Origin of the sequence: Aminobacter sp. BE322, from assembly GCF_050433525.1 — a bacterium.
Classification (GTDB): Bacteria; Pseudomonadota; Alphaproteobacteria; order Rhizobiales; family Rhizobiaceae; genus Aminobacter.
In genome coordinates this window covers 1-55,815 of the sequence record NZ_JBNPXB010000019.1, presented here as the reverse complement: position 1 = coordinate 55,815, position 55,815 = coordinate 1, and the positions used below count along the sequence as shown (strand labels likewise).

Genomic DNA, 55,815 nt, shown 5'->3' with positions numbered 1-55,815 from the left:
GGCCGCGCCGGCTCGGCAGGGCCGTCAGGTCGTTGATCTCGACCATGCGGGTGTCATGGCAGAGTTCCCTGACGACCTTGCATTCGCGCACGTTTGCCGGAGCAGCGAGCGTGGACAGGACCACCTCCTTGCCGCCGCGTTCCAGCCGCTCGATGACATCCGGCCAGACCGGATCGGAGAACGGCAGCCGCTTGCCGCAGACGACCTCGCCGACGTGGACCCGGTCGACGGGAGCCTCGTCGGCGATGCGCCTATAGAAATCTTTGAGGCGCTCGGCGGGCCAATGGTAAAACACCGGTCCCAGGGTCAGTTTCGTCGGCCACATCGGTCTATCTCCACGTTTTCCGGTAGGCGCCTGCCGTCTGCCTGCCGCCTTCCGACATGCCGGCCAGGATGCGGTCGATCTCGATGGCGTCGCCGCCGGTCTCCACCGCGTCGACCGCGCGGCGGAAGGCGCTCACGACCTCCGTGACGTAACCCTTGCCGCGCTGGCGTCCTTCGATCTTCAGCGCCGTCACGCCTGCCGATTTCAGGCCCGCCAGCACGGAGCCGGCATTCAGGCTGACCGGGTCCTCGAACAGGTAGGAGGTCTTGTCGCCGGCCCTGAAGCGGCCCTTGCAGAGTGTCGGGTAGCCGGCCGGTTCGCCGGGCGCATAGCGGTCGATGGCAAAGCCCGCGAGCCGGGCGGTGGTGCCGCTGCCGTCCTCGACATAGTTCACCCACTCCGGCGGCGAGCAGACGCCGTTGAGATTGGGCGATTTGCCGGTGGCATAGGACGAGAGGTAGCAGCGGCCTTCGACCATCACGCAGAGGCCACCGAAGACGAAGGCTTCGGTTTCCACGTCGATCTGCCGGTTGAGCGCAGTAATTTCCTGCACCGAAAGCACGCGCGGCAGCACCACGCGGCGCACGCCGAAGGCCTCGGCGTAGAAGCCGATCGATTCCGGGGTCGCCGCGGCAGCCTGCACGGACAGGTGCAGCCTGACGTCGTGGTTCTGTGCCACATGGTCGAGCACGGCGATGTCTGCTGCGATGATGGCGTCGGCGCCGCTGGCGACCGCGTCGTCGACCGCCTTGCGCCAGAGATCGACGCGGCCGGCCTGCGCGAAGGTGTTGATCGCAACCAGCACCTTCTTGCCATGCGCGTGGGCGAAGCGCGCGCCCTCGGCGAGCTCCTCGGTCGAGAAGTTCAGGCCGGGGAAGTTGCGCGCATTCGTCTCGTTGCGGAAACCGCAATAGATGGAATCGGCGCCGGCGAGTACGGCCGCCCTCAGCGTCGCCGGCGTGCCGGCAGGGCAGACGAGTTCAATGCGCCCCGGATTGCTCATGCTTCTGCCTTCGAATTGGCGGCGACGGCGGTTCGTTCGGCCAGACGGCGCGCCGCGCTCAGGCCGCCGAGCACGCCTGCATCGGCCAGTCGCGCCAAGGTGCCGCGCAGCCCGAGCAGGTCGGACGGGCGCAGTTCGGCGTCCTCGATGGCGTTGCGCAGGGCAACCACGGCTTCGGTTCGGCCGCTGAGCGAGATCACCCGATGGAAGAACAGGGCATCGCCGTCGAGCGTGCCATCCAGCAATCCGAGCAGCATCAGGATCGGCCCCTCGATTTTGACGTCGGCCGTTGCGGGATCGTCCCTGCCAACGACCCGGACGGACGCCATTTCGCCGTCCGGCACGACGATGAACGAAAAGGCCAGGTCGTTGGGATCGATGCGGTAGCTCGCCCCGCGGTGCTCGCCGAGCCGGTCGAACAGCTGCGGCCGCCGCCGGGCCAGCGAACGCAGCGATAGCGTCAGCATCGGTCCGAGCGGCCGGCCCATGAAGCTCGGTATCAGGCGCCGAACGAATGCCGGCAATTGTCCTTCGGCGACCAAGGCTGACGCTCCGTCCTTATGTTCAGATCATTCGCTGCAGCATAGGTGCGCGCCTGGACGGCATGTTTGACCAAGGTCAAACGGAAAACGCGAAAGCCGCGAGGCCGGCTCGCGTTTCTCGTGGCGTCATGGCGCGTTGCGATCATCCGAAGCATCGAGGCCGAAAGTCTGGATGGGGTCCGAGAAGAGGATGCTCGTCTCGGAGAAGGTATGGCTCGACGCGTAGGCTTCGACCAGGCAGCCCGCCGAACCGGCGCTGACGCAGCGTTCGCCCCGGCAATCTTGAGAAATATCCAAGATTAGGGCACAATTTACGTACGCATCGGAAGTGCGCAACTGTCTCATATGCGGCCGGCTGACACCGAGTGACGGCTCGCGTGGGGGGTGGCGTCGATGGTTCAGGGGCTGTATCTTCTGTTCGGCGCAGCGTCCGTGGTCACGGCCCTGACCCTGGTCCTGGCGCGGAATCCGGTTCACAGCGCGTTGGCGCTGATGGCATGTTTCCTGCAAGTCTCCGCCATCTTCGTCCTGCTCGAGGCCCCGCTTCTCGCCGTCATCCAGATCTTCGTCTATGTCGGCGCGATCATGGTCCTGTTCATCTTCGTGATCATGATGGTCGACGTGCGCGAGGCTGTGCTGCAGCGCTTCTTGCCGGGTAGCAATCTTCCGGCGCTGGTGCTGCTCGTCCTTCTGGGCGCCGAGATGCTGGTGCTGGTGCTCTGGAGCGGCGCCTTCTCAGGCACGCCCCCACCCGCCGGGGACGAGGGCATCGGGCTCAGGCAACTCGGCACGACCCTTTTCGCCGAGTATCTGCTGCCGTTCGAGGTTGCCTCCATCATCCTGCTCGCCGCCCTGGTGGGCGCCATCATACTGGCGCAGAAGGAGCAGCGCTGATGGTACCACTGTGGTGGAACATCGTGCTCGGCGTGGCCCTGTTCGTCATCGGGGCGGGCGGCGTGCTGCTGAGGCGCAACATCCTCGTCGTGCTGATGTCGCTCGAGCTTCTGCTCAACTCGGTCAACATCAATTTCATCGCCTTCGGGCATTATTACGCCGACAGCCGCGGACAGATCTTCGCGATCTTCGTCATCGCGATCACCGCGGCGGAAGTCGCCGTGGCGCTCGGCATCCTGGTCGCCCTCGTGAGGAACAAATCCACGCTGAGGGCCGACGATGTGACGTTGATGAAGGGGTAGCGGCTTGGACCCGGTGACATCGATCCGGCCATTGCTTGCCGTCGCTGTCGCGGGCCTTGCCGCTCTTGCCGTACTTCTCCTGAAGAACCGCGAGCATCTTCGCGACGCGGTCTCGCCGCTGGCGGCAGTGGTCATGTTTGCGCTCGTCGTGTCCATGGCTCCGGCGGTGCTGGCAGGCCAAACCGTCGAGCTGAAGCTGTTCGAGATCCTGCCGGGGATCGACTTCGCTTTCCGGGTCGATGCGCTTGGCATGGTCTTCGCCACCGTTTCGTCGCTGCTGTGGATCGCGGCGTCGGTCTATTCAATCGGCTACATGCGGGCCTTGAACGAGCATGCCCAGACCCGTTTCTACGCCTGCTTCGCCACCAGCCTTGCAGCGGCCGTCGGCGGCGCCTTTGCCGCCAATCTGTTCACGCTGGTGATCTTCTACGAGGCGCTCAGCCTCGTTACCTATCCGCTCGTCTACCATCACGAGGACGAGGAGGCCTGGACGGGCAGCCGCAAGTATCTCGTCTACCTGATGGGCGCGTCGAAGAGCGTGCTTCTCGCCGCCCTGGCGCTGACCTACCAGATTGCCGGATCGCTCGACTTCGTGGACGGGGGCCTGCTCGCGCGTGCCGACGCATCTGCGCCGCTGCTGACGGCCGTCTATTTCTGCTACCTCTTCGGCTTTGCCAAATCGGCGGTCATGCCGATGCACGCCTGGCTGCCCGCTGCCATGGTGGCGCCGACGCCCGTCAGCGCGCTGTTGCATGCAGTGGCCGTGGTCAAGATGGGTGTGTTTTGCGTGCTGCGGGTGATCTTCGACGTGTTCGGCACGGGGCTGGTGGCCGCCCTGGGGCTCGGCTTGGCAACCGCCTACCTGGTCTCGTTCACCATACTGACGGCGTCGATCTACGCGCTGACCCGCGACGACCTCAAGGCGCGGCTCGCCTATTCGACGGTGAGCCAGCTTTCCTACATCGTGCTCGGCGCGGTTCTGTTGTCGCCGGTCGCGATGGTCGGCGGGATCATCCACATTGCCGTGCATGCCTTTTCCAAGATCACGCTCTTCTTCTGCGCCGGGTCGATCTACTGCGCATCAGGCAAGCGCAACATCAGCGACATGGCCGGCATCGGCCGCCGGCTGCCCTGGACGATGGGCGCGTTCTTCGTCGGCTCGCTCAGCATGATCGGAATACCGCCGACCGGGGGGTTCGTCAGCAAGTGGTATCTGGCGCTGGGCTCGGTGGAGGCAGGCGAGGTCGCGTTCCTGGTCGTGCTGCTTGCGAGTTCGGTCCTGAACGCCGCCTATTTCCTGCCGGTCAGCTATGTCGCCTTTTTCGGGGCGGAGGCGCCGGACGGCGGCCCGCCGGTCCGCGAGATTCCCATGATCGCCATCCCGCTGGTGGCGACCGCCGCGCTCTCGGTGGCCGTCGGACTGTTCCCCGGCTATTTCATCGCTCTCGCCGAAAGGGTGGTCGGATGATCAAGCGCGTCGTCGATTTCTTTGGCGACGAGGCATTTGCCGTCCGCCGCCGCCGGCTGTTCTACCTGGCGCTTGCCGCGATCGTCATCGCCGACTTCCTGGTCTTTCGCGAACACGCGGAATACCTCTGGGACCGCGTGCCGGGCTGGTCGGCCCTCTACGGTTTCGGCTCCTGCGTGCTGCTGATCTTCGTTTCAAAATTCCTCGGCCATCGATGCGGTCTGATGCGGCGCGAGGATTATTATGACTGACTTCGTCCATCCGGCAACGTTGTTCATCCTCGGCGCCGTGGCGATCCCCTTCCTGCCGGGGTCGATCCGCAAGGTCTATCTGGTGGCGATCCCGGCACTGGCGATCGTGGTCGTGCTCGCCATGCAGCCGGGCGACTACGGTGCGGCGCGGTTCATCGGCCAGGACATCCTGATAGCCAGGGTCGACAGGCTGAGCATCGTCTTCGCCACCGTGTTCACGATCATGGCGCTGATCGGCACGGTCTATGCGCTTCACCTCACGCGTCCGGGCCAGCATGTGGCGGCGTTCGTCTATGTCGGCAGCGCGCTTGGCGTGGTCTTCGCCGGCGACTACCTGACGCTCTACGTGTTCTGGGAGGCGATGGCGGTCGCCTCCGCCTACCTGGTCTTCGCCCAGGGCGGAGCGCCGGCGATCCGTGCCGGCTTTCGTTATCTGATGGTCCACATTACCGGTGGCGTAGTCCTCCTCGGCGGCATCGTCCTGCTTGGGATTTCCACCGGCTCGCTGCTCTTCGGTCCGTTCGAAGGGCAGATGGGACCCGCCGCCTGGCTGATCCTCGCCAGTTTCATGCTCAACGCGGCGGTGCCGCCGCTCAACGCCTGGCTGACCGATGCCTACCCGGAGGCGACGGTGACCGGGGCGGTGTTCATGAGCGCGTTCACGACGAAGACCGCGGTCTATGTGCTGGCGCGCGCGTTTCCCGGAACCGAGCTGCTGGTCTGGTTCGGCATCGCGATGGCGCTTTATGGCGTCATCTACGCCGTGCTCGAGAACGACTGCCGGCGGCTGCTCGCCTACCACATCGTCAGCCAGGTGGGCTACATGGTGGCGGGTGTCGGGATCGGAACGGAGTTGGCGATCAATGGGGCCGCCAGCCATGCCTTCGCCCACATCCTCTACAAGGCGCTCCTGTTCATGGGCGCGGGCGCCGTCATCTACGTCACCGGACGGCGCAAGCTCACCGAACTCGGCGGGCTCTACAAGTCGATGCCGGTCACGGTCGCGCTCTACATGGTCGGCGCCTTCGCGATCTCGGCATTCCCGTTCTTTTCGGGCTTCGTAACCAAGTCCATGGTGATAGCCGCCGCCGGGCAGGATCATCGAGCCCTGGTGGTGTTGGCGCTGACGATGGCTTCGTCGGGGACGTTCCTCCATACCGGGCTCAAGCTCCCCTACTACATGTTCTTCGGCACGGACCGGGGGATTCCGGCCCACGAGCCGCCCCGCAACATGCTCGTCGCCATGGCGATGGCGGCGGTGCTCTGCATCGCCATCGGCGTGTATCCCGGGCCGCTCTACGCGCTGCTGCCCTATCCGGTCGATTTCGAGCCCTACACCGGCGTCCACGTCACCGAGAGCCTGGGCCTGCTGATGTTCACCGCCCTGGGCTTCGTCCTGTTCCTCAGGGCGCTCGACCCAGAGGCCACGATCAGCATCGACACCGACTGGTTCTACCGGATGGGCGCGCGGCCTTTCATGTGGTTTGCCGAAAAGCCGCTGGCGCGCTGCGAGAAGGCGGCGAGCGACGTCTCCGAGACCGTTGTTCTGCCGTTGATGCATGGGATGGCGCGTGTCGGGCTGCGCGTCGACCTCAACGGCGTCGACGCCATCGTGAACGGCGTTGCCCGCTCGATCCTGCGCGGCGGGGGCGTGCTGCGGCGGCTTCAGACCGGCGTCGTCAACCACTACGCCCTGGCCATGATCGCCGGATTGATCGGAGTCACCGCCGTGTTTGCCGTCGTGTGGCAATAGGGGGGGCCATGGCGCTGCCGCTGCTCAGCCTCATTGTGTTCACGCCGGCGCTTGGAGCGGCGGTTCTGGTGTTCCTGCGCAACGAGCAGGCGGTGCGGTGGACGGCGCTCGGCTTCACGCTGCTGGATTTTATCCTGGCCGTGACCATGCTGGCCGGCTTCGACGCGACCACCTCCGCGATGCAGTTCACCGAGGCGCGGCCCTGGGTGCCCGCGCTCGGTATCACCTATGCGCTCGGCGTCGACGGGATCAGCGTGCTCTTCGTGTTCCTGACCGCGCTGCTCGGCTGGATCTGCGTGCTCGCCTCGTGGACCGCGATCGACAGCAAGGTCAAGGAGTTCATGATCAGCCTGCTGGCCATGCAGTCGCTGATGCTGGGCGTGTTCTGCGCGCTCGACCTGTTCCTGTTCTACGTCTTCTGGGAAGCTATGCTGATCCCGATGTACGTGATCATCGGCGTCTGGGGCGGGGAGGGCAGGGTCTACGCGGCCTTCAAGTTCTTTCTCTACACGTTGGCCGGAAGCCTGCTGTTCCTGGTCGGCGTCATCGTGCTCTATTTCCAGGGCGGCCAGACCTTCGACATCGTGGCACTGAGCACGCAGACCATACCGTTCTCGGTCCAGTCCTGGCTGTTCCTCGCGTTCCTGGTCGCCTTCGCGGTCAAGGTGCCGATGGTTCCGGTCCACACCTGGCTGCCCGACGCCCATGTGCAGGCGCCCACCGCAGGCAGCATCATCCTTGCCGCCGTGCTGCTGAAGATGGGCGCCTACGGCTTCCTGCGGTTCTCGCTGCCGATGCTGCCCGAGGCTGCGGTGTATTATTCGACGCCGATGCTGATGCTGTCGGCGCTCGCAATCGTCTATGGCGGGCTGCTCGCACTGGCGCAGGACGATCTCAAGAAGCTGGTCGCCTATTCCAGCATCAGCCACATGGGCTTCGTGACGCTGGGCATCTTCTCGCTGAACCAGCGCGGGCTCGAGGGCGGCATCCTGCAGATGTTCAATCATGGCGTGACGACGGGTGCGCTGTTCCTGTTCGTGGGCCTGATCTATGAGCGCACCCACTCGCGCAGCATCGCCGCCTATGGCGGGCTGATGAAGCTTGCTCCGGTCTACACCTCGTTTCTCGCGCTGTTCGTGCTGTCGTCGATGGCATTGCCGGGCACCAATTCATTCGTCGGCGAACTGCTGGTGCTGTCGGGCGGGTTCGCAGCCAATGCCGCCATCACCGCCGCGGCCGTACTCGGCGCGCTGCTGGGCGCGGCCTATCTGCTCGGGATGTACCGCAAGGTGGCACTTGGCCCGATCCGGCTGATCGCGGGATCGAAAGTCCGTGACGTCAACGCCCGTGAGCTGGTGGCGATCCTGCCGCTCGCGGTCCTGGTGTTCTGGGTCGGGTTCTATCCGAAACCCTTTCTCTCGATCATCGACGCATCGGTGAAGCATCTGCTCGTGCGGGTCCATGGCGGGGGGAGCGGCCCATGACCGCCTCGCTGCTGTTCCAGTCGGTGCTAGCGAGCCTGCCCGAGATCGTGGTCGTCGTCGGGGCCTGTGCCCTGCTGATTCTGGGACAGCTCCTGCCCAAGGGGCAAGGGTATTTCCTGGTCTGGGCGTCCGTCGCCATCGTGCTGGCGGCTGCCCTTGCGACGCTTCTGCTCGCCGGCGAGGTGCGGCCGGCCTATTCGGGCATGTTCGTTGCCGACCGCTTCGCGGTCTTCTTCAAGGGCGTTTTCTACCTGGCCACCGTGCTTACGTTCCTCCTGTCGCGAAAATATGCCGAGATCGAAGGGATCGAGAGCAGCGAATATTACGTGCTGCTGCTCTTTGCGCTTTCCGGCATGATGATCATGGCCTCGGCGACGGATCTGCTGTCGATCTATGTGGGCCTCGAGCTGATGGCGCTATGCACCTACGTGCTGACAGGCTTCCTGCGAAGGGAGCGGCGATCGAACGAGGCGGCGCTGAAATATGTGATCCTTGGCGGGGCTGCGACGGGGATTTTCCTTTACGGCGTCTCGCTGGTCTACGGGCTCACCGGAACGACCAGCCTCGACGGAATGGCCACCGCAGTGGCCAACAACGCGGGCGATCCCGGGTTGCTGCTCGCAGTGGTCTTCATCGTTGCCGGCCTGGCTTTCAAGGTCGGCGCGGTGCCGTTCCACATGTGGGTGCCGGACGTCTACGAGGGCGCGCCGACGACGATTACGGCCTTCATGTCGGTGGCTCCGAAGGCGGCCGGCTTTGCGGCGATCCTGCGCGTTTTCCTTAATCCGCTGGTCACGGCGTCCAACGCGTGGATCATCATCGCCGTGATCGCGGTGGTGACGATGGCGCTCGGCAGCTTCGTGGCGCTGGTCCAGGACAACTTCAAGCGCCTGCTGGCATATTCGAGCATCGCGCATGCGGGCTTTGCCATGTTCGGCGTCGTGGCCGGCGGCGCGGATGGCATCGCCAGCGTCATGCTCTACCTGCTGATCTATGCGTTCATGAACCTGGGCATCTTCGCGACCGTCATCCTGATGCGGAACGGCGATTTCTCGGGTGAGGCCATCGACGACTACGGGGGCCTGGCCAAGTCGCATCCGGGGCTCGCGCTTCTGATGCTGCTCTATCTCTTCTCGCTGGCCGGCATACCTCCAACCGCGGGATTCTTCGCCAAGTTCTACGTTCTGGTCGCGCTGGTGGAGCGCGGCTTCGTCGGGCTGGCGGTGGTGGCCGTGCTGCTGAGCGCGATTGCCGCGTATTTCTACATCCGCATCGTCATGGTGATCTACATGCGCGAGCCTGGTGAGCAAACCTATCCGGCATTGACACCTTCGGTCCGTGCCACGCTCGCCCTCACCGCGGCCGGCACGATCGGCATAGGATTGTTTCCGGCGTGGTTTCTGAAGCTTGCGCAAGACTCCGTGTTCGGTGGCTGACCGATTGAGTTTGCAATGCCTACCCCAACCGAATATCCTCGAAGATGGACGAAAGGAAAGCCCAAGTCGCTTCCTTAGGCCAGCCTAGCCGGCCCTAAGGGGGCAGCCGTTCCATGCTGGAGCCCTCGGCGCCGACTTGGACAACGCGTTATGGCTGGAATGGAATTCCTGCCGGTTCTCTTCATGACCGCCGGAATTGTCCTGGTGGCAGCGGCGACGCTGTTCGTTTCCTCCCTGTTGCGTCCTGCCAATCCCTATCCCGCCAAGAACATGCCCTATGAATGCGGCATGGATCCCGCGGGCGAGGCCGCCGGCGGCAATTTCAGGGTTCAGTTCTTCGTCCTCGCCATGCTGCTCGTGGTCTTCGACGTGGAGGCGATGTTCCTCTTCCCCTGGGCGGTCGTGCTGAAGGAGATCGGCCTGGTCGGCTACATCGAGATGTTCGTCTTCATGCTGCTGCTGCTCGTGGGCTTCGCCTATGCCTGGATGAAGGGAGCCTTGGAATGGGAGAGGTAGGCGGCACCATTCGGGACAGCGTGCTGTTCACGACGGCCGACAGCCTGATCAGTTGGGGCCGCAGGTCGGCGCTGTGGCCGGAGACTTTCGGCATCGCCTGCTGCGCCATCGAGATGATCTCGGCCGGTTGCGCCCGCTATGACCTGGATCGCTTTGGCGTCGTCTTCCGGCCGTCGCCGCGCCAGTCCGACGTCATGATCATCGCCGGAACCGTGACGCGAAAGTTCGCGCCGGTGGTGCGGCGGCTTTACGACCAGATGCCGGAGCCGCGCTGGGTCATCGCGATGGGCACCTGCGCGATCTCGGGCGGGGTCTACAACACCTATGCCGTGGTGCAGGGGGCGGAGACGTTCGTGCCGGTGGACGTGCATGTGCCCGGCTGCCCGCCGCGGCCCGAGGCGCTGATGCACGGCTTCCTGCTGCTCCAGGAGAAGATCAAGAAATCCCGCGCGTTGGCCGGGACGCCCCTGGAGCGGGTCGCAGCGTCATGAGCGCGGAGACACCCCTCATCGGCGCGCTGGTTGCGGAACGCTTTGGCGGCGCAATCGAGGATTTCGGATTCGCGCACGGCATTCAGGTTCTGGCCGCTCCGCCGGAAGCGATCGTCGAGCTTTGCCGGTTCCTGAAGGAACATCCGGCCCTGCGTTTCGATTTCCTGTCCGACATTTGCGGGGTGGATCATTACCCCGAAAAGCCGCGCTTCGAGGCCGTGTACCATCTCTATTCGGTGCCGAACAAATGGCGGGTTCGCATCAAGTGCCGCCTGGGGGATCCGCCGCGCGTCGCTTCGGTGACGAGTGTCTGGCGCACCGCCAACTGGCATGAGCGCGAGGCCTGGGACATGTACGGGATCGTGTTCGAAGGCCACCCCGACCTGCGCCGCATCTACATGTGGGAAGGCTTCGAAGGCTTCCCGCAGCGCAAGGATTTCCCGCTCAGGGGCTATAGGGACAAGCTCAATCCCTTTGGTGCCGAAGGCCGGCCGCCGACGCAGCCCGACCTCGCCACCAGGGACATACCGTAAGGGAGTTGCCTGCACGACGGTGCCTTGAGATGACCGAAGTCACGGAACTGAGCAGGCCGGAAGGCGAAGCCACCGCCGTCAAGGAGGTGCTGCTGAACCTCGGCCCGCAGCATCCCAGCACGCATGGCGTGCTGCGGCTGGTGCTGGAGCTGGAGGGCGAGTATGTCGCGCGCGTCGACCCGCATATCGGCTACCTTCACCGCGGCACCGAAAAGCTGGCCGAGAGCTTCACCTACACCCAGATATTTCCGCTGACCGACCGGCTCGACTACGTCTGCCCGCCTTCGAACAATCTGGCTTTCGCGCTTGCGGTGGAGAAGCTCCTGGGCATCGAGGCGCCGATCCGCGCCCAATATATCCGCGTGCTGATGGCCGAACTGGCGCGGATTTCCGGCCACCTCCTGATCACCGGCGCGCTGCCGATGGACTTGGGTGCCATGACCGCGCTGCTCTACGCCATGCGCGAGCGCGAAATGGTCATGGACCTCCTGGAAATGATCAGCGGGGCGCGGATGCACACCTCCTTCTGCCGGGTCGGCGGCGTGCGCGAAGACCTGCCCGCCGAGTTCTTCCCGAAGATCAGGGAGTTCTGCGACATCTTTCCGAACCGTATCCGCGACTATGAGCGGCTGCTCGAGGACAACCGGGTGTTTCTCAAGCGCACGCAGGGGGTTGGGGTGATATCGGCCGAAGACGGCATCGATCTCGGCCTGAGCGGACCGAACCTGCGCGCTTCGGGTGTCGACTGGGACATCCGCCGCGACGAGCCCTACGAAATCTACGATCGCCTCGATTTCAAGGTCGTCACACGCGACGAAGGCGACTGCTACGCGCGTTGGCAATGCCGGGTCGAGGAAATGCGCGAGAGCGTCCGGATCATCGAGCAGTGCCTGGCGCAGATGCCCGAGGGGCCGTTCCAGGTCGACATGCCCACCGTCGCATTCCCGGTGAACAAGGACAGGGTGCATTGTTCCATGGAGGCGCTGATCCAGCATTTCGACCTCGCGGCTTATGGCTTCAAGGTGCCGAAGGGCGAGGTCTATTCGGCGATCGAGGCGCCGAAGGGCGAACTCGGCTTCTACATCGTCAGCGACGGGTCCGAAAAACCGTTCCGGATGAAGGTCAGGGCGCCGTCCTTCGTCAACCTCCAGGGCATCTTCGGGGTCAGCAACGCGCGCTATCTCGCAGACATGATCGCGGTCCTGGGCAGCCTCGACCCGGTCATGGCCGAGGTGGACAAGTAGCAAGGGAGTTGGCCGCGATGGGTATGCGCGAAAGGATCGAGGCCGCCGCAGGGCGCTATCCCGACCGCCGCTCGGCGATCATGCCCGCATTGCTGATCGCGCAGAAGGAGCATGGCCACTTGCCCGGCCCGGTGCTGGAAGAGGTGGCCGATGTTCTCGGCGTCGAGCGGATCTGGGTCTACGAGCTGGCGACCTTCTACACCCTCTTCCACACAGAGCCGGTGGGTATGTTCCATTTGCAGTTGTGCGACAACCTCTCCTGCATGCTGCGCGGAGCGGAGTCTCTCCTGGCCCACATGGAGCAGGTCCTGGGGATCGCGAGGGGCGGCACGACATCCGACGGGCTGTTCACCTTGTCGACGGTCGAATGCCTAGGCGCCTGCGAGATGGCCCCGGTGATGCAGGTCGGCGACGACTATCACGGCGATCTGGACATCGCTCGTCTGGACACCCTGTTGGCGAGACTGCGCATGGCAGGCGCCGGCGTCCCGTCCGCTCCGGCGCCGGGAGCGTAGTGCCGTGTTCGAGCAGGTACTCCTCAGAAACGTGGGTGTGCCGGACGGCCATCTGATTTCGGCCTACGAGGCCGGCGGCGGCTATCGGGCGCTGGGGAAGGCGCTGCGCAAGCACACGCCCGACGAGGTCATCGAACTGGTCAAGAATTCCAACCTGCGCGGTCGCGGCGGAGCCGGCTTCCCGACGGGCATGAAATGGAGCTTCGTGCCCAAGCAGACGGGCAAGCCCAAATATCTGTGTTGCAACGCCGACGAGGGCGAGCCGGGCACCTTCAAGGACCGCATCATCATGGAGCGCGATCCCCACCAGCTGATCGAGGGGATGGCGATCAGCGCCTATGCGATCGGCGCCGAAACCGCCTATGTCTATGTTCGCGGCGAATATGTGCTGGCGATCCGGCGGCTGGAACAGGCGATCGCCGAGGCCCATGCCAGGGGCTATCTGGGAAAGCGCATCCTGGGGTCGGACTTCAATTTCGTCGTACACGTCCATTGCGGCGCCGGCGCCTATATCTGCGGCGAAGAGACCGCCATGCTCGACTCGCTCGAAGGCAAGCGCGCGCAGCCGCGCCTCAAGCCGCCGTTCCCCGCTGTGGCGGGGCTCTATGCCAGCCCGACGGTAATCAACAACGTAGAGACCCTGGTCTGCGTGCCGCACATCGTGAACCGCGGCGCCGACTGGTTCCGCGGCATCGGCCCCGACAAGAGTCCCGGACCGAAGCTCTATTGCCTGAGCGGACAGGTGCGCAAGCCGGGCCTCTACGAGTTGCCGATGGGCATACCGTTGCGCGAACTGGTCGACGACCACGCCGGCGGGCCGTTGCCGGGACGCAGGATCAAGGCGGTGATCCCGGGTGGGGTGTCGGCGTCGGTCATCCCCGAAAGCGGACTGGATGTTGGGATGGACTTCGATTCCCTTGCCGCCGTGGGGTCGATGCTGGGCTCCGCGGGGGTGATCGTGATCGACGACACCACCTGCATGGTGAAGGTCGCCACCCGCATCATCGAGTTCTTCCACCATGAATCCTGCGGCAAGTGCACCCCCTGCCGGGAGGGGCTGAACTGGGTCGTCAAGGTGCTGCGCCGGATCGAGGCGGGGCAGGGCGCGCCAGGCGACATCGAGCAGTTGCAGGCGCTCTGCAAGGGCATTTTCGGCAACACCTTCTGCGCCTTGGGCGATGGCGCGGCGATGGGGCTGCGCGCGGCGTTGGCGCATTTCGAGCATGAGTTCGCCGCCCATATCGAGGAGCGGAAGTGTCCCTTCCATTGAGAAGGCCGCGAGGAAGCGATGGTACGCGTCACGATCGATGAGCATGAGCTCGAAGTGGAGGCCGGCTCCACGATACTGCAGGCGGCCCAGGCGCTGGGCATCGAGGTTCCGACTTTCTGCTATCTGAAGCGGCTGCCGCCTCTGGCTTCCTGCCGCATGTGCCTGGTGGAGATCGCCGGGCAGAGGCGGCTTCAGCCGGCCTGCGCCACGGCCGTGACCGACGGCATGGTGGCGCGGACCAACACGCCGCTGATCGCCGAAACGCGCTCCTCGATGCTCGACATGCTGCTCGCCAATCATCCGCTCGACTGCCCGGTCTGCGACAAGGGCGGCGAGTGCGAGCTTCAGGACATGGTGATGGCCTATGGGCCGCGCAGAAGCGGGTTCAACGACCCCAAGCGCGTGTTCCACTCGCACGACATCCGCCTCAGCCCCGTTATCATCATGAACGTCAATCGCTGCATCCAGTGCCAGCGTTGCGTGCGCATGTGCGAGGAGGTGGTCGGCGCGGTCGCCCTGGGCACGGTCGAGAAGGGCATGGATACCGCCGTCACCGGCTTCGAGGGCAGTCTCGCCAGTTGCGACCAGTGCGGCAACTGCGTCGAGGTCTGTCCCGTCGGCGCGCTGATGAGCTTCCCCTACCGCTACAAGGCGCGGCCCTGGGACCTGGTCGAGACGGACACGATCTGCCCGCATTGCGGCACCGGCTGCCAGCTCACCGTGGGTTCCCGCAAAGGCGAATTCATGCGGGTCCGCTCCAAGTGGGAACACGGGGTCAACCGCGAGACGCTGTGCGCGCGCGGCCGCTTCGGGCTCGACTTCGTGGCGAGCCAGGACCGCATCAGGTCGCCCATGATCCGCCGTGACGGCGCGCTCGTGCCCGTCTCCTGGGACGAGGCCGGTGCCTACCTTCGCCGGCGCCTCGCGGAGGTCGGAGACAAGAGCGCGGGCGGGCTGGCTTCGCCGCGCCTGCCCAACGAGGTACTGTACCAGTTCCAGAAGCTCATGCGCACGGTGTTCCGCACCAACAGCATCGACTGCTCCTCGCGCTGGTCGATGCCTTTCGACATGCTCGGCCCGTTGGCCCGCTTCTACACCCGTGCCCCGCTGGACGAGGTGATCGGCAACGACCGGGTACTCGTCGTGGGCGGCAACGTGACGGAGGAAAACCCGGTCACCGAATATCTCTTGCGGGATAGCGCGCGGCGGCGACGGGTCGAGCTGCTGATGCTGTCGGCCCGACCGTCACGCCTGGACGCCGGCGCTCGTGCGGTCCTTCGCGTGCGGCCGGGCGCCGAGGCGGCCGCCCTTGCCGCAGTGCTGGCCGAGTTGACGGTTGCCGCGGACCAAGCCGTGGCAGACAAGGGATATCAGGACCACGCAACAAATGGCGGCCTGGCCGCGACCGTCGGCGGAGATGGACCGCAGCGCCTCGCCGCGGCCCTTCTGGACGGCAGGAGCGCGACGGTTCTCGTCAGCGTCGACTTGCTGAGATCGCCGGAACAGCGCGCGACGCTGCAGCAGCTGGATCGCCTCCTGCAGCTGCTTCAGGCGCTGGGCAAGGATCCGGCGATGCAGTTTCTCTTCGACCGTGCCAACCAGCTGGGTGCCTGGGACATGGGGGCATTGCCGGCGGCGCTGCCCGGCTGGCGGGCGGCCGCCGACGATGCGGCGCGTAAAGACCTCGAACAGGCATGGGGCGCGCAAATCCCGGCAGCGCCGGGGGCGGATTTCGGCGCCATGCTGGATCTGTGCGAACAGGGCCGGATGGGTGCACTCTATGTCGTGGGAAGCGATCCGCTGGCGTCATTCCCCGACCGAGGGCTCGTGCGCCGTGCGCTCGGCGCGGCCGATCTTCTGATCGTGCAGGACGCCTACCTCACGGAGACGTCTGCCCTTGCCGACGTCGTGTTGCCCGCCTCGGGCTACGGTGAGGAGTCCGGTACCTTCACCAATAATGAAGGCCGGGTTCAGAAGGTGTCCAGATTCCGCGAGCCTCCCTTTGAGGCACGCGACAACCTGGCGATATTCGATCTTGTCGTCGCACTTCGCGACGAGGTCCTGCGTCCGTCGGTGCAGCACGAGATCTTCGACGAGATCGCACGGCTCGTTCCCGCCTACCAGGGATTGACGCGGGAAGCGCTGGGCCCGGATGGCGCACTCACCAGGGCAATTCCGGTGCCGCTGGAAGCTGGCGATGCAGCTGCAGCGCCCGCACCCAGGGCCTATGACGCGCTCATGCTGATCACCGGCAACGGCCGGTTCCACAACGGTTATCTCTCGGAACGCTCGGAGATACTGAACACGATTGCCGATGAGCCATATGTCGAAATGAGCCCGCTGGATGCCGCGCGGCTTGGCTTGACCGAAGGCGAACTCGTTGTGGTGCGGTCGGCTCGGGGCGAACTGTCGGCCAAGCTCAGGCTCAACCGGCATTTCCCCGAGGGGTTGGTCTTCGTGCCGGAGAACTACGGCGCGTTGCGTCTCAACGCCCTGATGAGGCGAGGCGAATATCCGTGCCCGGTCGAAGTCGAGCTGGCGCATCCTGCAATCGCTGTCGCCGGCGTGCCTGCATCCGGGACGCAACCCTTGGAATTGGGCGGTTGACTCCGGACGAACTCAGGCGCGAACGCCGCCGCCGCGGATGCGCATCAATGATAGCCGGTGCCGGCGATGTAGTCGTGCAGCGCCTGCTCGTTGCGCAGGGATTCGTCGAGCCGGTGCTTGACCACGTCGCCGATGCTGACCACGCCGACGACGGTCTTGCCGTCGAGAACCAGCACGTGACGCGTCCGCCGCTTGGTCATGATCGCCATCACCAGGGGGAGGCCGTCACGTGTGGAACAGGTCGCCACACGGCGGTTCATGATGTCGGCGACCGCCATCGTCGGCGCGGCGCCTCCGTATTCGGCCACGGCATTGCAGCAGTCCCGCTCGGAGAGGGTGCCGAGATATTCCCCGGGAGAGCGGTTGACGACGACAAAGCCGATGTTGCTGTCGCGGAACAGCCGCAGCACCTCCACGATCGTCATCTCCGGGGCAACCGAAATGACCCCGGGGGCCTTCGTCTTCAATATCTCGCAGATCAACATCTGAACCTCCCGTCTGTGGCTCCGGCACGGCAGCTTGGACGCCTTCACCTCCGTCGGATATTGCGCCACCAGTTGTAGCCCTGGTGCTCGCTGGCCTCGACGCGCACATCCTGCCCGGCCGTCCGGAGCTGCGCCGCGACTACGGCGCCGCCTGTCGCCGCCTTGCCTGGCTTCGCGAGCAGATCGTCGCGCCCAACCACCAGGTCGCGCGAGGAAAAGCTCGAGAATTCGTATTCTTGGCCGAGCGCGATCGCGTCCGCCGGGCAGGCGTCCTCGCACAACCCGCAGAACAGGCAGCGGCTCATGTCGATCTCGAATTTCGCGGGGCGCCGGTTGCCCTTGTCATCCTCGTAAGGGACAACCTCGATGCAATAACAGGGGCAGATCCGCGCGCAGAGTTCGCAGGCCACGCACTTGATTTCGCCCTCGTCGTCGCGCTTCAGGAAGTGATGCCCGCGATACCGCGGGTAGGGCAGCCACTTCTCCTTGTCCGGATACTGCATGGTCACGGATCTGGAGAACATGTAGCTGAGCGTAAGTGCCAGCGCTTTGCCTAGATCGGCGAAGTACGTCCAGCCGATCCATTTTCCGCTACTGTCTGCCACACGCGACATCGCCGTCTCGCCATGGAACACCATGGCCCTAAAGAAAGGCAACACCAGTCACGATTATGTTCGCCAGCGAGAGTGGAAGCAAGACTTTCCAGCCGATTGCCATCAACTGATCGTAGCGATAGCGCGGCAAGGTGAAACGCAGCCAGATGAACAGGTAGACGAAGAACGCTACCTTGATCAGGAACCAGAGCAGCGGCGGCAGCGGGATCAGCACGCCGTTCCAGCCGCCGAAGAACAGCACCACCGTGAGCACCGAGATCAGCAGCATGATGGCGTATTCGCTGACCATGAAGAACGCGAAGCGGATGCCGCTGTATTCGGTGTGGAAGCCGGCACCCAGATCGCCTTCCGCCTCCGCCAGGTCGAAGGGGATGCGCTGGGCCTCGGCCATGCCCGCCACGAAGAACACGAAGAAGCCGATCGGCTGGTAGACGATGTTCCAGACATCGGCCTGGGCGCGCACGATGTCCAGCAGGCTCATCGACTGCGCCAACATGACGACGCCGATGACCGCGAAGCCCATGGGAATCTCGTAGCTGATCATCTGGGCACAGGTCCTGAGGCTGCCGAGCACGGCGTATTTGCTGTTTGCGGCCCAGCCGCCGAAGATGACGCCGTAGACCTCGATGCCGATTACCGCCAGGACGAAGAGCAGCGCCACGTTCATGTTCGAGGCATAGAGCGTGATCTCGGTGCCGAGCACCGAAACGCTTTCGCCGAAGGGAATTGCGACGAACACCACGAATGGCGGGGCAAGGGCGAGGATCGGCGCCAGCTTGAACAGCAGCCGGTCGGCGTCCGAAGGGATGTGGTCTTCCTTCGCCAGCAGCTTGATGCCGTCCGCGAGCGGCTGCAGCAGGCCGTGCCAGCCCACCCGCATCGGCCCCATCCGCTGCTGCATGTGCCCTGCGATCTTGCGTTCGAGCCAAGTCAGGGGCAGCGGCAGCAAAAGCAGCGCCGCGATCAGGAATGCGACCTTGAGGACGATGAGGCCCAGCGCGAGGAAAAGCTCCATTCGGCGGCACCATGAGGCGACAACACGTGCCACAGCCGATTTTCCTGCCCCGGCTAGGCACCTGACGCTTTCAAGCCGCGCGGACACCTCGATCCGCCGGGCTCCAAGCTCCGCGCGATGATATCACAGCCGGTCCGGGATGTCCCCGGACCGCCGCACCTTGCGGGAGCTGCAGAGGGGCCGTTGCCACGACGCCGGAAGTCTCCTTGTCGCAGCCTCCCACCTCTGCGCTGAGGATAGTGGTAGGCGATGCCGCTATTTCGGAAGAAGTAGCCTTCGTCTGGAAGGATCATGCGGTCCGACGGCGTCGCGTCGGACCAGGCAATCCAGGGTCGTCCGATCACGCGCCGCGAAATTCTTCACGGGGCTCTCGGGCCCCGTTCTAAGTGCAAGGAGACCGAAGGATGCGCCAGCAACATCTCAGGGGCCGCGGCCCGCATATTCCGCCGCTCGACAGTGTCGTTCAGTTCGAATTCGAGCCGGGATACGTGCTGTTTCCCATAGCGGTTCAAAAGCGCCTACGCGTGGAGGCTGGAGGCGCCGTGATCGCCGACACGGTCCGCGGCGTGCTTCTCTACGAATCGGACCACCTGCCCGTCTACTATTTCCCGATCGAAGACATACGCACCGATCTGATGGTCGAAAGTGGCCAGCTTGCTGGTGATCCTTTCAAGGGAACCGCAACCTACTATTCACTTCAGACACCGGCTGGCAGGATCGAAAACCTGATGTGGCGCTACGACGGGGCGGTGGCAGGGTGCCCGGATCTCTCCGGTTACGCTAGCTTCGACTGGCCGAAGGCGGATCGCTGGCTCGAGGAGGACGAAGAGATATTCGTCCATCCCCGCGATCCGTTTCGCCGCGTCGATATCCTGCCGTCAAGCCGGCACGTCCAGATCTATCTCGGGGGCGGCATGGTTGCAGAGACGCGTCGAGCGCACCTCCTGTTCGAGACGGGGCTGCCGACACGCTACTACCTGCCTATCGAGGATGTGCTGTCCGGCATCCTGCAGCCGAGCGCAACGGTCAGCCGCTGCCCCTACAAAGGCTTGGCGAACTACTACAACGTCGAGCTGAAAGGCAGGCTCTATCCCGATCTTGTCTGGCACTATCCCGAGCCCCTGCATGAAGCAGGCCGCGTTCGCGGTCTCATTTCGTTTGCGAGCGAACTCGTCGACAAGGTTGTCGTCGATGGACAAGAGCAGCCGCGACCGGTCACCGCGCTGTCGGTTTCCGCAGGCATAGACGGAACCGATCGCCAGCCTGAGTCGACAAGCACAGTGATGCCGACTGCAGAACTCGTTGCGGATGTCTAGACCAGCGGCTGGCGCGACATCAGCGGGCGCCCCAGGTATCCGTGAGGCGATAGCCTTCCGGCCAGGGGTCGGACGGGTCGAGCATGTGCTGGTGGGTGCCGGTGATCCAGGCGCGCCCGGAAATCTCGGGCAGGATTGCCGGGCGTCCGCCGACTTGGGTCGTTCCGACAATGCGGCCCGAGAAGGTCGAGCCGATCACGGAGACAGCGGTCAGGCTGTCCTCCAGCCCCATCTGCCCGCGGGCATGCAGCACCGCCATGCGGGCCGAAAGCGCCGTACCCGTCGGCGAGCGGTCGACCTTGCCAGGCTGGATCGCCACCGCGGCACCCGCGCGAAGACCTTCGGCCGTACGCTCGACCGGGCCGGCGAACAGGCAGAAGGAAAAATGCTTCCAGTCGGGGTTTTCGGGGTGATGGAAGCCGAGCGCGGCGTTAGCCGCATTGGTGATCTTCACGCCGAGCCTGGCGATATCGTGCGCCTCGTCCGCCTTGAGGCCGAAGCCCAGGGCTGCGGCGTCGACGATGACGAAGCTGTCGCCGCCATAGGCGGTGTCGACGTTGAGCGTGCCCAACCCCTCGACCTCGAGCTTGGCGTCGAGCCTCTCGGCGAAGCTAGGCAGGTTGCGCACATAGATGCGCTCGGCCTTGCCGTTGCGGCAGTCGGCACGCACGCGGACCAGCCCGCCGGGGGCCTCGAGCGTGATCTCGGTCACCGGCTCCTGCATCGGCAGGATGCCGCTGTCGAGCAGCACCGTCGACACGCAGATCGAATTCGAGCCCGACATCGGCGGGGTGTCCTCGGGTTCCATGATTATGAAGGCGGCATCCGCCTCCGGGTGCTTCGGCGGCACCAGCAGGTTGACGTGCCGGAAGACGCCGCCGCGCGGCTCGTTGAGTACGAAGTTGCGCAGCGTGTTGTCGCGGGCGATCCAACGGCTCTGCTCCCAGATCGTGTCGCCGGGCGGCGGCGTGACGCCGCCGACGATGACGTCGCCGACCTCGCCTTCGGCGTGGGCCGAGATCACGTGGATGGTTTTCGTGCTGCGCATGTTACCTCCTCAGGGCAATTGCCGACGGATGCGGTCCATCGGGAAACTGCGCGAAAAACCTCTAGGAAAGCCAGTCCGGCAGGCGCTCGGGCACGCGGCCGGTGAGAGCGGCAGCAACGCAATCGGCGAGATTGCCGAAGCGGACCGCGCGGCCCGACAGGCCGGGACCGTAATGGGCGTATTTGCCGGAATTGGTCATCACCGCGCGCGTCCGCGTCGGAAACAACGGCTCCGAGATCGAGCACCAGCAGAGATCGGGCAGGACCTGCACGCCGCTGGCCTCGAGCTTCGCCAGCGTGCCGTCGGCGCGGGCGTCCGAGATCACCTGGTTGCCTGCGGTGACGATGACGGCGACATCGGGCTTGCGGCTACGGCCGGCGAGAACCTCGGCCAGGGCCCGGCATTCGTCGAGCGAGGCGTGCGGGCTGCCGATGGCGACCAACTCCACCTCTTCCGGGCCGGCATTCAGCGTCTGCCACGCGGTGAGCGTGTCGGTCCGCGTGATCGCCACGCGATCCGCATCATCGGCGGCGGCGCCCTCGGCCTCCGATGTCACGCCCTCGATATGCAGCATCGGTGCGGCAGAGGTCGTGCCGAAGGCCGCGCACAGCGCCTTGAGGTCGTCGCGCGATGGCTTGCCCGCGGCCAACCCGCGCAGCAGCGGGATGCGGTCGGGTGCTGCCTTGCCGGCGAGATAGCCGACCAGCGGCCAGAAGGCGTCGTCCACGGCTGCGGGCGGTTCGACGTCGATGACGCGGCGCGCCTTGCGGTGGATGTCGAGATAGACGCCCGACAGCGGCGCACGGCCGGTCACCGCGATGCAGAGGTCGAGGAAATCGGGATGCTTCGCCGTGCGGGCGCCAAGCACGGTATTGGCGAAGACGACGGCGTTGGATTCGGCCCAGGCGATGGACTCGCCCTTGCCCGGCGCGCTGTCGAGCAGATAGGGCGAGCAGGTGAAGGTCGGCTTGCAGCCCATGCGCACATAGGCGTCGGCAAGGCGCGCCGCCGGATCGCCGAAATCATGCGCAACGCCCTGTGCCTGCCAGTTGGCGCGGTCGACGGAGATGGCATTCATCGTCGAGGGCACGCGGACACGTGCGCCCATGTCTGCCATCTTCTCGGCGAAGGTCAGGTTGGCGGGACTCGCATAGATGCAGCCGTCGATATGGGCCTGAGTGACGTCGACCAGCCCGCGCGCGCCCTGCTGGGCGGCCATGGCCACGATGATGCGCATCGCCTGCTGTACGGCCACGCCGTCGCGGCCGTCGAGCATGGCGCGATCGGCCTCGGTGAGTTCAAGCTCCGAGGTCGCGGGAGGGCTGATCGGCAGCACTAGGCCGTCTGCCTCGATCGTCGTGTCGGTGATGCGTGCGGACTTGGCCCGCGACAGCGCCTCATAGGCCTCCGGCGCCAGGCGCAACACGGGTAGCGGCTTGCCGAACAGCTCGGAAGCAATCAGCGCGCCCAGCGTCAGCACGTCCTCGGCCTCGGAGAACACGAGCGCCGCGGGCGCGCGGCCGGTCAGGACCAGGTCGAGCAGCACGCCCGAACCGGTGCAGGAGCCGCGGCTCGACGCCATCATCAGGATGCTGCCGGTGAGGCACGTCCCGTGCAGCAGGTGGTGTACGTCGATGACGCTGCCGGTGGCGGGGTTGACCCCGCCCCAGAAGCTCAGCGCCTCGCCGGAGGCGATGACCGGCCCGCTGGCCGTGCCGCCGAGAATGCTGCGCGCAGGCAGTTGTCTGCTCATTTCACGACAAAGCCGTGCGCGAAGGGATCGCGGTCGTCGATGAAGATGGTGTTGATGCCGGTCTGGCGGGCCCAGCCGGCGATGGACGGGATGATCGCATCGCGACCGGCCACCTTGGCGGCTGCCTCGACCCGGCCCTTGAAGATCGAACCGATGATCGATTCATGCCAGAATTCGTCGCCGACCTTCAGCTTGCCCTTGGCGGCGAGTTGCGCCATGCGCGCCGACGTGCCGGTGCCGCAGGGCGAGCGGTCGATGGCCTTTTCGCCGTAGAACACCGCGTTGCGGGCATGCGCGCCCTCGACCGTCGGCTTGCCGGTCCACTGGATGTGGCTGAGGCCCTGGATCGCCGGGTGCTCGGGGTGGACGAACTCGTACTTGGCGTTGAGGGCGGCGCGCAGCTTCGGGCTCCATCCCACCAGCTCGCCGGCGGTATGGTCGGCCATGTCGCGGAAATTCTTCTGCGGCTCGACGATGGCGTAGAAATTACCGCCATAGGCGACGTCGACGACGATCTCGCCCAGGCCCTCGACCTCGGCGGTCAGGCCCTCGGCATAGAGGAAACCCGGAACGTTGGTGAGGCGCACTTCCTCGACGAAGCGGCCCTCCTGGCGGTAGGTGATGTCGACCTTGCCGGCCGGCGCGTCGATCGACAGCTTGCCCGGCTCGCGCGGGGTGATCAGGCCGTTCTCGATCGCCATGGTGATGGTGCCGATGGTGCCGTGGCCGCACATCGGCAGGCAGCCCGAGGTCTCGATGAACAGCACGGCGACGTCGCAGTCGGGCCGCGTCGGCGGATAGAGGATCGAGCCCGACATCATATCGTGGCCGCGCGGCTCATACATCAGGCCGGTGCGGATCCAGTCGAACTCGCGCAGGAAATGCGCGCGCTTTTCCAGCATGTTGGCGCCCTCGAGGCGCGGACCGCCGCCCGAGACGAGGCGGACGGGATTGCCGCACGTGTGTCCGTCGATGCACGAGAAGGTATGGTTGGCCATGGTCGAGACCCCTGTCAGAATCTTTGAGGCGAGAAGGATGCGATGTCGATGGCGGGCGTCTTGCCGGTCAGGAGATCGGCGACGATCCGGGCAGTGCCCGCCGATTGGGTCAGGCCGAGATGGCCGTGGCCGAATGCGTAGACGACGCGCTGGCTGGCGCGCGCGGTGCCGATGGCCGGCAGGCTGTCGGGCAGCGACGGGCGGAAGCCCATCCACTGCACGCCGCCGCCGGACTTGAGGCCGGGCAGGAAGGCCTGCGCCCTCTTCAGCATGGATTCGGAACGGCGGAAATTCGGCGCAAGCTTCAGCCCGCCGAGTTCGACCGCACCGCCGACGCGGATGCCGGTCGAAAGCCGCGTGACGACGAAACCGTGGCCGCCGAAGGTCACTTGCGTGCGCAGGTCGAAGGCGTCGGATGGCAGCGTGGTGTTGTAGCCGCGCTCGGTCTCGAGCGGGATGTTCTCGCCGAGCGTCTTGGCGATCCGGTGCGAGAAGGCACCGGCCGACAGCACGACCTTGCCGGCGCGGCGGACGCTGCCGTCCGCCGTCACGATCTCGACACCGTCACCGACCGGTCGAAGTGCGGTCACCTCGGCGCGCTCGATCGTGCCGCCCGAGTTGCGGAAATGCTCGGCCAGCTCGAGTGTGTAGAGCCTGGGGTCCGAGATCGAGAACCAGCCAGGCGTGAACGTGCCATGGGTGAAGCGCTGGGCAAGACCCGGCTGGATCTCGGCCATCTCGGCCGCATTGAGATGATGGAACTCGATGCCGTGCTGTTCCCTTGCCTGCCAGCCCGGCAACGAGGCCTTCAGTTCGGCCTCGCCCTCATAGACCTGCAGGTTGCCCTCCTTGCGCAGCATCGGCGCCGTGCCGGTCTGGTGCAGGAAGAGTTCGAGCTCGGCCTTGGACAGGTCCATCAGCGCCGTCTGGGCGGTGGTCGAGTGGGCGACGCGCTTCGGCGAGCAGGCCCGCCAGAAGCGGAACATCCACGGCGCGATCTGCATGGCGTAGGCCGGCGGCACCGACAGCGGCCCGAGCGGGTCGAGCAGCCATTTCGGCGCCTTCTTGAGGATACCGGGCGACGCCAGCGGCAGGATGTCGGTGAAGGCAAAGGCCCCGGCATTGCCGGCCGAGGCGCCGGCTGCCGGCCCCTCGCGATCCAGCACCATGACCTTCAGGCCGCGTGCCTGCGCGGCAATCGCCGCCGAGAGCCCGACAACTCCTGCTCCGATGACGATGACGTCGGCCTGCTCTTCCATCATGCCCTCAATGCGTTGCGGCCAGGAACTTCTTGGTCTCGGCGTGCTGGGGCGCGTCGAACAGCTGTTCCGGCGGCGCGATCTCGGCCATCACGCCCTGGTGGAAGAAGGCGACGCGGTCGGAGACCTCGCGCGCGAACTTCATCTCGTGCGTCACGCATATCATCGTCATGCCTTCGGAGGCGAGCATGCGCAGCGTGTCCAGAACCTCGCCCACCAGCATCGGGTCGAGCGCCGAGGTCACCTCGTCGAACAGCATGTAGGTGGGCGACATGGCGAGCGCACGGGCAATCGCCATGCGCTGCTGCTGGCCGCCCGACATGCGGTTCGGATAGACCGAAAGCTTCTCGGCGAGGCCGACATGGGTCAGCTGCTTCACCGCAATCTCCTCGGCCTTTTCCTTGGAGAGACCGAGCACCTTGCGGGGCGCCAGCATGACGTTCTCCAGCACGGTCAGATGCGGGAAGGCATTCCACTGCTGAAAGACGATGCCCACCTTCTGGCGCAGCTTGTTGAGGTCGGTGCCCTTGGCATGAACATCGGTGCCGTCGATCACCACGCGGCCGGCCGCGATCGACTCCAGGCCGTTGATGCAGGTGAGCAGCGTCGACTTGCCCGAGCCCGATCCGCCGATGATGGTGACGACCTCGCCCTTCTGGACGGTGAGGTCGATGCCCTTGAGGACCTCCAGCTGGCCGAAGGATTTGCGAACGTTTTCGATCTCAATCATTGGGGGACCACCGTTTCTCGAGATACCCGCCAAGTCGGGCGATGGGAAGGCTGATGATGAAGTAGATGGCGCCGCAGATCAGCAGGATGAAGAGCGGCTCCTGCAGGCGGGTGACGAGGATCTGCGAGGCGCGCAGGAGCTCGATCAGACCGAGCCAGAGCACGAGTGCCGAGTCCTTCATCACGCCGAGGGTCAGCCCGATCCACGAAGGCAGCGATACGCGGATGGCGAGCGGCGACACGATGTAGCGCATGTCCTGAAACCAGCTCATGCCGAGCGAGCGGGCGGCGCGGCGCGTGTTGGTCGGCACCGAGTCGATGCCGCCGCGCACGATCTCGGTGCAGTAGGCGGCCGTGTAGAGCGACAGCACCACGCAGGACGTCGTGAAAGGGGCCCAGCCCAGCTTCATGATGGCCTGCAGGGCATTGCCCAGAACCAGCTGGATCAGCAGTGGCACCGAGCGGAACACGTCGAGCAGGAAGGTGAGTGGCGCGGCCCAGTAGGGGCCGAACTGGAAGCGGATGACACCGAACAGGATGCCGAGAACGGTGCCGGCGGCGACGGAAACGGCGGTGACGGCAAGCGTCATCCCCGCGCCCTGCGCGAGGAAGGCCAGGTCACCCCATGAGAGGGCAGTGTTGAACATCTCTCACCTCTCTCAATAGCGGAACATGCGCGCGGCGAAGAAGCGGGCGCCCAGCGTCACCACCTTGGCGATGACGTAGTAGATCACCGCGGCGATGGCGAAGAACTCGAAGGTGCGGAACGAGCGGGCGTTGAGCTCCTGCGTGACCCCGGCGAGATCGGTGTTCATGCCGACGGTGACGCCAAGCGAGGTCATCAGGATCGCCCAGACCATCTGATTGGTGGCCGGCAGGAAGGCGACGCGCAGCATCTGCGGCATCACGATCAGCCGGAAGGCCTGCAGCGAGGTCATGCCCAGCGAGCGCCCGGCGCGTGCCTGGGTCTCGGGGATGGCCTTCAGCGCCCCGCGGAAATTCTCGGCCAGATAGCCGGCATTGTTAAAGGCGATACCGACCAAGAGAGCCGTGAACGGGCTCAGGTAGATGCCGAAATTGCCGAGGCCGAAATGGGCCATGTAAATCTGGAATAGCGCAGGCGTGTTACGCGCCACCTCGACCCATGCGGTGGCGAAGCCGCCGAGCAGGCGGTTGCCGGACAGCCGGAACAGCGTGAGCGCGATCGCAAGAGCCATGCCGATGACCATCGACAGCACCGCGATCTGCAGCGTGACCAGCGCGCCGTCGAGCATCAGCGGCAGGGCCTTGAGCGCCTGGTTCCATTGGAAGGTGTAGTTGAACATTGCCGTCTCGCCTTTCGGAAAGGATCAACGGCGCGAGGTTGAGCCTCGCGCCGCCAAGAAACGGTCAGATCAGCGGTAGACGCCGTTCACCGACAGGGCCGGCAGCTCGCCGCCAACCCACTTCTCGTAGAGTTCCTTGTAACGGCCGGTGCGGACCTGCTGGTTGATGAACAGGTTGAGGTAGTTGATGAGGCCGTATTCCTCGCGGTTGGTGAACAGCGCGACGTAGTCGATGTCGAACGGCGCCTTGCCGACCACCGAGACGCCGGGGAACTTGCCGGTCTTCACGTTGGCCTGGGCGACGGTCGAGGTCGAGACGGTGGCGTCGAGCTGGCCCTGGCTCAGTGCCAAAAACACGTCGGCCTGCGTCTGGTAGGGACGGAACTCGCCCGCACCCCATTCCTTGACCTGCTTTTCGAGCGCGATGGCCTCGTAGGTGCCGGCGGTGGCGCCCACGACCTTGCCCTTCATGTCCTCGAACGACTTGATGCCGGTCTTGTCGTTGGCGGTGACGGCCATCTCGAAGGCGAAGTAGGGAACCGTCATGCCGACGGTCTTGGCGCGCTCCAGCGTGTCGGAGGTCGAGGCGACGCCGACATCGACGCGGCCCGACATCAGCGCGGGGATGCGCTCGGGGAACGGCGTCTCGACGATCTCGGCGGTGACGCCGAGCGCCTTGGCCAGGTCGTTGCAGTAGTCGACGTCGAAGCCGATCGGGTTGTTGCTTGCATCACGTGAGCCCATCGGCGGGAAGTCGAGCACGACGGCACAGCGCAGCGTGCCGGAGGCGATGATGTCGTCCAGCTTGTCGGCGTGAGCCTGGCCGGTCAGTGCGGTGGCGGCCATGAGGCCGAAGGCGAGAACCGAAATCTTCATTGTCACACTCTCTCCCTGAGTAGGTCTGTCGGTTGACGGCGGCGCACTATTCCCCGTCGAGGAGCGTAAATCAATTCAAAAATACAAGTCGTATACAAAAAGTATATGGTATGTCGGCTTCCGACGCCGCCTGGACCGGGCCTCCCGCAAGGGAAGGCCCGGTCCAGGCGTGCAATTCCGATCAGCCCTGGAAGTCCTCGGGCAGCAGGCCTTCCGGCATGTTCTGGTAGGACACCGGCCGCAGGAAGCGGCGGATAGACATGGTGCCTACGCTGGTGGCGCCGAAATTGGTCGAGGCCGGATAAGGCCCGCCATGGACCATGGAATCGACCACCTCGACGCCGGTCGGGAAGCCGTTGACCAGCACGCGGCCGGCTTTGCGCTCGAGCACCGGGCGCAGGCGGCGGGCAGCCTCTAGGTCGCCTGCGTCCATGTGGATGGTCGCGGTCAGCTGGCCGTCGAAGCCGCGCGCGATGTGCTCCATCTCGTCGATCGAGCCGACCCGGACAACGAGGCCGAGCGGCCCGAACACCTCTTCGCCGAGCAGATGGTCGGAAACGAACTGCGCGCCCGTCGTCTCGAACAGGTTCGGGGTTGCGCTACGGCCCGAGGATTCCGTAGTCAGCAGCGGCTTCACCGTGTTGCGCGTGGCAAAGCGCGACGTGCCGTCATGATAGGCCTTGGCGATGCCGTCGGTCAGCATGGTTTGCGGGCCGACCTTGGCCAGAGCCTCGGTCGCGGCACGGACGAAGCGGTCGGCATCAGTGCCGTCGATCACCACGGCGATGCCGGGATTGGTGCAGAACTGGCCGGCGCCCATGGTCAGCGATCCTGCCCAGCCCTGGCCCAGCGCCTCAGCGCGCGCCTCGAGCGCCTCCGGCAGCATCATCATCGGATTGACCGAACCGAGCTCGCCGAAGAACGGGATCGGCTCCGGACGCTGCGCGCAAAGATCGAACAGCGCGCGGCCGCCGGCGAGCGAGCCGGTGAAGCCCACGGCCTTGATCAGCGGATGTTGCACCAGCGCGTGGCCGACCTCGCGGCTGCCGCCCTGGATCAGCGAGAACACGCCCGGATGGACGCCGGTCCTGGCAATTGCCGCCGCGATCGCCTGGGCGACGATCTCGCCGGTGCCGGGATGGGCCGAATGGCCCTTCACCACCACCGGGCAGCCGGCGGCAAGCGCCGCCGCCGTGTCACCACCGGCGGTCGAAAACGCGAGCGGGAAGTTCGAGGCGCCGAACACGGCGACCGGGCCGACCGGCCGCTGGATCAGACGAATTTCCGGGCGCGGCGCCGGCTGGCGCTCGGGAAGGGCCGCGTCGAGACGGCGGTCGAGATAGTCGCCCTTCTCGATATGGTCGGCGAACAGGCGCAACTGGCCGGTGGTGCGGCCGCGCTCGCCCTGCAGGCGCGCTTCCGGCAGGCCGGTTTCCTGGCTGCCGATCTCGGTGATCTCGGCGGCCCGGGCCTCGACCTCGTCGGCGATGGCACGCAGGAACGCCGCGCGCTCGGCGCGCGTCGAATAGCCGTAGCTCCAGAACGCGTCCTCGGCCGCCGCGCAGGCGCGGTTGACCAACTCCACCGTGCCAGTGGCGAACTGATGCACCGGACCATGCGCCGGCGTGCTGGCGAAGGTGCCGGCGCCGTCGAGCCATTCGCCCGCGACGAGGTGTTTTCCTTTGGGGGTGAAGGCCATGCGACGTTCCTTTCTTGGTGACTGTGCGCCGCTCCGGGCGAGCGGCGCACAGTCGAATTGCACTTGTCGAATATTTGTATACTCTATGTATGCAAAAATTCAACCGCATCGCCCGCCCGTCGGGCAACGCCATGGATGAGAGAGACAAGATGAGTGAGACCACAGCCCTGCCGATCAGCGCGCTGCACGAGCGCGTCGAGGCGATTTTCCGCAAGGCAGGGCTGAATGCCGTCCAGTCGGGCGCGCTGGCTCGGGTGATCGTCGCCGGCGAGCGCGATGCCTGCAAATCGCACGGCATCTACCGCATCGAAGGTACGCTGCGCACGGTCAAGGCCGGCAAGGTCAGGCCCGACGCCGAGCCGGAGCTCGTGGAGCAGGAGGGCTCGGCCATCGTCAGGGTCAACGCCAGGAGCGGCTTCGCCAACCCTGCCTTCGAGCTCGGCCTGCCGGCGCTCGTCGAACGCGCCCGTACCTTCGGCCTCGCCGCACTCGTCATCAACGACTGCACCCATTTCTCCGCCCTCTGGCCGGAGGTCGAGGCGATCACCGCACAGGGGCTCGCGGGTCTCGTCATGTGCCCGAGCTATGCGTCTGTGGCGCCATCTGGCGGCAACAAGCCGTTGCTCGGCACCAACCCCTTCGCCTTCGGCTGGCCGCGCGAAGGCAAGCCGCCCTACGTCTTCGACTTCGCCACTTCTGTTGCGGCGCGCGGCGAGATCGAGCTGCACCGCCGTGCCGGCAAGCCTTTGCCCGAGGGCTGGGCCATCGATGCCGAAGGCAACCCGACCACAGATCCTGTGGCAGCCCTCGCCGGCGCCATGCTGCCCTTCGGCGGCCACAAGGGCTCGGCCATCGGCACCATGATCGAGCTGCTCGCCGGCATCATGATCGGCGACCTCACCAGCCCCGAGGTGCTCGACTATCTCGGCACCACGACGCTGGCCCCGCCGCATGGCGAGCTCATCCTCGCCTTCTCGCCCAAGGCTTTCGCCGCCGGCCGCCCCGGCGACCCGTTCGCCCGCGCCGAAACGCTGTTCGAGGCCATTGCGGGCCAGGGTGCCCGCCTGCCGTCGCAGCGCCGCTACGTCGCCCGCGCCAAATCAGAGGCAGAAGGCATCGTGCTCAACGCCGCCGAGATGGAGCAGCTCGACCGGCTTCTCGAGCTGGGCCTCGACGCAGTTTCCTGAGAGGAGCAGGGTCGACCCCCACTCCGGTTTGCTGCGCAAACCACCTCTCCCCCGGTCGACGGGGGAGAGGAAGGCCGGCCGCGCGCTCTGCGCCTTACGTTACCGCTCCACAGGCTATCTTGGCCCCCCCGCCGATGGGCGGGATGGTTCGTTGCCGCGCATCCGACCCGCTCCCTGCCCTCGTAGGGAGGGGCTAAGGATTGGGGTACTCCTGTGTGCATTTCCATAGCCGCCACAGGCTCGACGCCCTTCCTCTCCCCCGTCGATCGGGGGAGAGGTGCCTCGCGAAGCGAGGCGGAGTGGGGGTCGACGGGCGCACCTCGACCTTCACCCCTCAGCCCAAACGAAAAAGGCCCTCCCGATCGCTCGGGAGGGCCTTTCTGCATTCAGGTCAGGACTGGATCAGTCCTTGTACTTCTCGACCGCGCCGGGGAGCTTGCTCCACTCGGCGTACCAGCTGTTGAACAGCTTGAACTGCGCCTCGCAATAGCCGCGCTGGCTCTCGGTCAGGGCGTCGGTCTCGTTGAAGTGGAGCGTGTACTCCTTGTCGCCCTTCATCACCATCATGTGCTTGAAGTAGAGGACGAGGTCGGGACCTTCGTCGAAGGACGACAGCACGGCCAGTGCCTGCTCGAGCTCCAGCGCGCGCTGGCGGGCGTCGACGTCGCCGGCGGCAGCGGCCTGCGACAGGTTGCAGAGGTGGATCACTTCCTTCGGCAGCACGTTGCCGATGCCGGTGATGGCGCCCGTCGCGCCGCAGTTGACGAAGCCATGGAAGACGGCGGTGTCGACGCCGATCATCAGCGAGACGCCGTCGTCGCGGCTGGTGATGTTCTCGGCCGCATAGCGCATGTCGGCCGGTCCGCCGAATTCCTTGAAGCCGACCAGGTTCTTGTGCTCGGCGCGCAGCGCGAAGAACAGGTCGGCGCGGGTGGCGAAGCCGTAGTAGGGGCTGTTGTAGATGACGGCCGGCAGATCGGGGGCAGCCGACAGGATCGCCTTGAAATGCGCCTTCTGGGCGGTGATCGAAGAACCACGCGACAGCACGCGCGGGATCACCATCAAGCCGTGGGCGCCGACCTTCTGGGCGTGCGCGGCATGGGCCACCGCCGAGGCGCTATTGATGCCGCCGGTGCCGACGATGACGGGCACGCCCGCCTTCACCAGGCGTTCCACGCCTTCCATACGCTGCTCGTCGGTGAGCAGCGGCCAGTCGCCCATCGAGCCGCAATAGACGACGGCCGACATGCCCTGCGCGATCAGCTCCTTGCCCTTGCGGACGAGCGCGTCGAAGTCGGGGGTGCGATCCTCCTTGCAGGGGGTCATCAGTGCGGGAATTACGCCGGAAAAAATCTTGGCCTTCATCTCAAACTCCTCTTGGGGCCTGTCATCGGCACGATCGCCACGCCAAACGGCGACGTATCAGTGCCCTCGCCACCGATTATACGCTTTGCATTTTATTTGTCGACAAGAAATCGACAACGATCTCACAATGCCACTTCAAGCCTCTGGTCGCGGGTGAAAAGCTTCTGGATCTGGTGCACGATCTGCTCGGCATGCGCCTTGGCCAGCCGGTCGGCGGCGTCGACGTCGCGGGCGGCGATGACGGCGATCATGTCCTCGTGCTCGTCGACGAAACGCTGCGGCAGCCGGTCTTCATAGGACTGGTAATAGAGCCTCAGGATGCGCCGCCCCTCGTCGAGCAGCCGGTTGAACAGGCTGGTGAAGTACGGGTTGCGCCCGGCCTCCGAGATCGCTTGGTGCAGCGCCGCGTTGGTGGCGATCATCGCCAAAGCGTCCTGGGCCTGAACGGCGGCTGCGAACTCGGCCTGATGGGCGCGGATGATCTTCAGGTCTTCGGCGCGGTGATGCTGCGCGGCGAGACGAGTCGTTACTCGGTACATCAGCACCAGCGCGTCGAAATAGGTGTGCATGTTGAGGAAGTCGATGTTCGACACCATGGTCGAGCGGTTGGGCAGCGTATCGATCAGACCCTCACCGGCCAGCCGCACCAGCGCCTCGCGGATGGGCGTGCGCGACATCTTGAAACGCTCGGCCAGCTGCACCTCGTCGATCGGGCTGCCCGGCGGCAGCACCAGGTCGAGAATCTCGTCGCGCAAAAGGTCGTAGACCACCTTCACGCCCGAGCCGCGCTTGCGTTCGGGAACACCAGCCTTTTCTTTCTTGGTCATGCTCTTCTCCTTGTCGACAAAATGGATACTGTTCCCGCGCGAACCGATCAACAGGTTCCAGCTTAGTCGCGTCAAAGAGTGTGCAGGCCTTCCCGAGCACGCCTTCTTCGGATCGGCAGTTCAAACCGACGCTTTCAGGAATGCTTCCATCGTCCGAAAGGACGAATGAAGCGCTGCCGGACGACCTAGAAGTTCGGGTGGCGTGCGTTCCTTCGCAAGACCTTGGCCGACTGGGCGAGGGTGGGCTGGCCGAGCATGCCGATTGTTCGATCTCCGGCTGGGAAGCCGGCACGATCTGCATGGTGACGCCGCCGGCGAACCAAGCTTTTTCCGGCATGTCGGCTCGATACGGCGCCGGTGCGCGTTGGGAGTATCGGCCGTCACCTGGTCCCGTGCGGGCGCCGGATGGCCCTTACCCTCCCGCTGTCTCCACCGCCGCAGAAGAATTGCTCGCCGCCATCGGATTCCAGCCCCGATACCCCCACATCCGGCGGCATATCGAGCATCTCCAGGACCCTTCCGGTGTCGGGATCGATCCGCCGCACATCGCTCCCGTCACCGTCCCAGGTGGCGTGCCAGAGTTCGCCGTCCACCCAGCTCACGCCGGTGACGAAACGATTGGACTCGATGGTGCGCAGAACGATGCCGGTATCGGGGTCGACCTGGTGGATCTTGCGGCCGCGATGTTGCCCGACCCACAGGGTCCCCTCCGCCCAGGCAAGGCCTGAATCGCCGCCGCTTCCGGGTGCGGGGATGCTGGAGAGGACATTGCCGGTTTCCGGATCGATCTTATGGATGCGGTCGTCGGCGATCTGAAACAGGTACCGGCCGTCGAAGGCCGTTCCAGCGTGCGCGGCGACATCGATGGTGCGGACTATGGTGCCGCTGGTGGGGTCGAGGGCGTTCAGCCTGTTGCCGGATGCAAACCAGACGTGGTGGCCGTCGAAGGTGACGCCACCCACGTGGTTGACCCCCGGAAAGGGACCGTATTCCTGAAGGATTTCAGCATTGGCGTGTTTCATCGGCTCATACTCATGGGATCGTCAGTCAGCTCTGATCCTAGCCGCTTGGCAGCGGACCGGGGAGTAACAGTGTTGTCGGGAACCCCGGCACGGGCGGCGTCATCCATCTGCGCGCGCGCCCGCGCCCGAAGGACTGCACCTTGGCTGAGTTCGAAAGCTGCTCGAGTGCACGCTGCACGCCGCGCGGGCTGATGCCAAGCGCAATCGCCAGGGCCGAGCTCGACCAAGCCTCTCCGTCGGCGAGCAAGGCGAGAACTTCGGCATGCTGTTCTTCGGCGCTTGGAGCCAGCACGACGACGTCGCTCGCGGATCGCGGCGAAAGTGCGAAGCCCTGGTCCGTCGCGCTCACCTCAGCCAGCGTTCCAACTTCCGCGCGTAGCCGCCCGATTTCCACCCGAAGTCGGGCACGGTGCGATTCATCTGCGTGCTTCGCCCGGAAGGTGCGCCTGACGAGCGCATCGCGGCTGACGTCCCCGGGCCACCCTTCGGCCAGCGCTCGTGCAAGGGAAAACAGCACCGGGCGTGTCGCAAGTGAAACCGTCGTTCCGCCGCCCCTCACGACGTTGCGGCAGGCGTCAATGACGAACGCGTCCGAAGCCAGCAGCGCCTCGACCTCCTCCAGGATGAGAAAACGCTCCTGTCCGCGCGCGACGACACGCGCCGAGGGCTGCGTCATCAGCAGTGAGACGCTTTCCACTTCCGCCATGAGTGCCGGAATGCCGGCCGCCTGCGCCTCGTACCCGGCTCTGCGCAGTGCTGAACGTGCCTCTTTCGTCCTCAGCTTCCGGATTGCAAGCGCCGCCGCCGCCAGCTCGTAGGCGGCTCTCAACGTGGGCGAGAGCGGCGCCGGATCAACTTCGGAAAGCAGGCGCCCGGCCTCATCGAGACGGCCGATCAGCAGCAGGCGGCGGGCCGCGAGAACGCCTGCGTGTGCGGCGTTGATGCGATCGCCGCGTCGTTCGAGCACTGTCCGTGCCGCATCGAGCGCCTTGGCAGGCCAGGTGAGGTCGCGCGAAACCAGGGCGATCTCAGCTTCGGCGACCACGCAGCGCGCACGCGCAACCGAATCCTTCTGCCCGAATGCGCGGGTGGCTCGCCTGAGAAGATCCTTCGCTCGATTGAGATCGCCGAGCTGGGCCATTGCGATGCCGCGCAGCGCAAGGGCGGGTGCATCGTCGCGCAGCGCGATCCGCTTCAATGCGAGCAGGGGATCGCCCACGGCAAGGGAGTGTGCGGCGGCCGTGATCAGCGAGTCCATGGCAATCCCGTCACACTTGTTACTCCCACCCTTCGATCTTCCGGTGCCAAAACTGTCTCGACGCCGACGATGCGACGAGGCGCAAACGGAAAACGCGCTTCAGCCGCTGGGCGCGGGAAATCACCACAACCAGGAGGTCCAAAGCCATGACTACATCAGCCGAAAACGGACGGAAAGGCAGTCAGACTGCCATGCATACGCCACCGGTCGTGTCGCCGCAGGCGTGGGAAGATGCCCGCAAGCAGCTTCTGGCGAAGGAAAAAGCCCAAAGCCGCGCCCGGGATGCCCTGGCGGCCGAGCGGCGACGCATGCCTTGGATGGCCGTGGAGAGGGTCTATGCCTTCGAAGGGCCGGCGGGCAAGGTCAGCCTGCTCGACCTGTTCGACGGCCGGCGCCAGCTGATCGTCTACCGGGCCTTCTTCGAGCCCGGGGTCTATGGCTGGCCCGACCATGCCTGCCGTGGTTGTTCCATGGTAGCCGACCAGATCGCCCACGTCGCCCACCTGAATGCCCGGGATACCACCCTCGTCTTCATCTCGCGTGCGCCGCAGGCGGACATCGCGCGGCTGAAGGCACGGATGGGCTGGGAGATGCCGTGGTTCACCATCACGGACGGCTTCGATGCAGATTTCGGCGTGGACGAGTGGCACGGCACGAATGTGTTCTTCCGAGACGGCGAACGGGTGTTCCGCACCTACTTCCTCAACAATCGTGGCGACGAGCAGATGGGGAACACCTGGAACTACCTCGACATCACGCCGCTCGGCCGACAGGAGGTCTGGGAGGACTCGCCCGAGGGCTATCCCCAGACCCCGACCTACAAGTGGTGGAACTGGCACGACAGCTACGTCGCCGATGCGGCGCCCGACAAGAAGTGGATCGAGGTGTCGGATGCCGGAGAAGCAGCCTTCCGAGAGCAGAACGCGGGGGCGAAGCCATGAACCCGGCCTGTTGCGACAGGTTCGGCGGCGAAGAGGCGACCAGCCAGGGCGCTTCAGCCTTCGGGTTGCCAGATTGGCTGGCGCTGGCGGCGGCGCCAGCCTTCGCCACGATGGCGCTGCTGATCGGCATCCACAGCGGCAGCGCGGCAGAAATGATCTGCTCGGCCACGGACGCTTCGCCGCTGAGCGGGATGGTCACGATGTACCTGCTGATGAGCGCCTTCCACGCGGGGCCCTGGTTGAAGTTGATCCGCGGGCGCGCGGCAGTCGCCTGAGGGGGCCGCGACTGGTCATGGCGCGCAGTCCGCCATGACCGGTCGCGCATTTTTGGAACCGGCATCAAAGTCGCAGGACATACGGAATTGATCGAGCCTGGCTCGGCGTCATCGGATGACGCCAGCTCACGGATCAAAAGTGCCGCGTGGCACCTGAGCGAAGGACTCGGGTCGAACGGCCGCGCCTGACCGATCCATCGTCGAAAGAGCGGCTTGCGCCCGGGGCGTAAGCCGGGGTGCAAGTGTCTGCTTCCGGCGCCGTCGGATTCTGGAATTCAGTCTCGCAGCCCGTTTGTCCCGGGCTTGGCAGCTTGACTGTCAACAACCCCAAAATCTCTGCGCACTCATGGGCGCTATACCCGCCATATACCATCAGTTGATAGTAATCAGCTCGCTTGTCTTCCGGGACGTGGAAGCCGCGCCGAAATGCCGCCGCATCCTTGTAGGTTCGAGTGCAGCCAAGCTTGCTGGCGCTGACTTTCAGACTTGCCAGAGAACATCCGATCCTGGCCGCAATATCCTTCAGAGGTTCATTCTTGACGTATCCATCAAGGATGATCTTGCGACGAGCTTCTCCTTTGATCCTTGCTTTCATTTCGAGACCTCCTCAGCCACGCATCCGCCATGCCTGAGTGAATACGCCCAAGGCTTCGGGGAGTCGTTAGCGTCGCATCCTGATACTTGTCCCGGAGTGCATTTCTCACGCTTCAGGTCAGTGTGGTCGCCGGCCTGGTCGACCAAGGTTCGCTATCGCAGGCAGCGCGTTGCGCCTGGTCTCTCGGAAGGGCCATATCAACGCGAAGTCTTGCCATATGCCTGCGAAGCACCACATGCTTTAAGGGCATGGGCATACCGGAACTCGATATGGCACCAGGCGACGGGGACGCCAAAAGGCAAGACGAGGCAATGGCGAGGCCGGTGCCGTCACTCGACGGTGATCGACGTCGCTGGCCGCGCGACGTGCAACGTGACGGTGAGGCTGCTCCGTCACTTGCGCCGGTGCTTGAACCTTTATCGTTTTCAACGCGTGAATTGGCTCCAGAGGATCAATTCGCCGCCTGGCAGGCGCACATGTCACCGCTTGTCGAGGTCAGGCTGCCAGACGACAGGTCGCTGGCCGACGGCTTCCCAGCCGACCACATAGCCTGGAACCTCGTTGGCATGCTGATCGTCCAACAGTGCGCACCGGCACACAGCTACGTGCGTTCTGCTGCGAAGCTTCGGTCCAGTTCGATCGATCACTGGCATCTTGTCTTGCGGCATTCCGGCCAGTCGTGGACGGAGGTCGATGGCAGGGTCGCGGAATGCGCGCCGGAAAGATTGGAGATCAGATCTCTCGGCCACCCGTTTCGCGGGCGAGCAACAGATTCCAAGAGCCTCGTTCTTTACTTGCCGCGTGATCTGTTCAGTGATGCATCGGCTACCCTTGACGCACAAAACAACTCCATTCTGTCCGGCAACCTCGCCAATCTCCTAGTCGACTACGTCAACAGCATCGAGGCAAGACTGCGCAGTCTCGCGGCTGAAGATTTGCCCCGCATCGTGCATGCCACGCGCAGCATGATCGTTGCCTGCCTGGCGCCGCCAGCGGAACATGCTGCGGCCGCAGAACAATTGGCGGGTGTCGCACTCATGGAGCGCGCGCGCCGATATGTTCACCACAATCTGCATGCGGCCAACCTGACGCCGGATTCGATGTGCCGGGCGCTTGGCGTATCGCGTACGCGCCTCTACCAGCTGTTCGAGCCAAGTGGTGGCGTTCTCCACTACATTCAAAGCCGGCGGTTGATGGCGGCTCATGTCGCGCTCAGCGATCTGACCGACAGCCGGCGCATTGTCGCCATCGGCGAAACCGTCGGGTTCAGTTCGGCAGCCAACTTCAGCCGCGCATTCAGCAAGGAGTTCGGCTACAGCCCCCGCGAATGTCGGAATGCGGCGCTGTTGGCGCTTCCTTCCCACCCTGTTTCGCTTGCCGGGCACGAGAAGGCCTCTTCCTTTGAAGAATGGCTCAAGGCACTCGGGAGCTGAGTGCGCTGGCTTTGGTGGGTTGGGCTGAGATCAAGGGAAAGGTCTGCCGGCACGACGGCAGACCTTTCGGAGTTCGGGAACATCGAACATGCTAGACTAGGCTAAGCTGGCAACGCTCCGCTGGCCAAGCGCCCGTCCGGATAGGTGTGGCTGTCAGTTGCGTTGCTTTGTCTTGCGCTTCTTTCCCAGTCCACTCGTCTTTGCGAGTTCCGATCGCTTTGCACTGTGCGCGGCGGCGACCGAGGGATAGTTCTCCGGCAGATTCCAACGCTCCCGATAGCCTTCAAATGTCAGCTCATGCTCCTCGCGCAGGTGACGACGCAGGGATTTGTATTTCTTGCCATCCTCCAGGCAGACCAGATGATCATGCTGAACGGACGCATTGACGGGAACTGCGGGTCTACCGACAGAAGCGGTGAAATGCTCGTTCGCGTCGCCTTTCTTTGCTCGCAGCCGCGCGATAGCTGCGTGAACGTCGCTTATCAGCTCGGGAAGGACCGTAGTCGGTATCTGATTGTTGGAAACATAGGCCGTCACAAGATCGGCAGTAAGCTCAACCAAGCCTTCATTGGCTTCGGTGGCGGTCATTGCATTCTCCCAAAATATGTCGCCTGGCCGCCTGCCCGGGAGGCAAGCTATAGCGGTACTGCCCAATGGCGCAAGTGATGTTGACGCAACGTCAACAGCTCTGTTGACAGCGGCGAGTTTGCTGGAACCTACAGGCATGCTTGTGGTTATTCGTCGGCCTTGCAACGCATGCACTTCCGCCAGCTGCTGCAAAGCTGCCGGCGTGGGTTTCCTCGCAAGGTCCACAACGGATAGCTTCACTGAGCGGATGGTCGGGCATGGATCAGCTGTGCATGCGTCTCCTGCTCGACCGAAGGAGGAAGCACTATGAACGTCGCCAATCTGCAACTCGAAGGCCTGCTCATGGCCGTCGCCGCAATCAACCGCCTGCTTGTCGACAAGGGAGTGCTGACGCGCCTGGAAATCGATGTCGCCTTGCGAAAGGTCGAGGCGACCGAAACCGCCGAGGACCGGTCGGAAGGCATGTCCCCGTCGAACCGGGACGCCATCAACTTTCCGATCAGATTGCTGGAACTGGCCAATCGCTCCCAGCTACCGAACGTACCGTCCTTTTCGACGCTCGCGCGCCAAGTCGGCCAAATGAAGGAACCTTACAACGATCAGATGTGACTTGGTTCCATGCCGCCGCCGGCGCGAGAACTTCGGTCTGCCGGTAGGTTTCGTGCTGCATGGCGGGCAAGATGCTCCGACGCGGCCGAGAATCGGCCGCGTCGGGGCGTCGTTGCGCCAGGGTCAGGCGATGTCGAAGCGGTCTGCGTTCATCACCTTGTTCCACGCCGCCACGAAGTCACGGGCGACCTTGCCGCCGGCATCGGACGAGCCGTAGACCTCGGCTAGTGCGCGCAGCTGAGAGTGCGAGCCGAACAGAAGGTCGACGCGGGTCGCCGTCCACTTGACCTCGCCGGTCTTACGGTCGCGGCCCTCGAACACGTCCTTTGCCTCCGACGTCGCCTTCCACTCCGTGCCCATGTCGAGCAGGTTGGCGAAGAAGTCGTTGGTGAGCGCGCCCGGGCGGGCGGTGAAGACGCCATGGGCCGAGCCGCCGGCATTGGCGCCGAGCACGCGCAGGCCGCCGACCAGCACCGTCAGCTCGGGTGCGGTCAGCTTCAAGAGCTGTGCCCGGTCGACGAGGTTCTCTTCGGCCGACAGGCGCTGCCTGCCGTTCGAATAGTTGCGGAAGCCGTCGGCACTGGGCTCCAGCGGAGCGAAGGAGGAGATGTCGGTCTGCTCCTGCGAGGCGTCCATACGGCCCGGCGTGAAGGACACTTTCACGTCATTGCCGGCATCCCTGGCTGCCTTCTCGATCGCAGCTGCGCCGCCGAGGACGATCAGGTCGGCCAGCGACACCTTCTTGTTGCCCGACTGCGAAGCGTTGAACTCCTTCTGGATCGCTTCGAGCTTCTCCAGCACCGGTGCCAGCTCGGCAGGCTGGTTGACCGCCCAGTCCTTCTGCGGGGCGAGGCGGATGCGCGCGCCATTGGCGCCGCCGCGCATGTCCGAGCCGCGGAAGGTCGAGGCCGAGGCCCAGGCGGTCGAGACCAGCTGCGCCACGGTCAGGCCCGAGCCGAGGATCTTGGCCTTGAGGGCCGTGACGTCGGCGTCGTTGATCAGCTCATGGTCGACGGCCGGGATCGGGTCCTGCCAGATCAGCTCTTCCTTCGGAACCAGCGGGCCGCGATAGCGGGCCAGCGGGCCCATGTCGCGGTGGGTCAGCTTGAACCAGGCGCGGGCGAAGGCGTCGGCGAACTGGTCCGGGTTCTCGAGGAAGCGGCGCGAAATCTTCTCGTAGGCCGGGTCGAAACGCAGCGAAAGATCCGTGGTCAGCATCGCCGGGGCGTGGCGCTTGGAAGCGTCATGCGCGTCCGGCACGGTGTTCGCACCCATGCCGTGCTTGGGCGTCCACTGGTGGGCGCCGGCCGGGCTCTTGGTCAGCTCCCATTCGTAGCCGAACAGGTTCCAGAAGAAGTTGTTCGTCCATTTGGTCGGCGTCGTCGTCCAGGTCACTTCCAAGCCCGAGCCGATCGTGTCGCCGCCCTTGCCGGTGCCGAAGCTGTTGTGCCAGCCCAGCCCCTGCTGCTCGATGTCGGCGGCCTCGGGCTCGGCGCCCACATTGGCCGCGTCGCCGGCGCCGTGGGTCTTGCCGAAGGTGTGGCCGCCGGCGATCAGGGCGACGGTCTCCTCGTCGTCCATGGCCATGCGGGCGAAGGTTTCTCGGATGTCGCGGGCGGCCGCCAGCGGATCGGGATTGCCGTTCGGGCCCTCGGGGTTGACGTAGATCAGGCCCATTTGCACGGCGGCCAGCGGACCTTCGAGCTCACGGTCGCCGCTGTAGCGCTCGTCGGCCAGCCACTTGCCTTCCTTGCCCCAGTAGATGTCCTGCTCGGGCTCCCACACGTCGGCGCGGCCGCCGCCGAAGCCGAAGGTCTTGAAGCCCATCGATTCGAGGGCGACGTTGCCGGCCAGGATCATCAGGTCGGCCCAGGAGATCTTGCGGCCGTATTTCTGCTTGATCGGCCACAAGAGGCGGCGGGCCTTGTCGAGGTTGACGTTGTCCGGCCAGCTGTTGAGCGGGGCAAAACGCTGCTGGCCGGCACCCGCGCCGCCGCGGCCGTCGCCGGTGCGGTAAGTGCCGGCGCTGTGCCAAGCCATGCGGATGAACAGCGGACCGTAGTGGCCGAAGTCGGCCGGCCACCAGTCCTGCGAATCCGTCATCAGGGCTTTGAGGTCGGCGATCACGGCGTCGAGGTCGAGGCTGTCGAACTCCTTGGCGTAGTCGAAGGCCTCGCCCATCGGGTCGGACAGGCTGGAGTGCTGGTGCAGGACGCTGAGGTCCAGCTGGTTCGGCCACCAGTCGCGATTGCCCGTGCCGGTTGGCTTGTGCGCGACAGGGCACTTGCCCGCGCTCGTCTCAGTCTTGGTATCCATCTTGGTCTCCGGTCGTGGCTGCGTTGGTTGAACTGTCGGACAAAAATGTCCGAGGCGGCCGGGTCCTGGCCGCACGTGGCTTCGTGGAATGGTCCTGCCGTCTGCAGGCCTCCGTGGAAGGCATGCGAAACAGCGCGGCTACGCCTGATGCCGTCGAGGCATCGGCAAACCGCGCATCGCCAACGGTCGCGATGCCTTGGGATCGTGACACGGCTCCTCCTTGCCTTCCACATCAAATCTGTACCAAACGGCTTTCATTATCTAAAGTTGGATTTCCTGATTGCAGCGATAAGGCAAGGTTATGATGAATCTGACGCTCAAGCAGCTTCGCTATTTCGAGGCACTGGCGCGCCACAGCCATTTCGGCCGCGCGGCCGATGCCTGCGCCATCTCCCAGCCGGCCATGTCGGTGCAGATCAAGGATCTCGAGGAGAACCTTGGCTCCGAGCTGTTCGAGCGGGGCGCCCGCCAGGTCCGCCTCACCAGTTTCGGCGAGGAGTTCGCCGCCCGAGTGCGCGACATCCTGCGCTCGGTCGACGAGCTCGAGGACCTCGCTCGCGCCGCGCGGGAGCGGCTGGTCGGGCGGCTGCGCATCGGCGTCATCCCTACGGTCGCGCCCTATCTCCTGCCCACCATCATCGGTAACCTCACCCGCCTCCATGACGGGCTCGACATCCATGTCCGCGAAACCCAGACGCAGAAGCTCATCCACGAGCTGGCGGAGGGCCGGCTCGACACGGCGATCGTCGCCCTGCCGGTGTCCGAACCGTCGCTGGCCGAGGTCGCGCTGTTCGAGGAGAACTTCGTCCTCGTCCGCCCCGGCGAGGACGCCGGCAAGCCGGTGCCCAACCGCGAGATGCTGCGCGAGATGCGGCTGCTTTTGCTCGAGGAAGGCCATTGCTTCCGCGAGCAGGCGCTGTCCTTCTGCAACCTCCATTCGGTCCGCCCGCGCGAACTCCTCGACGGCAGCTCGCTGTCGACGCTGGTGCAGATGGTCGGCGCCGGCATCGGCGTCACCCTGATCCCCGAAATGGCGGTACCGGTCGAAACGCTGTCGGCCTCGGTGTCCGTGGCGCGGTTCAAGAGCCCGCAGCCGTCGCGCACCATCGGCATGATCTGGCGCAAGGCGAGCCCGCTCGCCGACCAGCTCATGCAGATCTCCGAGGTGGTACGCCAGTCGGCCGAGGCGTTGCGCGGGCAGAACGGTGCTATGTCGCGGAGATTCCCTGGACCTGACGGCAGGTTTTTCGCCGACGGCGATTGCGCCGGCTAGCTCGGGTCGGCTGTCGCTGCGGCCCGGAAGCGTGCTTCGAACTCCCTGCGCAGTTCGCGGCGCAGCTCGGCCGCGCGATACCGCCTTCGGTCGATGTCGGTCGACGGGATGAAGGGCGGCACCTGCGAGGGGCGGCCGTCGTCGTCGACGGCCACCATCGTGAAGTAGCAGGAGTTGGTGTGGCGCCGCTGGCCGGAGCGGATGTTTTCGGCTTCGACGTGGATGCCAATTTCCATCGAGGTGCGGCCCGCGAAATTGACGGAGGCGCGGAAAGTGACCAGCTCGCCGACATTGATCGGCTCCCGGAACACCACCTGGTCGACCGAAAGCGTTACTGCGTACTGGTTCGAATAGCGCGAGGCACATGAGAAGGCGACGCGGTCGAGAAGATTGAGCAAGGCTCCGCCATGCACCTTGCCGCTGAAGTTCGCCATTTCGGGCGTCATCAGCACGACCATTTCGAGCCGCCGCGTGTCTCTGTCTTCCACTTGCCTTGTCCTCCCGCTGGATGGCCATGCCGCGCAAAGCAGCTGTTCCATTCAGTGTAAAGGAAAAGCCCGCCTGAAGCCGGCCTTTTTGGGCGTGCGGATGATGTAGGCGAAGAGGTGGGAGCGCGCGGGCGACAGGTCAGTTCTGCTGCGACACAGGGTTTGGCTCGGCCTCAGGGCGTAAAGCCCTGCGCGGCGACCGCCACCGCGCGGGTCGTGCAGGCTTCACCAGTCTGATCGCGATCGCCTTTTCCATGCCCGTTGGCTCCTCCGCGTCGATCCCAACCGAACCGGGATTGATATCCCTCCGCCAAGGGGCTCCGTCACTAGGGCTGGGTCTTCGGCCTCCTTCGGATCAAGTCTTGAATGTCGAGAACAAATAGACTAAGTTTGATAAACTAAGTCTGAGAGGCCGCGATGCACACAGTCAATATACACGAGGCCAAAACGCATCTGTCACGCCTCATCGAAAAGGCGGCGAAGGGTGAATCTTTCATCATTGCCAAATCCGGCAAACCGATGGTGAAAGTGGTTGCGATCGACACGCCGGCTGCTGGCGACACGCGTCGTCTGGGCTTCATGGCGGGCCAGTTCTCCGTGCCGGAGGACTTCGATCGCATGGGTTACGAGGAAATCGAGAAGCTGTTTGGCGGCGACGCATGAAGCTGCTGCTCGATACCCACCTCCTGCTCTGGGCGGCGGGCGAGCCCGAGAAATTGCCGCCCGCAGCCATTGCGGAAATCGAGAACGGCGACAACGCCCTGTTGTTCAGCGCGGCCAGCCTCTGGGAGGTCGCAATCAAGCGCGGCCTTGGCCGCGCGGATTTCACTGTTGATCCGCGCCTCCTTCGCCGGGGCTTGTTGGACAATGGCTATCACGAACTGCCTGTCACTAGCGAACACGCCGCTGCTGTGGATGGGCTTCCCCCAATCCACAAGGACCCTTTCGATCGAATTCTGATTGCTCAGTCGATCGTGGAAGGCGTCACACTGCTGAGCGTAGACGAGCTTGTCGCACAGTATCCCGCTCCTGTTCGTAGACTCTGATACGTCAGCCCCCGAATTGGACACTGCACACGTAGCCGACAATTGTTGAACGCCCTGTCTCCGAGGCCGGGTTTTTTTGGGACAGGCAAAATGTAGACGGAGAGATGGGAGTGGTTGCACAGACGATGGCCCGCCCCGTCTGCGTCGGGGCAGGCTCGTCCTCAGCGCGTAAAACTCTGTGCGTTGCCGGCGTCGACATTGATGATGTTGCCGGTCGACTTGGCTGACATGTCGGAGGCGAGGAAGTAGACCGCCTCGACGATGTCCTCCGGGAAGACCGAGCGCTTCAGCATCGAGCGCTTGCGGTAGTGCTCCTCGAGATCGTCCGGCTGCATCGCATAGGCAGCGGCGCGCTGTTCGCGCCATTCGCCGGTCCAGATCTTGGAGCCGCGCAGCACGGCGTCGGGATTGACGGTGTTGACTCGGATCTGATGCTCCGCGCCCTCGAGCGCCAGGCAGCGGGCGAGGTGGATTTCGGCCGCCTTGGCGGTGCAGTAGGCAGCGGCATTGGGTGACGCGGCCAGCCCGTTTTTCGAGGCGATGAAGACGATGTTGCCACCGAGTTGCTGCTGTTTGAACGTGCGGAACGCCTCGCGCGACACCAGGAAATAGCCCTTGGCGAGGATGTCCATGTTGCGGTTCCACATCGACAGCTCAGTGTCTTCGATTGGCGCCGACGACGAGATGCCGGCATTCGAAACCAGGATGTCGACGCCTCCGAACTCGACGGCGCTTTGGGCATAGGCCGAGGCGACGCCGGCCTCGTCGGTGACGTCGAGCTGTACCGACCGCACGAAATCCTTGCCGAATACCTTGCCCAGTTCCTCATTTGCGCCAGCCAGGGCAGGGGCGTCGATGTCGGCGATCACCACGCAGGCGCCCTCGCGCAGCAGGCGGACGGCGGTTGCCTTGCCGATGCCGCCGGCGCCGCCGGTGACGAAGGCGATCTGCCCGGCCAGCGACTTGGGCTTGGGCATGCGCTGCAGCTTGGCTTCCTCGAGCAGCCAGTACTCGATGTCGAATGCTTCCTGCTCTGGGAGGCCGACATAAGTCGAGACCGACGAGGCGCCGCGCATGACGTTGATGGCGTTGACGTAGAATTCGGCCGAGATCCTCGCGGTCGCCTTGTCGGCGGCGAAGGTAAGCATGCCGACGCCTGGCATCAGGTAGACCACGGCGTTCGGGTCGCGCGCGGCGGGCGAATCCGCATGCTTGCAGCGGTCGTAGTAGGCCTGGTAGCCGGCGCGGTAGTCGTCCAGCGCCTTGGGCAGCGCCGCAACCACGGCATCCACGTCAGGGTTTGCCGGATCGAAGTCGATCACCAGCGGCTTGATCTTGGTGCGCAGGAAATGGTCGGGGCAGGAGGTGCCGAGTGCTGCGAGGTCGCGCAGATGGTGCGAGTTGACGAATTCCAGCACGGCGTCGCTATCGTCGAAATGACCGAGCTTGCGCACGCCCTGCTGCGAGATCATGCCACGGATGCGAGGCATCAGCCGCGCCGCAATCGCACGACGCTCGGCAGCCGGCAGCGACTTCGTCGCCGCGCCGCCGAAGGCTGGCTTGCCCTTGGTCTCGCCGTCGAACCAGCCGATGGCCTTGTTGATCGTGTCGATCGTGGTCGTATAGCACTCCTTGGGCGTATCGCCCCAGGTGAACAGGCCGTGGCTTTCCAGAACCACGCCCTTGGCCGTCGGGTTCTCCTGGCAGAACTTTTCCAGCCACAGGCCGAGTTCGAAGCCCGGCCGCTTCCACGGCAGCCAGCCGATCTCGTCGCCGAAGATCTTCGCGGTCAGGGCCTTTGAATCCTTCGCGGCCGCGATCGCAATGATCGCATCGGGATGCATGTGGTCGACGTAAGCCCTTGGCACATATGCGTGCAGCGGCGTGTCGATGGAGGCGGCGCGGGGGTTGAGGTTGAAGGTGCAGTGCGGCAGGTAGCCGACCATCTCGTCCTCGTGCGCGAGCCCGCGGTAAAGTCCCTTCAGCGCTCTGAGCTTGTCCATGTAGAGCGTGGCGAAACCGTCGAGCTTGATCGAGGCGCTGTCGCCGCCCGATCCCTTGACCCAGAGCACCTCGACCTCTGCGCCAGTCAGCGGGTCCCTTTGCATGACCTTGGACGAGGTGTTGCCGCCGCCATAGTTGGTGACGCGCTTGTCCGAGCCCAGGATGTTGGAGCGATAGACCAGCCGCTCCGGCTCGCTCATGGCGGCCGCCTTGGCGTCGTCCCACAGATTTGCCAACCGCGTGGAATTGGTGTCGGGCATGTCGGATTCCTCCCGGCGCGAGACAACCGGCGCCGCTCTCGTTCGGTCGTAAAATCAGGCCAAGCCATGCGGTTTGTCAATCGCAAAAAGATTGAACTCGATCATTGTGCATCGCGGTATGATTTAGTTGCGGCGCGATATGAGCAATTTTCGTCAAAAATCGCTTGCGCAGGAATCTGATTTGCGTAAGTTAACTCATGGCACAGCCTTTCGAAGCCATGGGAGGTTTTTTCGTGAACGACCTGGTCCGTCAGCGGCAGATCATCGAGCTTTTGCGCGACCGGCCATTTGCGTCGGTGCGCGATCTGCAGGAGCATCTCGGCGTCTCCGCTGCCACCGTTAGGCGCGACATCGACAAGATCGACGAGGCGGGCGGCGCCCGCAAGGTCTATGGCGGCGTCTCCGCGCTCGATGGAGCGGCGCAGGGCACGGCGTTTGCGCGTCCTTATGACGAGAACCGCGACCTCGCCGTCGAGCCCAAGCGTCTGATTGCCGAGCTGGCGGCGACCATGATTGCGGATGGCGATGCGGTCATCGTCAATGGCGGCTCGACCTGTTTCCATCTCGGCGTCAAGCTGGCCGACCGCAATGTCCGCCTGTTCACCAACTCCATGCCGCTGGCCGGTTACCTCGGCGAGCACGGCAAGTGCACGCTGACGCTTGCCGGCGGCGAGCTGCACCGCGAACCCAGGGTCATCTACTCGCCCTCGCAGCCGATCAATTTCTACGCCTCGAAGTTTTTCCTCGGCGCGCAGGGGATCAGTCCCGACGGCCTGCTTGAATCGCATCCCTTGATGGTGCGCTCGATCCAGGAACTCAGCCGCAACGCCGACCAGATTGTCGTTTTGGCCGACAGCCGCAAGTTCTCGATCCACGCCCGCAACGTTGCCCTGCCGCTGACGCGGCTGGCGATGGTCATCACCGATGACGGCCTGTCCGACCAGCATGCAAAGATGCTGGAGAATGCCGGCATCACGCTTCGCATCGTCTCCAATGGAGGCGGTGCATGAGCGGCGCGCTGGCGGTCTTCGATCTCGGCAAGACGAACTCCAAGCTCTTCGTCTTTTCACCCGACGGCATCTTGCTCGACGAGCGTCGCACCAAGCCGATATGGCACGATTTCCGTGGGCGGAGCGTGCTCGACGACGAGCGTCTCTTTGGCTGGATGAACCACGAACTGGCCGAAGTCGCAGTGACGCAAGGCGTGACGCGGTTGATGATATCAGCCCATGGGTGTGCGTTCGCATTGGTGCGCGGCAAGGAACTGCTGCATCCGATCCTCGACTACGAGCAGGAGGTTCCGGAAACGGTGGCTCGTGCGATCGACCCGATCCTGCCTGACTTCTTCGAGACCTATACGCCGTGGCTGCCTTTGGGTTTCTCCATCGCCCGCCACATCTATTGGCTGCAGACCGAAGAGCCCGAGGCCTTCGCCGCGACCGAGGCGATCCTCTGCTATCCGCAATACTGGATCTGGCGGTTCTGCGGCCGAAAGCTCGCGGAATGGTCCTATCTCGGTGCGCACAGCCAGCTTTGGGCGCCGCTGAAGCGCGACTACAGCTCGCTGGTCGAACGTCTCGGCTGGCGCGACCGGTTCCCGGCGATAGCCCCGGCAGGTGCCGTCGTCGGTGAAACCAGCGTGACCATGGCCGATGGCAGCACCCGCGCCATTGCCGTGCACAATGGCGTGCACGATTCCAACGCGGCGCTGGCTTACTACCGCATGACCGGGCTGAGCGACTTCACGCTCGTCTCCACCGGCACATGGGTCATCGTCATCAATCTCGATTGTCCGCTCGGCGCTCTCGACCCGGAGCGCGACATGATCGCCAACGTCACCGTCAATGGCGAGCCGGCGCCCTCGCTGCGCTTCATGGGCGGGCGCGAATACGACCTCATCAGCGATGGCTGGAGCAAGCCGATCTCGCAAGACGCGGTCGAGCGGGTGATCGAGCGAGGCATCTTCGCCATGCCGTCCTGGGCCGCCGGGGGACCTTTCCCGGAGACCAAGGGGTGCATCATCGGCGGCGATGTCGGCGGCGAGGAGAGGGCGGCGGCCGCCGTGCTCTATGTCGCCATGATGACCGACCTCTCGCTCGACCTGATCAAGTCGGAGAATCTCCTGGTCGTCGATGGCGGGCTGGCGAAGATCGACCTGTTCACGGCGATGCTGGCCGAGCTCCGCCCAACGCAGATCGTCGTGCGCTCGACGATGAGCGAGGGCTCGGCGACGGGCGCTGCGGCACTGGCCTTCAAGGCGCTCGGCCTCCAGCCGTTCAAGGACGAGACCGTGCCGGTGACCGCGAGCCGCATTCCAGGTCTCGAAGCCTATCGCGCCCGCTGGCGCGAGTTGGCCGATGGCGGCCGTGCTGCTGCCAAGCTTGTCATGGCCGAGAGCAAGGGAGCAGGCCGATGAGCGATGTGGCTCCTTACGTCAGCCTGACCGGCATGTCGAAATCCTTTGCCGGCGTGAAGGTGCTGAAAGAAGTCGGTTTCGACGTCCGCCCCGGCGAGGTGCACGCGCTTCTAGGCGAAAACGGCGCCGGCAAGTCGACGCTGATCAAGATGATGTCGGGCCTTTACACGCCCGATGCCGGCACCATCTTCGTCGACGGCAAGGAGGTGAAGTTCTCCTCGACCCGCGACGCGGGTGCCGTGGGCATCGCCACCGTCTACCAGGAGCTGCTGCTCTTTCCCGAGCTGTCGGTGGCCGAGAACGTATTCCTGGGCAACTATCCGCGCACGGCGGCCGGCATCATCGACTGGGCCGAGGTGCGCCGCCGCACTCGCGACCTGCTCGACCAGCTCGACACATTCGACCTCGATGTCGACGCCAAGGTGCTCACCCTGTCCGTCGCCCAGCGGCAGCGCGTCGAGATCGCCAAGGCGCTGAGCAAGAACGCGCGCATCCTGATCATGGATGAGCCGACCGCCTCTCTGGTCGAGTCCGACGTGCAGCGGCTGATGGCGATCGTCCGGCAACTGCGCGAGCGTGGCGTCGGCATCGTCTATGTCAGCCATCGCATGCCGGAGATCTTCGCGCTGGCCGATCGTGTGACGGTGCTGCGCGACGGCGGCCATGTCGCGACGAGAGACATCGGCGAGGTCGACGAGAACCAGCTTGTCGCGATGATGGTCGGCCGCTCGATCGAAAGCCTGTTCCCGAAGGACGATGTCGCGATCGGCGAGACGGTGCTGGAGGTGAAGAACCTCAATCACGGCCGCCACGTCCGCGATATCTCCTTCACGCTCAGGGGCGGCGAGATTCTCGGCATCGCCGGCCTCGTCGGCAGCGGCCGCACCGAACTGGCGCTGACCCTGTTCGGCATGACGCCCGCGACCTCCGGCGAGATCGCCATGGAGGGCAAGGCGGTCCGCATCGCCTCGCCGCGCCAGGCGCGCGACCTCGGCATCGCCTACGTGCCCGAGGACCGCGGCCTTCAGGGGCTGGTGAAGGCGATGGCTATCCGCAAGAACGTTTCGATGGCGACCATCGAGCGGCTATCGTCGGGCATCTTCATCAAGGCCGGCGAAGAGGCGCAGCGCGCTCTCGATGCGGTCAAGCGGCTCAGCATCCGCTGCCGCAACATCGGCCAGCCGGTCGGCGAGCTGTCAGGCGGCAACCAGCAGAAGGTGGTCATCGCCAAGTGGCTGGAGACCATGCCCAAGGTGCTGATCCTCGATGAGCCGACGCGCGGCGTCGATGTCGGCGCCAAGGCCGAAATCCATACGATCATGGGAGAGCTGGTGAAGCAGGGCGTGGCCATCATCATGATCTCCAGCGAGCTGCCGGAGGTGCTCGGCATGAGCGACCGTGTCCTGGTGATGAGCGGAGGCCGCATCACGGGCGAAATCGACCGCACTGACGCCACGCCCGAACGCGTTGGCGCAGCCATGACAGCCCATCGGACCGGGGAGGCGGCATGATGACGACGACAGTCGAAGCCACCAGCCGCACGCACTCTGCTCCGGCACGTCCCGGTTTCTTCAAGCGCTTGTTCGCCGAATACGGCCAGGAGATCGTGGTGCTCGCCGCCATTGTCGTCCTCTTTGCCGTGGTGACGATGGTCAATCCGCGCTTCATCAGCGCTAACAATTTGACCACCATCTTCTCCGGCAACGCCTATATCGCCGTTGCCGCCATCGGCATGGCGATGGTCATCGTCACCGGCAACATCGACGTTTCAGTCGGCGCGCTGATCGGCGTCCTGGCAACGATCTCGGGCTCGCTCGCGGTCGCGGGCTATCCGATCTGGTTCGCCTGGCTGGCGCCTGTGCTGGTCGGCATGGCGGTCAACGCCGTCATCGGCGTGCTTGTCGCCTACGCGCGCATACCATCGATCGTGGTGACGCTCGGCGCGCTGTCCATCCTGCGCGGCGGCCTGATCAGCGTCACCGGCGGCACCTGGATCACCGACCTGCCGCCCGGCTATCTGATCGCCCAGAAGCAAATCTTCGGCCTGCCGGTGCCGCTGGTGTTCATGGTCGTGCTGACGCTGCTTGCCGCATTCTGGATGCGCTACACGGCCTTCGGCCGCTCGCTCTACGCCGTCGGCGGCAATGCCGAGGCGGCACTTGCGACCGGCATCCCTATCGCGCGCCGCACCGTCGCCGTCTTCGTCATCCACGGCGCCTTTGCCGGCCTTGCCACCATCCTGTTCGCCACGCAGCTGCAGGTGATCCAGTCGACGGTGCCGCCAAATCTCGAACTCACCGTCATCACCGCGGCCGTCATCGGCGGTGTGTCGATCCTTGGCGGCTCCGGCACCGTGATTGGCTCGACGCTGGCGACAATCCTGTTTGCCACGATCGGATCGGCGCTGATCTTCGTCAATGTCTCGGCCTACTGGCTGCGCGCGGTGATCGGCCTGCTGATCCTGGCGACTGTTCTGGCCGACATGCTGCGCCGGCGCGGCAGAAGCTGAGGGACGCGAGATGAAGCTGAAATCCCTCATCCGCCACGAGACCTTGCTGGCTCTGCTGCTGGTCATCGTGCTGATCGTGCTGTCGTTCCAGTCGGACCGCTTCTTCACCGTCGACAACCTGCTCAACCAAGGCCGGCTGATGACCGAGATCGGACTGATCGCCATTGCGATGACCTTCGTCATCGCGACCGGCGGCATCGACCTGTCGGTCGGCTCGATCCTCGGTCTCACCGCCATCCTGACCGGCGTGTTCTGGCAGAATGTCGGCCTGCCGCTGCCGGTGGCGGCAACTGCGGCGATCACTGCCGGCACCTTCGCCGGCTTCGTCAACGGCGTCATCATCACGCGCTTCGGCGTGCCGCCGCTGATCGCGACGCTGGCGACGCTCGCGCTCTATCGCGGCCTCGCCGAGGGCATCAGCCAGGCGCGCTCGGTGCGCGGCTATCCGGAATGGTTCTACGTGCTCGGCCAGCAGGACGTGCTCGGCGTGCCGACGCAACTCTGGATCTTGTTCTTCGCCGCCGTCGTCGCCTCGATCATCCTTGCCTACACGACCTGGGGCCGCACGGTCTACGCCGTGGGCTCAAACGAGGTCGCCAGCCGCTTCTCCGGCTTGTCGGTCGAGAAGACCAAGCTCGCGCTCTATACGGCCTCTGGCTTCGCGGCTGCCGTTGCCGCCGTCATCTTCGTCTCGCGCGTTTCCACGACGCGCTCCGACATGGGCACCGGCATCGAGCTCGACGCTATCACGGCGGTCGTTCTCGGCGGCACCTCGATCTTCGGCGGGCGCGGCACTGTTATCGGCACCATCATCGGTCTCTGCCTGATCCAGGCGCTGAAGAACGGCCTGTCGCTTGCCGGCATCAAGGGCGACGGCACGATCATGCTGATCGGCGCCGTCCTCATCCTGGCGATCCTCGCCAGCAACCTCTTCGAGAGGAGCGGCACTCGAACCTAGGGAGAGAAACGTCCTTCACTGCCGCTCTAAAGTGTCCGGACGATCAATTGGAGGATGGAATGCGTAACGTAGTACTTTCCGCGCTTCTGGCCTTGTCCTTCTCGACAAGCCTCAGCCATGCCCAGTCCGCCTGGACGGGCGGCGACGACCTGCCCACCAATCCGCTGGCATGCGACGCAACACCCGCGACCGCCGCGGCAAAACCCTATGATGGCGGCCAGCCTACCAATGCACCCGACCGCAAGGGCAAGACGATCAAGGTCGTCGACGTGCCGAAGCTGGTCGGCATCGGCTATTTCAACGCCACGTCCAAGGGCATCGCCGACGCGGCCAAGGAAATGGGCACGATGGACGCGAAGACCGACGGTCCGTCCAAGGCCAACATCGACGACCAGATCACGCTGATCGACAACTACATCACCTCCGGCGTCGACGGCATCCTGTTCGCCGCCAACGATCCGGTCGCCATCGCGCCCGTGCTGAAGAAGGCGCTCGGCGCCGGCATCAACGTCGTCGGCTACGACGCCAACTCGTCGCCCGATGCCCGCCAGTGGTTCGTCAACCAGGCCGAGTTCAACGGCATCGCCAAGGCCATGGTCGACTCCATGGCCGCCGAAATCGGCGACGACGGCGCCTTTGCCATCGTCACCTCGACCTTCACCACGCCGAACCAGGCGCGCTGGATCGCTGAGATGGCCGCTTACCAAGCCAAGTGCCATCCCAAGATGAAGTGGCTCGAGACCGTCGAGGCGCAGGAAGACAACATCCTGTCCTTCAACCAGTCGAATACGCTCATCAACAAGTATGGCGACGAGCTCAAGGGCATCTTCGGCATGACCAGCGTGGCGACGCCGGCCGCCGCGGATGCCGTGACCCAGGCCAAGAAGTGCGGCAGCGTCGCCGTCGTCGGCCTCGCCACCCCGAACGCGATGAAGCCCTATGTCGGTGCCGGCTGTGTTAAGTCGGTGGTGCTGTGGAACCCGGTCGACCTCGGCTATGCCGCTGCCTACGTGCTGCGCGCGGTTGCCGACGGCACACTGGCCCCAGGTGCCACCACGGTGAAGGCCGGCAAACTCGGCGATCTCTCCGTCATCAACGGCTCGGAGATACTGCTCGGCGCGCCGACCGTCTTCACCAAGGACAACATCAATAGTTTCGACTTCTGAGGTCGAAACGGGAGACGCAGCATGTGCGGCTCTCCGCTCCCGGAGCTGGCCGGCGATTGACCGCCGGCCAACTTCGCCACTGAATTGAAAGGACCGTCGCCATGCCAGAAGCGGCCGGCTGGCAAGCCGAACTCCAACAGCTGAAAGCCGTGTCGGCCCGTATCGGCAGCGATCCGCTGCTGACCCAGGGCGCCGGCGGCAACACCTCGCTCAAGGTCGGCGACACGCTGTGGATCAAGGCATCCGGCACGTGGCTGGCCCATGCGGCCGAGCGTGACATCATGGTGCCGGTGGGAATGGCGCCGCTGATCGCTGCGGTCGAGGCCATCGACCCCGCCGCTGAGCAGGCGCATCAGTTCACGGTCGCGGCGCTGAACGGCTCGGGCCTGCGCCCGTCGATCGAAACGACCGTGCATGCCCTGATGCCGCAGCGCGTCGTGCTGCACGTCCATTGCATCGACACAATCGCCTACGCCGTGCGCGGCGACTGCATCGAACAGGTCGGCCCGCGGCTCGCCGGTCTCAACTGGGCCTATGTGCCCTATGCGCGGCCGGGCCTGCCGCTGGCGCTTGCCATCGCCGAGCATCGCGACAAGCGGCCCGACGTGCTGATCCTTGCCAATCACGGGTTGGTCGTTGCCGCCGAAACGGCGGGCAAGGCGGAAGCTTTGCTCGACGAAGTCAAGGCGAGGCTGCGCATTGCACCGCGAGAGGCGCCCGAAGCGCGCACCGACGAGCTGCTCCAGCTCATGGCCGACACGGACTACCGGCTGCCGCAGTCCGAAGCCGCGCATGCCGCAGCAACCGATCCTGCAAGCACCGCATTGGCCGCGAAGGGCAGCCTCTATCCCGACCACGTCATCTTCCTCGGCGCCGGTTCCGCCATAGCGCGGGAGACCGAGGACGTCGCCGGGGTGGTCGCGCGCCTCGGCGCATCTCCGGTCTCGATCCTGTTTCCGGGTACGGGTATCCTGATGCGCAATGACGCGACGCCGGGAGCCGATGCCATGGCCCGCTGCCTTGCAGATGTCCTTGCCCGTATCCCCGACAACGCGCCGGTGCGCGTCCTGACGGCCGAGGAACATCTCCAGCTGACCAATTGGGATGCCGAGAAATACCGGCAGGACCTGGCCCGCAAGGCTGCGGCCAAGAAGATCGCGTGACGATGGCTGCGCAAACCTTCACCTACTACGGCTGTTTCCTTTCCACGAAGGTGGTGTTGTTGCGTCGCAAGGCACCCCCACCCCTAGCCCCTCCCCACAAGGGGGAGGGGGAGCTGCCGCGTGCCAAGTCCCCCTCCCCCTTGTGGGTGTTTGGACCGGGGACATCGCGAACAGGTGTGCGAAGACATCGCGAACAGGTTTGCAATCTATCGAGGCAGGGCATTGAGGTCGATGGTTTGTATTTTCTGATGTCTGAACCAGGCTTCGAATACGCCGTCGGTGGCGGTCGGGCGAAAGGCGACGGATTTGCCTGCGAAGGCCCTGCACAGGCGCAAGGTGCGGCCGAGGATGGAGACGAAGCCATG

54 protein-coding genes (1 of these 54 only partly in view) are annotated in these 55,815 nt (G+C 64.9%); 30 read left to right on the top strand and 24 right to left on the bottom strand.

The features are described 5' to 3' along the window. The 3 genes in view from ubiV to ubiT are tightly spaced (at most 4 nt apart) and all read right to left on the bottom strand, a layout consistent with a single transcriptional unit that may run on beyond the window. Positions 1-325: the beginning of a ubiquinone anaerobic biosynthesis protein UbiV gene (ubiV, locus tag J2X50_RS21265; protein ID WP_429097898.1), read on the bottom strand. Its footprint begins 575 nt before the window's first position; only the first 325 of its 900 coding nucleotides appear in the window; its start codon is at positions 323-325; its stop codon lies off the left edge, out of view. Positions 326-329: 4 nt separating this feature from the next. Further along, a complete protein-coding gene (gene ubiU / locus J2X50_RS21260; RefSeq protein ID WP_429097897.1) occupies positions 330-1,328 on the bottom strand; it encodes a ubiquinone anaerobic biosynthesis protein UbiU in 999 nt (332 codons plus the stop codon). Further along, positions 1,325-1,852 carry a ubiquinone anaerobic biosynthesis accessory factor UbiT gene (gene ubiT / locus J2X50_RS21255; protein ID WP_429097896.1) on the bottom strand — a complete coding sequence of 176 codons (528 nt, stop codon included), beginning with the start codon at positions 1,850-1,852 and terminating at the stop codon, positions 1,325-1,327. The genes ubiU and ubiT overlap by 4 nt, the downstream gene beginning before the upstream one ends. A 411-nt stretch (positions 1,853-2,263) precedes the next feature. Between ubiT and J2X50_RS21250 the strand changes: the two genes are divergently transcribed. The 14 genes from J2X50_RS21250 (at position 2,264) to nuoG (ending at position 16,634) form a co-directional block, all read left to right on the top strand. Beyond that, positions 2,264-2,764 carry an NADH-quinone oxidoreductase subunit J family protein gene (locus J2X50_RS21250; protein WP_429097895.1) on the top strand — a complete coding sequence of 167 codons (501 nt, stop codon included), beginning with the start codon at positions 2,264-2,266 and terminating at the stop codon, positions 2,762-2,764. Then, positions 2,764-3,066 (top strand): NADH-quinone oxidoreductase subunit NuoK, encoded by a 303-nt coding sequence (gene nuoK, locus J2X50_RS21245; RefSeq protein WP_429097894.1) that lies wholly within the window; start codon positions 2,764-2,766, stop codon positions 3,064-3,066. Before J2X50_RS21250 ends, nuoK begins: the two co-directional genes overlap by 1 nt. A 4-nt stretch (positions 3,067-3,070) precedes the next feature. Further along, entirely contained in the window at positions 3,071-4,534 is a 1,464-nt protein-coding gene (locus J2X50_RS21240) for a monovalent cation/H+ antiporter subunit D family protein (RefSeq protein ID WP_429097893.1), read from the top strand. Next, on the top strand, positions 4,531-4,785 hold the full coding sequence (locus J2X50_RS21235) for a hypothetical protein (protein ID WP_429097892.1): 255 nt from the start codon (positions 4,531-4,533) through the stop codon (positions 4,783-4,785). The genes J2X50_RS21240 and J2X50_RS21235 overlap by 4 nt, the downstream gene beginning before the upstream one ends. After that, positions 4,778-6,538, top strand: a complete 1,761-nt coding sequence (locus J2X50_RS21230; RefSeq protein WP_429097891.1) for a Na(+)/H(+) antiporter subunit D — start codon at positions 4,778-4,780, stop codon at positions 6,536-6,538. Before J2X50_RS21235 ends, J2X50_RS21230 begins: the two co-directional genes overlap by 8 nt. A gap of 8 nt (positions 6,539-6,546) precedes the next feature. Next, complete coding sequence (locus J2X50_RS21225; protein ID WP_429097890.1) at positions 6,547-8,022, top strand: NADH-quinone oxidoreductase subunit M; 1,476 nt, start codon at positions 6,547-6,549, stop codon at positions 8,020-8,022. Further along, positions 8,019-9,458 carry an NADH-quinone oxidoreductase subunit N gene (locus tag J2X50_RS21220; RefSeq protein WP_429097889.1) on the top strand — a complete coding sequence of 480 codons (1,440 nt, stop codon included), beginning with the start codon at positions 8,019-8,021 and terminating at the stop codon, positions 9,456-9,458. Before J2X50_RS21225 ends, J2X50_RS21220 begins: the two co-directional genes overlap by 4 nt. Before the next feature lie 150 nt (positions 9,459-9,608). Then, a complete protein-coding gene (locus tag J2X50_RS21215) occupies positions 9,609-9,974 on the top strand; it encodes an NADH-quinone oxidoreductase subunit A (protein ID WP_429097888.1) in 366 nt (121 codons plus the stop codon). Beyond that, positions 9,962-10,465: a NuoB/complex I 20 kDa subunit family protein gene (locus J2X50_RS21210; RefSeq protein WP_429097887.1), complete on the top strand. Its 504-nt coding sequence runs from the start codon at positions 9,962-9,964 to the stop codon at positions 10,463-10,465. The genes J2X50_RS21215 and J2X50_RS21210 overlap by 13 nt, the downstream gene beginning before the upstream one ends. Continuing rightward, positions 10,462-10,998 (top strand): NADH-quinone oxidoreductase subunit C, encoded by a 537-nt coding sequence (locus J2X50_RS21205; RefSeq protein WP_429097886.1) that lies wholly within the window; start codon positions 10,462-10,464, stop codon positions 10,996-10,998. The genes J2X50_RS21210 and J2X50_RS21205 overlap by 4 nt, the downstream gene beginning before the upstream one ends. Before the next feature lie 29 nt (positions 10,999-11,027). Continuing rightward, complete coding sequence (nuoD, locus tag J2X50_RS21200; protein WP_429097885.1) at positions 11,028-12,242, top strand: NADH dehydrogenase (quinone) subunit D; 1,215 nt, start codon at positions 11,028-11,030, stop codon at positions 12,240-12,242. 17 nt (positions 12,243-12,259) lie between these two features. After that, complete coding sequence (gene nuoE, locus J2X50_RS21195) at positions 12,260-12,757, top strand: NADH-quinone oxidoreductase subunit NuoE (protein WP_429097884.1); 498 nt, start codon at positions 12,260-12,262, stop codon at positions 12,755-12,757. Positions 12,758-12,761: 4 nt separating this feature from the next. Next, a complete protein-coding gene (gene nuoF, locus J2X50_RS21190) occupies positions 12,762-14,027 on the top strand; it encodes an NADH-quinone oxidoreductase subunit NuoF (RefSeq protein ID WP_429097883.1) in 1,266 nt (421 codons plus the stop codon). A gap of 18 nt (positions 14,028-14,045) precedes the next feature. Further along, on the top strand, positions 14,046-16,634 hold the full coding sequence (gene nuoG / locus J2X50_RS21185) for an NADH-quinone oxidoreductase subunit NuoG (protein WP_429097882.1): 2,589 nt from the start codon (positions 14,046-14,048) through the stop codon (positions 16,632-16,634). Between the two features lie 44 nt (positions 16,635-16,678). On the opposite strand, the gene J2X50_RS21180 is transcribed toward nuoG, so the two are convergent. From J2X50_RS21180 to nuoH, 3 genes are read right to left on the bottom strand one after another with little or no spacing between them, the layout of a single operon-like run. Beyond that, the gene (locus J2X50_RS21180; RefSeq protein WP_429097881.1) at positions 16,679-17,119 is read right to left on the bottom strand and encodes a CBS domain-containing protein; all 441 of its coding nucleotides are present in this window, start codon (positions 17,117-17,119) and stop codon (positions 16,679-16,681) included. A gap of 44 nt (positions 17,120-17,163) precedes the next feature. After that, on the bottom strand, positions 17,164-17,733 hold the full coding sequence (locus J2X50_RS21175) for an NADH-quinone oxidoreductase subunit I (RefSeq protein WP_429097880.1): 570 nt from the start codon (positions 17,731-17,733) through the stop codon (positions 17,164-17,166). A 28-nt stretch (positions 17,734-17,761) separates the two neighbouring features. Beyond that, on the bottom strand, positions 17,762-18,748 hold the full coding sequence (nuoH, locus tag J2X50_RS21170) for an NADH-quinone oxidoreductase subunit NuoH (RefSeq protein WP_429097879.1): 987 nt from the start codon (positions 18,746-18,748) through the stop codon (positions 17,762-17,764). Positions 18,749-19,152: 404 nt separating this feature from the next. Between nuoH and J2X50_RS21165 the strand changes: the two genes are divergently transcribed. Continuing rightward, a complete protein-coding gene (locus tag J2X50_RS21165; protein WP_429097878.1) occupies positions 19,153-20,064 on the top strand; it encodes a DUF427 domain-containing protein in 912 nt (303 codons plus the stop codon). A 19-nt stretch (positions 20,065-20,083) separates the two neighbouring features. Here J2X50_RS21165 and J2X50_RS21160 read toward each other — a convergent pair whose 3' ends face one another. From J2X50_RS21160 to J2X50_RS21120, 9 genes are all read right to left on the bottom strand, one after another. Beyond that, entirely contained in the window at positions 20,084-21,112 is a 1,029-nt protein-coding gene (locus J2X50_RS21160) for a trans-3-hydroxy-L-proline dehydratase (RefSeq protein WP_429097877.1), read from the bottom strand. A 61-nt stretch (positions 21,113-21,173) separates the two neighbouring features. Further along, positions 21,174-22,865: an aconitase X gene (locus J2X50_RS21155; protein WP_429097876.1), complete on the bottom strand. Its 1,692-nt coding sequence runs from the start codon at positions 22,863-22,865 to the stop codon at positions 21,174-21,176. After that, entirely contained in the window at positions 22,862-23,863 is a 1,002-nt protein-coding gene (locus J2X50_RS21150) for a 4-hydroxyproline epimerase (protein WP_429097875.1), read from the bottom strand. Before J2X50_RS21150 ends, J2X50_RS21155 begins: the two co-directional genes overlap by 4 nt. A 14-nt stretch (positions 23,864-23,877) precedes the next feature. Beyond that, positions 23,878-25,125, bottom strand: a complete 1,248-nt coding sequence (locus J2X50_RS21145; RefSeq protein ID WP_429097874.1) for an NAD(P)/FAD-dependent oxidoreductase — start codon at positions 25,123-25,125, stop codon at positions 23,878-23,880. 4 nt (positions 25,126-25,129) lie between these two features. Next, on the bottom strand, positions 25,130-25,852 hold the full coding sequence (locus tag J2X50_RS21140; protein WP_429097873.1) for an amino acid ABC transporter ATP-binding protein: 723 nt from the start codon (positions 25,850-25,852) through the stop codon (positions 25,130-25,132). After that, a complete protein-coding gene (locus tag J2X50_RS21135) occupies positions 25,845-26,498 on the bottom strand; it encodes an amino acid ABC transporter permease (RefSeq protein ID WP_429097872.1) in 654 nt (217 codons plus the stop codon). Before J2X50_RS21135 ends, J2X50_RS21140 begins: the two co-directional genes overlap by 8 nt. A gap of 12 nt (positions 26,499-26,510) precedes the next feature. Further along, positions 26,511-27,176 (bottom strand): amino acid ABC transporter permease, encoded by a 666-nt coding sequence (locus J2X50_RS21130; RefSeq protein ID WP_429097871.1) that lies wholly within the window; start codon positions 27,174-27,176, stop codon positions 26,511-26,513. A gap of 69 nt (positions 27,177-27,245) precedes the next feature. After that, the gene (locus J2X50_RS21125) at positions 27,246-28,052 is read right to left on the bottom strand and encodes a transporter substrate-binding domain-containing protein (protein ID WP_429097870.1); all 807 of its coding nucleotides are present in this window, start codon (positions 28,050-28,052) and stop codon (positions 27,246-27,248) included. A gap of 181 nt (positions 28,053-28,233) precedes the next feature. Next, positions 28,234-29,751 carry an aldehyde dehydrogenase (NADP(+)) gene (locus J2X50_RS21120; RefSeq protein ID WP_429097869.1) on the bottom strand — a complete coding sequence of 506 codons (1,518 nt, stop codon included), beginning with the start codon at positions 29,749-29,751 and terminating at the stop codon, positions 28,234-28,236. A gap of 149 nt (positions 29,752-29,900) precedes the next feature. Between J2X50_RS21120 and J2X50_RS21115 the strand changes: the two genes are divergently transcribed. Continuing rightward, positions 29,901-30,938 (top strand): Ldh family oxidoreductase, encoded by a 1,038-nt coding sequence (locus J2X50_RS21115; protein WP_429097868.1) that lies wholly within the window; start codon positions 29,901-29,903, stop codon positions 30,936-30,938. Positions 30,939-31,340: 402 nt separating this feature from the next. Here J2X50_RS21115 and J2X50_RS21110 read toward each other — a convergent pair whose 3' ends face one another. The 4 genes from J2X50_RS21110 to J2X50_RS21095 all read right to left on the bottom strand — a co-directional run bounded on the left by J2X50_RS21110 (position 31,341) and on the right by J2X50_RS21095 (position 35,410). Further along, entirely contained in the window at positions 31,341-32,303 is a 963-nt protein-coding gene (locus tag J2X50_RS21110) for a dihydrodipicolinate synthase family protein (protein ID WP_429097867.1), read from the bottom strand. 122 nt (positions 32,304-32,425) lie between these two features. Further along, positions 32,426-33,130 carry a GntR family transcriptional regulator gene (locus tag J2X50_RS21105; RefSeq protein ID WP_429097866.1) on the bottom strand — a complete coding sequence of 235 codons (705 nt, stop codon included), beginning with the start codon at positions 33,128-33,130 and terminating at the stop codon, positions 32,426-32,428. Between the two features lie 380 nt (positions 33,131-33,510). Then, positions 33,511-34,152, bottom strand: coding sequence for a glutamine cyclotransferase (locus tag J2X50_RS21100; RefSeq protein ID WP_429097865.1), 642 nt, complete (start codon positions 34,150-34,152; stop codon positions 33,511-33,513). Between the two features lie 37 nt (positions 34,153-34,189). Continuing rightward, positions 34,190-35,410, bottom strand: coding sequence for a helix-turn-helix domain-containing protein (locus J2X50_RS21095; protein ID WP_429097864.1), 1,221 nt, complete (start codon positions 35,408-35,410; stop codon positions 34,190-34,192). Between the two features lie 146 nt (positions 35,411-35,556). Between J2X50_RS21095 and J2X50_RS21090 the strand changes: the two genes are divergently transcribed. Beyond that, the gene (locus tag J2X50_RS21090) at positions 35,557-36,351 is read left to right on the top strand and encodes a DUF899 domain-containing protein (protein ID WP_429097863.1); all 795 of its coding nucleotides are present in this window, start codon (positions 35,557-35,559) and stop codon (positions 36,349-36,351) included. Then, entirely contained in the window at positions 36,348-36,626 is a 279-nt protein-coding gene (locus J2X50_RS21085; protein WP_429097862.1) for a hypothetical protein, read from the top strand. Before J2X50_RS21090 ends, J2X50_RS21085 begins: the two co-directional genes overlap by 4 nt. A 133-nt stretch (positions 36,627-36,759) precedes the next feature. Here the strand turns inward: J2X50_RS21085 and J2X50_RS21080 are convergent, their stop codons facing one another. Further along, the gene (locus tag J2X50_RS21080; protein ID WP_429097861.1) at positions 36,760-37,221 is read right to left on the bottom strand and encodes a hypothetical protein; all 462 of its coding nucleotides are present in this window, start codon (positions 37,219-37,221) and stop codon (positions 36,760-36,762) included. A gap of 269 nt (positions 37,222-37,490) precedes the next feature. Between J2X50_RS21080 and J2X50_RS21075 the strand changes: the two genes are divergently transcribed. Beyond that, complete coding sequence (locus J2X50_RS21075; protein ID WP_429097860.1) at positions 37,491-38,654, top strand: helix-turn-helix domain-containing protein; 1,164 nt, start codon at positions 37,491-37,493, stop codon at positions 38,652-38,654. A 153-nt stretch (positions 38,655-38,807) separates the two neighbouring features. Here J2X50_RS21075 and J2X50_RS21070 read toward each other — a convergent pair whose 3' ends face one another. After that, the gene (locus J2X50_RS21070) at positions 38,808-39,242 is read right to left on the bottom strand and encodes a MucR family transcriptional regulator (protein WP_429097859.1); all 435 of its coding nucleotides are present in this window, start codon (positions 39,240-39,242) and stop codon (positions 38,808-38,810) included. A gap of 306 nt (positions 39,243-39,548) precedes the next feature. Between J2X50_RS21070 and J2X50_RS21065 the strand changes: the two genes are divergently transcribed. Next, positions 39,549-39,851, top strand: coding sequence for a hypothetical protein (locus J2X50_RS21065; RefSeq protein WP_429097858.1), 303 nt, complete (start codon positions 39,549-39,551; stop codon positions 39,849-39,851). Positions 39,852-39,974: 123 nt separating this feature from the next. Here the strand turns inward: J2X50_RS21065 and katG are convergent, their stop codons facing one another. Next, the gene (katG, locus tag J2X50_RS21060) at positions 39,975-42,167 is read right to left on the bottom strand and encodes a catalase/peroxidase HPI (protein WP_429097857.1); all 2,193 of its coding nucleotides are present in this window, start codon (positions 42,165-42,167) and stop codon (positions 39,975-39,977) included. Between the two features lie 301 nt (positions 42,168-42,468). On the opposite strand from katG, the gene J2X50_RS21055 reads away from it, so the two are divergent. Continuing rightward, positions 42,469-43,440, top strand: coding sequence for a LysR substrate-binding domain-containing protein (locus J2X50_RS21055; protein ID WP_429097856.1), 972 nt, complete (start codon positions 42,469-42,471; stop codon positions 43,438-43,440). Here the strand turns inward: J2X50_RS21055 and J2X50_RS21050 are convergent. Further along, positions 43,437-43,898 (bottom strand): acyl-CoA thioesterase, encoded by a 462-nt coding sequence (locus tag J2X50_RS21050; protein ID WP_429097927.1) that lies wholly within the window; start codon positions 43,896-43,898, stop codon positions 43,437-43,439. The genes J2X50_RS21055 and J2X50_RS21050 overlap by 4 nt on opposite strands. A 447-nt stretch (positions 43,899-44,345) precedes the next feature. Between J2X50_RS21050 and J2X50_RS21045 the strand changes: the two genes are divergently transcribed. Beyond that, positions 44,346-44,591 carry a type II toxin-antitoxin system Phd/YefM family antitoxin gene (locus J2X50_RS21045; protein WP_429097855.1) on the top strand — a complete coding sequence of 82 codons (246 nt, stop codon included), beginning with the start codon at positions 44,346-44,348 and terminating at the stop codon, positions 44,589-44,591. Then, entirely contained in the window at positions 44,588-44,974 is a 387-nt protein-coding gene (locus tag J2X50_RS21040) for a type II toxin-antitoxin system VapC family toxin (protein WP_429097854.1), read from the top strand. The genes J2X50_RS21045 and J2X50_RS21040 overlap by 4 nt, the downstream gene beginning before the upstream one ends. Before the next feature lie 161 nt (positions 44,975-45,135). Here the strand turns inward: J2X50_RS21040 and J2X50_RS21035 are convergent, their stop codons facing one another. After that, positions 45,136-47,238: a bifunctional rhamnulose-1-phosphate aldolase/short-chain dehydrogenase gene (locus J2X50_RS21035; RefSeq protein WP_429097853.1), complete on the bottom strand. Its 2,103-nt coding sequence runs from the start codon at positions 47,236-47,238 to the stop codon at positions 45,136-45,138. A 233-nt stretch (positions 47,239-47,471) separates the two neighbouring features. Here J2X50_RS21035 and J2X50_RS21030 point away from each other — a divergent pair, with 233 nt between their 5' ends. The 7 genes from J2X50_RS21030 (at position 47,472) to J2X50_RS21000 (ending at position 55,450) form a co-directional block, all read left to right on the top strand. Further along, entirely contained in the window at positions 47,472-48,248 is a 777-nt protein-coding gene (locus tag J2X50_RS21030; RefSeq protein ID WP_429097852.1) for a DeoR/GlpR family DNA-binding transcription regulator, read from the top strand. Then, a complete protein-coding gene (locus J2X50_RS21025; protein ID WP_429097851.1) occupies positions 48,245-49,654 on the top strand; it encodes an FGGY-family carbohydrate kinase in 1,410 nt (469 codons plus the stop codon). The genes J2X50_RS21030 and J2X50_RS21025 overlap by 4 nt, the downstream gene beginning before the upstream one ends. Next, positions 49,651-51,165, top strand: coding sequence for a sugar ABC transporter ATP-binding protein (locus J2X50_RS21020; protein WP_429097850.1), 1,515 nt, complete (start codon positions 49,651-49,653; stop codon positions 51,163-51,165). Before J2X50_RS21025 ends, J2X50_RS21020 begins: the two co-directional genes overlap by 4 nt. After that, entirely contained in the window at positions 51,162-52,163 is a 1,002-nt protein-coding gene (locus J2X50_RS21015) for an ABC transporter permease (RefSeq protein WP_429097849.1), read from the top strand. The genes J2X50_RS21020 and J2X50_RS21015 overlap by 4 nt, the downstream gene beginning before the upstream one ends. Positions 52,164-52,173: 10 nt before the next feature. Next, positions 52,174-53,121: an ABC transporter permease gene (locus J2X50_RS21010; protein WP_429097848.1), complete on the top strand. Its 948-nt coding sequence runs from the start codon at positions 52,174-52,176 to the stop codon at positions 53,119-53,121. A gap of 59 nt (positions 53,122-53,180) precedes the next feature. Continuing rightward, complete coding sequence (locus J2X50_RS21005; RefSeq protein ID WP_429097847.1) at positions 53,181-54,287, top strand: substrate-binding domain-containing protein; 1,107 nt, start codon at positions 53,181-53,183, stop codon at positions 54,285-54,287. Between the two features lie 101 nt (positions 54,288-54,388). Beyond that, positions 54,389-55,450: a class II aldolase/adducin family protein gene (locus tag J2X50_RS21000; protein ID WP_429097846.1), complete on the top strand. Its 1,062-nt coding sequence runs from the start codon at positions 54,389-54,391 to the stop codon at positions 55,448-55,450. Positions 55,451-55,815: the final 365 nt, after the last annotated feature.

Coding starts and splice junctions, on each gene's coding strand:
- ubiU (WP_429097897.1), bottom strand. CDS start 1,328: ATGAGCAATCCGGGGCGCATTGAACTCGTCTGCCCTGCCGGCACGCCG.
- J2X50_RS21250 (WP_429097895.1), top strand. CDS start 2,264: ATGGTTCAGGGGCTGTATCTTCTGTTCGGCGCAGCGTCCGTGGTCACG.
- nuoK (WP_429097894.1), top strand. CDS start 2,764: ATGGTACCACTGTGGTGGAACATCGTGCTCGGCGTGGCCCTGTTCGTC.
- J2X50_RS21235 (WP_429097892.1), top strand. CDS start 4,531: ATGATCAAGCGCGTCGTCGATTTCTTTGGCGACGAGGCATTTGCCGTC.
- J2X50_RS21230 (WP_429097891.1), top strand. CDS start 4,778: ATGACTGACTTCGTCCATCCGGCAACGTTGTTCATCCTCGGCGCCGTG.
- J2X50_RS21225 (WP_429097890.1), top strand. CDS start 6,547: ATGGCGCTGCCGCTGCTCAGCCTCATTGTGTTCACGCCGGCGCTTGGA.
- J2X50_RS21220 (WP_429097889.1), top strand. CDS start 8,019: ATGACCGCCTCGCTGCTGTTCCAGTCGGTGCTAGCGAGCCTGCCCGAG.
- J2X50_RS21215 (WP_429097888.1), top strand. CDS start 9,609: ATGGCTGGAATGGAATTCCTGCCGGTTCTCTTCATGACCGCCGGAATT.
- J2X50_RS21210 (WP_429097887.1), top strand. CDS start 9,962: ATGGGAGAGGTAGGCGGCACCATTCGGGACAGCGTGCTGTTCACGACG.
- J2X50_RS21205 (WP_429097886.1), top strand. CDS start 10,462: ATGAGCGCGGAGACACCCCTCATCGGCGCGCTGGTTGCGGAACGCTTT.
- nuoD (WP_429097885.1), top strand. CDS start 11,028: ATGACCGAAGTCACGGAACTGAGCAGGCCGGAAGGCGAAGCCACCGCC.
- nuoE (WP_429097884.1), top strand. CDS start 12,260: ATGGGTATGCGCGAAAGGATCGAGGCCGCCGCAGGGCGCTATCCCGAC.
- nuoG (WP_429097882.1), top strand. CDS start 14,046: ATGGTACGCGTCACGATCGATGAGCATGAGCTCGAAGTGGAGGCCGGC.
- J2X50_RS21180 (WP_429097881.1), bottom strand. CDS start 17,119: ATGTTGATCTGCGAGATATTGAAGACGAAGGCCCCCGGGGTCATTTCG.
- J2X50_RS21175 (WP_429097880.1), bottom strand. CDS start 17,733: ATGTCGCGTGTGGCAGACAGTAGCGGAAAATGGATCGGCTGGACGTAC.
- nuoH (WP_429097879.1), bottom strand. CDS start 18,748: ATGGAGCTTTTCCTCGCGCTGGGCCTCATCGTCCTCAAGGTCGCATTC.
- J2X50_RS21165 (WP_429097878.1), top strand. CDS start 19,153: ATGCGCCAGCAACATCTCAGGGGCCGCGGCCCGCATATTCCGCCGCTC.
- J2X50_RS21160 (WP_429097877.1), bottom strand. CDS start 21,112: ATGCGCAGCACGAAAACCATCCACGTGATCTCGGCCCACGCCGAAGGC.
- J2X50_RS21155 (WP_429097876.1), bottom strand. CDS start 22,865: ATGAGCAGACAACTGCCTGCGCGCAGCATTCTCGGCGGCACGGCCAGC.
- J2X50_RS21150 (WP_429097875.1), bottom strand. CDS start 23,863: ATGGCCAACCATACCTTCTCGTGCATCGACGGACACACGTGCGGCAAT.
- J2X50_RS21145 (WP_429097874.1), bottom strand. CDS start 25,125: ATGATGGAAGAGCAGGCCGACGTCATCGTCATCGGAGCAGGAGTTGTC.
- J2X50_RS21140 (WP_429097873.1), bottom strand. CDS start 25,852: ATGATTGAGATCGAAAACGTTCGCAAATCCTTCGGCCAGCTGGAGGTC.
- J2X50_RS21135 (WP_429097872.1), bottom strand. CDS start 26,498: ATGTTCAACACTGCCCTCTCATGGGGTGACCTGGCCTTCCTCGCGCAG.
- J2X50_RS21130 (WP_429097871.1), bottom strand. CDS start 27,176: ATGTTCAACTACACCTTCCAATGGAACCAGGCGCTCAAGGCCCTGCCG.
- J2X50_RS21125 (WP_429097870.1), bottom strand. CDS start 28,052: ATGAAGATTTCGGTTCTCGCCTTCGGCCTCATGGCCGCCACCGCACTG.
- J2X50_RS21120 (WP_429097869.1), bottom strand. CDS start 29,751: ATGGCCTTCACCCCCAAAGGAAAACACCTCGTCGCGGGCGAATGGCTC.
- J2X50_RS21115 (WP_429097868.1), top strand. CDS start 29,901: ATGAGTGAGACCACAGCCCTGCCGATCAGCGCGCTGCACGAGCGCGTC.
- J2X50_RS21110 (WP_429097867.1), bottom strand. CDS start 32,303: ATGAAGGCCAAGATTTTTTCCGGCGTAATTCCCGCACTGATGACCCCC.
- J2X50_RS21105 (WP_429097866.1), bottom strand. CDS start 33,130: ATGACCAAGAAAGAAAAGGCTGGTGTTCCCGAACGCAAGCGCGGCTCG.
- J2X50_RS21100 (WP_429097865.1), bottom strand. CDS start 34,152: ATGAAACACGCCAATGCTGAAATCCTTCAGGAATACGGTCCCTTTCCG.
- J2X50_RS21095 (WP_429097864.1), bottom strand. CDS start 35,410: ATGGACTCGCTGATCACGGCCGCCGCACACTCCCTTGCCGTGGGCGAT.
- J2X50_RS21090 (WP_429097863.1), top strand. CDS start 35,557: ATGACTACATCAGCCGAAAACGGACGGAAAGGCAGTCAGACTGCCATG.
- J2X50_RS21085 (WP_429097862.1), top strand. CDS start 36,348: ATGAACCCGGCCTGTTGCGACAGGTTCGGCGGCGAAGAGGCGACCAGC.
- J2X50_RS21080 (WP_429097861.1), bottom strand. CDS start 37,221: ATGAAAGCAAGGATCAAAGGAGAAGCTCGTCGCAAGATCATCCTTGAT.
- J2X50_RS21075 (WP_429097860.1), top strand. CDS start 37,491: ATGGCACCAGGCGACGGGGACGCCAAAAGGCAAGACGAGGCAATGGCG.
- J2X50_RS21070 (WP_429097859.1), bottom strand. CDS start 39,242: ATGACCGCCACCGAAGCCAATGAAGGCTTGGTTGAGCTTACTGCCGAT.
- J2X50_RS21065 (WP_429097858.1), top strand. CDS start 39,549: ATGAACGTCGCCAATCTGCAACTCGAAGGCCTGCTCATGGCCGTCGCC.
- katG (WP_429097857.1), bottom strand. CDS start 42,167: ATGGATACCAAGACTGAGACGAGCGCGGGCAAGTGCCCTGTCGCGCAC.
- J2X50_RS21055 (WP_429097856.1), top strand. CDS start 42,469: ATGATGAATCTGACGCTCAAGCAGCTTCGCTATTTCGAGGCACTGGCG.
- J2X50_RS21050 (WP_429097927.1), bottom strand. CDS start 43,898: ATGGTCGTGCTGATGACGCCCGAAATGGCGAACTTCAGCGGCAAGGTG.
- J2X50_RS21045 (WP_429097855.1), top strand. CDS start 44,346: ATGCACACAGTCAATATACACGAGGCCAAAACGCATCTGTCACGCCTC.
- J2X50_RS21040 (WP_429097854.1), top strand. CDS start 44,588: ATGAAGCTGCTGCTCGATACCCACCTCCTGCTCTGGGCGGCGGGCGAG.
- J2X50_RS21035 (WP_429097853.1), bottom strand. CDS start 47,238: ATGCCCGACACCAATTCCACGCGGTTGGCAAATCTGTGGGACGACGCC.
- J2X50_RS21025 (WP_429097851.1), top strand. CDS start 48,245: ATGAGCGGCGCGCTGGCGGTCTTCGATCTCGGCAAGACGAACTCCAAG.
- J2X50_RS21020 (WP_429097850.1), top strand. CDS start 49,651: ATGAGCGATGTGGCTCCTTACGTCAGCCTGACCGGCATGTCGAAATCC.
- J2X50_RS21015 (WP_429097849.1), top strand. CDS start 51,162: ATGATGACGACGACAGTCGAAGCCACCAGCCGCACGCACTCTGCTCCG.
- J2X50_RS21010 (WP_429097848.1), top strand. CDS start 52,174: ATGAAGCTGAAATCCCTCATCCGCCACGAGACCTTGCTGGCTCTGCTG.
- J2X50_RS21005 (WP_429097847.1), top strand. CDS start 53,181: ATGCGTAACGTAGTACTTTCCGCGCTTCTGGCCTTGTCCTTCTCGACA.
- J2X50_RS21000 (WP_429097846.1), top strand. CDS start 54,389: ATGCCAGAAGCGGCCGGCTGGCAAGCCGAACTCCAACAGCTGAAAGCC.